This window comes from Mesorhizobium sp. P2_E6, assembly GCF_056403835.1.
Genome location: NZ_JBFUEQ010000010.1, coordinates 169,856 through 224,487, shown reverse-complemented (window position 1 = coordinate 224,487; position 54,632 = coordinate 169,856). Strand labels below are relative to the sequence as shown.

Annotated in this window: 58 protein-coding genes, 1 tRNA gene and 1 pseudogene (2 of these 60 running past the window's edge); 36 read left to right on the top strand and 24 right to left on the bottom strand. The window is 62.7% G+C overall.

Translation table 11 applies throughout. From position 1 onward, the window contains the following. From tig to AC1D08_RS24685, 6 genes are all read left to right on the top strand, one after another. Positions 1–518, top strand: partial view of a trigger factor gene (gene tig / locus AC1D08_RS24710; protein WP_457154085.1) — the end only. 958 nt of this gene lie to the left of the window's left edge; only the last 518 of its 1,476 coding nucleotides appear in the window; its start codon lies beyond the left edge, outside the window; its stop codon occupies positions 516–518. Between the two features lie 161 nt (positions 519–679). Further along, positions 680–1,204, top strand: a complete 525-nt coding sequence (locus AC1D08_RS24705) for a hypothetical protein (RefSeq protein WP_457154086.1) — start codon at positions 680–682, stop codon at positions 1,202–1,204. A gap of 193 nt (positions 1,205–1,397) precedes the next feature. Continuing rightward, on the top strand, positions 1,398–1,778 hold the full coding sequence (locus AC1D08_RS24700) for a c-type cytochrome (RefSeq protein WP_477424268.1): 381 nt from the start codon (positions 1,398–1,400) through the stop codon (positions 1,776–1,778). Between the two features lie 33 nt (positions 1,779–1,811). Then, positions 1,812–2,789, top strand: coding sequence for a heme o synthase (locus AC1D08_RS24695; protein ID WP_457154088.1), 978 nt, complete (start codon positions 1,812–1,814; stop codon positions 2,787–2,789). Positions 2,790–3,090: 301 nt separating this feature from the next. Next, the gene (locus AC1D08_RS24690; RefSeq protein ID WP_477303899.1) at positions 3,091–3,321 is read left to right on the top strand and encodes a GDCCVxC domain-containing (seleno)protein; all 231 of its coding nucleotides are present in this window, start codon (positions 3,091–3,093) and stop codon (positions 3,319–3,321) included. A 222-nt stretch (positions 3,322–3,543) separates the two neighbouring features. Beyond that, the gene (locus tag AC1D08_RS24685) at positions 3,544–4,356 is read left to right on the top strand and encodes a DUF2189 domain-containing protein (RefSeq protein ID WP_457155255.1); all 813 of its coding nucleotides are present in this window, start codon (positions 3,544–3,546) and stop codon (positions 4,354–4,356) included. A gap of 56 nt (positions 4,357–4,412) precedes the next feature. Here the strand turns inward: AC1D08_RS24685 and AC1D08_RS24680 are convergent, their stop codons facing one another. From AC1D08_RS24680 to AC1D08_RS24650, 7 genes are all read right to left on the bottom strand, one after another. Then, entirely contained in the window at positions 4,413–4,886 is a 474-nt protein-coding gene (locus AC1D08_RS24680) for an aminoacyl-tRNA deacylase (protein WP_457155256.1), read from the bottom strand. A 42-nt stretch (positions 4,887–4,928) separates the two neighbouring features. Then, a complete protein-coding gene (locus AC1D08_RS24675) occupies positions 4,929–5,330 on the bottom strand; it encodes a cytochrome C oxidase subunit IV family protein (protein WP_477227394.1) in 402 nt (133 codons plus the stop codon). A 9-nt stretch (positions 5,331–5,339) separates the two neighbouring features. Next, positions 5,340–6,059 carry a heme-copper oxidase subunit III family protein gene (locus AC1D08_RS24670; RefSeq protein ID WP_184873772.1) on the bottom strand — a complete coding sequence of 240 codons (720 nt, stop codon included), beginning with the start codon at positions 6,057–6,059 and terminating at the stop codon, positions 5,340–5,342. Between the two features lie 13 nt (positions 6,060–6,072). Beyond that, positions 6,073–6,777 carry a cytochrome c oxidase subunit 3 gene (locus AC1D08_RS24665; RefSeq protein ID WP_477424266.1) on the bottom strand — a complete coding sequence of 235 codons (705 nt, stop codon included), beginning with the start codon at positions 6,775–6,777 and terminating at the stop codon, positions 6,073–6,075. Continuing rightward, positions 6,774–8,543, bottom strand: a complete 1,770-nt coding sequence (gene ctaD, locus AC1D08_RS24660; RefSeq protein ID WP_477424264.1) for a cytochrome c oxidase subunit I — start codon at positions 8,541–8,543, stop codon at positions 6,774–6,776. Before ctaD ends, AC1D08_RS24665 begins: the two co-directional genes overlap by 4 nt. A 21-nt stretch (positions 8,544–8,564) precedes the next feature. After that, positions 8,565–9,449 carry a cytochrome c oxidase subunit II gene (locus AC1D08_RS24655; protein WP_477227391.1) on the bottom strand — a complete coding sequence of 295 codons (885 nt, stop codon included), beginning with the start codon at positions 9,447–9,449 and terminating at the stop codon, positions 8,565–8,567. A 290-nt stretch (positions 9,450–9,739) separates the two neighbouring features. After that, the gene (locus AC1D08_RS24650; RefSeq protein WP_477303895.1) at positions 9,740–10,642 is read right to left on the bottom strand and encodes a LysR family transcriptional regulator; all 903 of its coding nucleotides are present in this window, start codon (positions 10,640–10,642) and stop codon (positions 9,740–9,742) included. Between the two features lie 191 nt (positions 10,643–10,833). On the opposite strand from AC1D08_RS24650, the gene AC1D08_RS24645 reads away from it, so the two are divergent. Together AC1D08_RS24645 and AC1D08_RS24640 are read left to right on the top strand one after the other, a co-directional pair. After that, positions 10,834–12,120, top strand: coding sequence for a serine hydrolase domain-containing protein (locus AC1D08_RS24645; RefSeq protein ID WP_477303893.1), 1,287 nt, complete (start codon positions 10,834–10,836; stop codon positions 12,118–12,120). 38 nt (positions 12,121–12,158) lie between these two features. Continuing rightward, positions 12,159–13,019: an NmrA family NAD(P)-binding protein gene (locus AC1D08_RS24640; RefSeq protein WP_457153539.1), complete on the top strand. Its 861-nt coding sequence runs from the start codon at positions 12,159–12,161 to the stop codon at positions 13,017–13,019. A 94-nt stretch (positions 13,020–13,113) separates the two neighbouring features. On the opposite strand, the gene AC1D08_RS24635 is transcribed toward AC1D08_RS24640, so the two are convergent. The 3 genes from AC1D08_RS24635 to map all read right to left on the bottom strand — a co-directional run bounded on the left by AC1D08_RS24635 (position 13,114) and on the right by map (position 15,887). Then, positions 13,114–13,836, bottom strand: a complete 723-nt coding sequence (locus AC1D08_RS24635; protein ID WP_457153540.1) for a hypothetical protein — start codon at positions 13,834–13,836, stop codon at positions 13,114–13,116. A 417-nt stretch (positions 13,837–14,253) separates the two neighbouring features. After that, complete coding sequence (gene radC, locus AC1D08_RS24630) at positions 14,254–15,012, bottom strand: RadC family protein (protein ID WP_457153541.1); 759 nt, start codon at positions 15,010–15,012, stop codon at positions 14,254–14,256. A 47-nt stretch (positions 15,013–15,059) separates the two neighbouring features. After that, entirely contained in the window at positions 15,060–15,887 is an 828-nt protein-coding gene (gene map, locus AC1D08_RS24625) for a type I methionyl aminopeptidase (RefSeq protein ID WP_095087741.1), read from the bottom strand. Positions 15,888–16,086: 199 nt separating this feature from the next. On the opposite strand from map, the gene AC1D08_RS24620 reads away from it, so the two are divergent. From AC1D08_RS24620 to AC1D08_RS24585, 8 genes are all read left to right on the top strand, one after another. Continuing rightward, complete coding sequence (locus AC1D08_RS24620) at positions 16,087–16,509, top strand: hypothetical protein (protein WP_457153542.1); 423 nt, start codon at positions 16,087–16,089, stop codon at positions 16,507–16,509. Between the two features lie 112 nt (positions 16,510–16,621). Continuing rightward, complete coding sequence (locus AC1D08_RS24615; RefSeq protein WP_477398056.1) at positions 16,622–16,861, top strand: hypothetical protein; 240 nt, start codon at positions 16,622–16,624, stop codon at positions 16,859–16,861. A gap of 134 nt (positions 16,862–16,995) precedes the next feature. Beyond that, the gene (locus tag AC1D08_RS24610) at positions 16,996–17,292 is read left to right on the top strand and encodes a DUF982 domain-containing protein (RefSeq protein ID WP_457155586.1); all 297 of its coding nucleotides are present in this window, start codon (positions 16,996–16,998) and stop codon (positions 17,290–17,292) included. A 93-nt stretch (positions 17,293–17,385) separates the two neighbouring features. Then, entirely contained in the window at positions 17,386–17,745 is a 360-nt protein-coding gene (locus AC1D08_RS24605; RefSeq protein WP_457155587.1) for a DUF6074 family protein, read from the top strand. A 224-nt stretch (positions 17,746–17,969) separates the two neighbouring features. After that, positions 17,970–19,199, top strand: coding sequence for a pilus assembly protein TadG-related protein (locus AC1D08_RS24600; protein ID WP_477424261.1), 1,230 nt, complete (start codon positions 17,970–17,972; stop codon positions 19,197–19,199). A 20-nt stretch (positions 19,200–19,219) separates the two neighbouring features. Next, positions 19,220–19,645, top strand: coding sequence for a TadE/TadG family type IV pilus assembly protein (locus AC1D08_RS24595; protein WP_246461618.1), 426 nt, complete (start codon positions 19,220–19,222; stop codon positions 19,643–19,645). Continuing rightward, a complete protein-coding gene (locus AC1D08_RS24590) occupies positions 19,635–20,039 on the top strand; it encodes a TadE/TadG family type IV pilus assembly protein (protein WP_457151860.1) in 405 nt (134 codons plus the stop codon). Before AC1D08_RS24595 ends, AC1D08_RS24590 begins: the two co-directional genes overlap by 11 nt. 267 nt (positions 20,040–20,306) lie before the next feature. Further along, a complete protein-coding gene (locus tag AC1D08_RS24585; protein WP_457151859.1) occupies positions 20,307–20,591 on the top strand; it encodes a hypothetical protein in 285 nt (94 codons plus the stop codon). An 87-nt stretch (positions 20,592–20,678) separates the two neighbouring features. Here the strand turns inward: AC1D08_RS24585 and AC1D08_RS24580 are convergent, their stop codons facing one another. The 4 genes from AC1D08_RS24580 to AC1D08_RS24565 form a co-directional block, all read right to left on the bottom strand. Beyond that, positions 20,679–21,110 (bottom strand): pyridoxamine 5'-phosphate oxidase family protein, encoded by a 432-nt coding sequence (locus tag AC1D08_RS24580; RefSeq protein WP_457151858.1) that lies wholly within the window; start codon positions 21,108–21,110, stop codon positions 20,679–20,681. A 274-nt stretch (positions 21,111–21,384) separates the two neighbouring features. After that, positions 21,385–21,459, bottom strand: a tRNA-Glu gene (locus AC1D08_RS24575). A gap of 290 nt (positions 21,460–21,749) precedes the next feature. Further along, positions 21,750–23,000, bottom strand: coding sequence for a YcbK family protein (locus AC1D08_RS24570; protein WP_457151857.1), 1,251 nt, complete (start codon positions 22,998–23,000; stop codon positions 21,750–21,752). Between the two features lie 213 nt (positions 23,001–23,213). After that, positions 23,214–25,049, bottom strand: coding sequence for a PHA/PHB synthase family protein (locus AC1D08_RS24565; RefSeq protein WP_477415938.1), 1,836 nt, complete (start codon positions 25,047–25,049; stop codon positions 23,214–23,216). Positions 25,050–25,147: 98 nt separating this feature from the next. Here AC1D08_RS24565 and AC1D08_RS24560 point away from each other — a divergent pair, with 98 nt between their 5' ends. From AC1D08_RS24560 to recJ, 8 genes are all read left to right on the top strand, one after another. Then, entirely contained in the window at positions 25,148–25,525 is a 378-nt protein-coding gene (locus tag AC1D08_RS24560; protein WP_457151855.1) for a hypothetical protein, read from the top strand. Between the two features lie 59 nt (positions 25,526–25,584). After that, on the top strand, positions 25,585–26,802 hold the full coding sequence (locus AC1D08_RS24555; RefSeq protein WP_184873813.1) for an LL-diaminopimelate aminotransferase: 1,218 nt from the start codon (positions 25,585–25,587) through the stop codon (positions 26,800–26,802). Between the two features lie 46 nt (positions 26,803–26,848). After that, on the top strand, positions 26,849–28,162 hold the full coding sequence (locus AC1D08_RS24550) for a homoserine dehydrogenase (protein ID WP_457151853.1): 1,314 nt from the start codon (positions 26,849–26,851) through the stop codon (positions 28,160–28,162). Between the two features lie 137 nt (positions 28,163–28,299). Next, the gene (locus AC1D08_RS24545; protein WP_457151852.1) at positions 28,300–28,656 is read left to right on the top strand and encodes a hypothetical protein; all 357 of its coding nucleotides are present in this window, start codon (positions 28,300–28,302) and stop codon (positions 28,654–28,656) included. A 63-nt stretch (positions 28,657–28,719) separates the two neighbouring features. Continuing rightward, positions 28,720–28,887: a Thivi_2564 family membrane protein gene (locus AC1D08_RS24540; protein WP_095087838.1), complete on the top strand. Its 168-nt coding sequence runs from the start codon at positions 28,720–28,722 to the stop codon at positions 28,885–28,887. Between the two features lie 203 nt (positions 28,888–29,090). After that, the gene (gene glpX / locus AC1D08_RS24535) at positions 29,091–30,074 is read left to right on the top strand and encodes a class II fructose-bisphosphatase (protein WP_095087840.1); all 984 of its coding nucleotides are present in this window, start codon (positions 29,091–29,093) and stop codon (positions 30,072–30,074) included. Between the two features lie 96 nt (positions 30,075–30,170). Then, positions 30,171–30,395: a DUF6434 domain-containing protein gene (locus AC1D08_RS24530; RefSeq protein WP_457151851.1), complete on the top strand. Its 225-nt coding sequence runs from the start codon at positions 30,171–30,173 to the stop codon at positions 30,393–30,395. Between the two features lie 153 nt (positions 30,396–30,548). Next, complete coding sequence (gene recJ / locus AC1D08_RS24525) at positions 30,549–32,333, top strand: single-stranded-DNA-specific exonuclease RecJ (protein ID WP_457151850.1); 1,785 nt, start codon at positions 30,549–30,551, stop codon at positions 32,331–32,333. Positions 32,334–32,447: 114 nt separating this feature from the next. Here the strand turns inward: recJ and AC1D08_RS24520 are convergent, their stop codons facing one another. The 3 genes from AC1D08_RS24520 to folE all read right to left on the bottom strand — a co-directional run bounded on the left by AC1D08_RS24520 (position 32,448) and on the right by folE (position 34,635). Next, positions 32,448–33,419: a patatin family protein gene (locus tag AC1D08_RS24520; protein WP_457151863.1), complete on the bottom strand. Its 972-nt coding sequence runs from the start codon at positions 33,417–33,419 to the stop codon at positions 32,448–32,450. An 84-nt stretch (positions 33,420–33,503) separates the two neighbouring features. Further along, positions 33,504–33,965 carry a phosphoribosyl-AMP cyclohydrolase gene (gene hisI, locus AC1D08_RS24515; protein ID WP_477415928.1) on the bottom strand — a complete coding sequence of 154 codons (462 nt, stop codon included), beginning with the start codon at positions 33,963–33,965 and terminating at the stop codon, positions 33,504–33,506. Between the two features lie 34 nt (positions 33,966–33,999). After that, positions 34,000–34,635, bottom strand: a complete 636-nt coding sequence (gene folE / locus AC1D08_RS24510; protein WP_457154069.1) for a GTP cyclohydrolase I FolE — start codon at positions 34,633–34,635, stop codon at positions 34,000–34,002. Between the two features lie 238 nt (positions 34,636–34,873). On the opposite strand from folE, the gene AC1D08_RS24505 reads away from it, so the two are divergent. Beyond that, entirely contained in the window at positions 34,874–35,320 is a 447-nt protein-coding gene (locus tag AC1D08_RS24505; RefSeq protein WP_457154068.1) for an iron-sulfur cluster assembly scaffold protein, read from the top strand. Positions 35,321–35,354: 34 nt separating this feature from the next. Here AC1D08_RS24505 and AC1D08_RS24500 read toward each other — a convergent pair whose 3' ends face one another. Next, positions 35,355–36,272 (bottom strand): LysR substrate-binding domain-containing protein, encoded by a 918-nt coding sequence (locus AC1D08_RS24500; RefSeq protein ID WP_457154067.1) that lies wholly within the window; start codon positions 36,270–36,272, stop codon positions 35,355–35,357. A gap of 415 nt (positions 36,273–36,687) precedes the next feature. On the opposite strand from AC1D08_RS24500, the gene yidD reads away from it, so the two are divergent. After that, on the top strand, positions 36,688–37,056 hold the full coding sequence (gene yidD / locus AC1D08_RS24495) for a membrane protein insertion efficiency factor YidD (protein ID WP_457154066.1): 369 nt from the start codon (positions 36,688–36,690) through the stop codon (positions 37,054–37,056). Between the two features lie 133 nt (positions 37,057–37,189). Next, a pseudogene (locus AC1D08_RS24490) lies at positions 37,190–37,411 on the top strand (class D beta-lactamase); the annotation flags it as partial. Here the strand turns inward: AC1D08_RS24490 and AC1D08_RS24485 are convergent. Beyond that, positions 37,386–38,234 carry an SAM-dependent methyltransferase gene (locus AC1D08_RS24485; protein ID WP_477424256.1) on the bottom strand — a complete coding sequence of 283 codons (849 nt, stop codon included), beginning with the start codon at positions 38,232–38,234 and terminating at the stop codon, positions 37,386–37,388. The pseudogene AC1D08_RS24490 and the gene AC1D08_RS24485 overlap by 26 nt on opposite strands. Positions 38,235–38,483: 249 nt before the next feature. Between AC1D08_RS24485 and thrS the strand changes: the two genes are divergently transcribed. Further along, entirely contained in the window at positions 38,484–40,460 is a 1,977-nt protein-coding gene (thrS, locus tag AC1D08_RS24480) for a threonine--tRNA ligase (RefSeq protein WP_477415914.1), read from the top strand. 84 nt (positions 40,461–40,544) lie between these two features. After that, positions 40,545–41,483, top strand: a complete 939-nt coding sequence (locus AC1D08_RS24475; protein WP_457151899.1) for a lysophospholipid acyltransferase family protein — start codon at positions 40,545–40,547, stop codon at positions 41,481–41,483. A gap of 24 nt (positions 41,484–41,507) precedes the next feature. On the opposite strand, the gene AC1D08_RS24470 is transcribed toward AC1D08_RS24475, so the two are convergent. Beyond that, positions 41,508–42,473: a hypothetical protein gene (locus AC1D08_RS24470; RefSeq protein ID WP_457151898.1), complete on the bottom strand. Its 966-nt coding sequence runs from the start codon at positions 42,471–42,473 to the stop codon at positions 41,508–41,510. 157 nt (positions 42,474–42,630) lie between these two features. Here AC1D08_RS24470 and AC1D08_RS24465 point away from each other — a divergent pair, with 157 nt between their 5' ends. Continuing rightward, positions 42,631–43,215: a nitroreductase family protein gene (locus AC1D08_RS24465; RefSeq protein ID WP_457151897.1), complete on the top strand. Its 585-nt coding sequence runs from the start codon at positions 42,631–42,633 to the stop codon at positions 43,213–43,215. 1 nt (position 43,216) lies between these two features. Next, positions 43,217–43,825 carry a flavin reductase family protein gene (locus tag AC1D08_RS24460; RefSeq protein ID WP_095087866.1) on the top strand — a complete coding sequence of 203 codons (609 nt, stop codon included), beginning with the start codon at positions 43,217–43,219 and terminating at the stop codon, positions 43,823–43,825. On the opposite strand, the gene AC1D08_RS24455 is transcribed toward AC1D08_RS24460, so the two are convergent. After that, entirely contained in the window at positions 43,822–44,703 is an 882-nt protein-coding gene (locus tag AC1D08_RS24455) for an HpcH/HpaI aldolase/citrate lyase family protein (RefSeq protein WP_457151896.1), read from the bottom strand. The genes AC1D08_RS24460 and AC1D08_RS24455 overlap by 4 nt on opposite strands. Next, positions 44,703–45,155 carry a MaoC family dehydratase gene (locus AC1D08_RS24450; protein ID WP_095087868.1) on the bottom strand — a complete coding sequence of 151 codons (453 nt, stop codon included), beginning with the start codon at positions 45,153–45,155 and terminating at the stop codon, positions 44,703–44,705. The genes AC1D08_RS24455 and AC1D08_RS24450 overlap by 1 nt, the downstream gene beginning before the upstream one ends. Positions 45,156–45,307: 152 nt before the next feature. Between AC1D08_RS24450 and AC1D08_RS24445 the strand changes: the two genes are divergently transcribed. Beyond that, positions 45,308–46,429 (top strand): DUF2336 domain-containing protein, encoded by a 1,122-nt coding sequence (locus AC1D08_RS24445; RefSeq protein WP_477424254.1) that lies wholly within the window; start codon positions 45,308–45,310, stop codon positions 46,427–46,429. Here the strand turns inward: AC1D08_RS24445 and AC1D08_RS24440 are convergent. Further along, positions 46,426–48,492 carry an FUSC family protein gene (locus AC1D08_RS24440; protein WP_457151894.1) on the bottom strand — a complete coding sequence of 689 codons (2,067 nt, stop codon included), beginning with the start codon at positions 48,490–48,492 and terminating at the stop codon, positions 46,426–46,428. The genes AC1D08_RS24445 and AC1D08_RS24440 overlap by 4 nt on opposite strands. Positions 48,493–48,536: 44 nt before the next feature. After that, positions 48,537–50,591, bottom strand: coding sequence for a DNA topoisomerase IV subunit B (gene parE / locus AC1D08_RS24435; RefSeq protein ID WP_457151893.1), 2,055 nt, complete (start codon positions 50,589–50,591; stop codon positions 48,537–48,539). Between the two features lie 237 nt (positions 50,592–50,828). Here parE and cpaB point away from each other — a divergent pair, with 237 nt between their 5' ends. The 4 genes in view from cpaB to AC1D08_RS24415 are tightly spaced (at most 32 nt apart) and all read left to right on the top strand, a layout consistent with a single transcriptional unit that may run on beyond the window. Then, entirely contained in the window at positions 50,829–51,755 is a 927-nt protein-coding gene (gene cpaB, locus AC1D08_RS24430; RefSeq protein WP_245331172.1) for a Flp pilus assembly protein CpaB, read from the top strand. A 32-nt stretch (positions 51,756–51,787) separates the two neighbouring features. Then, a complete protein-coding gene (locus AC1D08_RS24425; protein ID WP_457151892.1) occupies positions 51,788–53,233 on the top strand; it encodes a type II and III secretion system protein family protein in 1,446 nt (481 codons plus the stop codon). A gap of 4 nt (positions 53,234–53,237) precedes the next feature. After that, positions 53,238–53,507 (top strand): hypothetical protein, encoded by a 270-nt coding sequence (locus tag AC1D08_RS24420; protein ID WP_457151891.1) that lies wholly within the window; start codon positions 53,238–53,240, stop codon positions 53,505–53,507. Positions 53,508–53,539: 32 nt separating this feature from the next. After that, positions 53,540–54,632, top strand: partial view of a CpaE/TadZ family protein gene (locus AC1D08_RS24415; protein ID WP_457151890.1) — the 5' portion only. It continues 122 nt past the right edge of the window; the window shows 1,093 of its 1,215 coding nt (coding positions 1–1,093); its start codon is at positions 53,540–53,542; its stop codon lies off the right edge, out of view.

Below are 54,632 nucleotides of genomic sequence, written 5' to 3'. Positions count from 1 at the left end.
TCTGGGCCCAGGTCAATCGCGACCTGGAAGCGGCCGGCCGCACCTTCGCCGACGAAGAGACGACGGAAGAAGAGGCACGTGCCGAATATCTGCGTCTTGCCGAGCGCCGCGTGCGTCTTGGCCTGGTGCTGGCAGAAATCGGCGAGAAGGCCGGCGTCACGGTATCGGACGAGGAGCTGCAGCGCGGCCTGTTCGAGCAGGTCCGCCGCTATCCGGCCAACCAGCAGCAGGAAGTCTTCGAGTTCTACCGCAGCAACCCGGAAGCGTTGAACACGCTGCGGGCGCCGATGTTCGAGGAGAAGGTGGTCGACCATCTGCTCGGCCAGATCTCGGTCACCGATGTCAAGGTCAGCAAGGAAGAACTGATGGCCGACGACGAGGAGGCCGATACCGCCGTCAAGGCGAAGCCGGCGAAGAAGGCCGCCGCCAAGAAGGCTGACGACAAGAAGGCCGACGACGCGGAAGAGCCCAAGAAGAAGGCCGCGCCGAAGAAGAAGGCCGCCAAGGACGCCGAATAAGCCCGGCGCTCCGTAGAATCGACGAAGGCCGCCCTCTGAGGCGGCCTTTTTCGTTGCTAAACTGCAACAGCCGGAACGCTTCGCGGGTGGTGGCCAGTGGTGATACGAAGCTTTGATGATTATCTTCTATCGCAAGCCGCTTGGGTCGTCGGAGACGCGCGTTGAGACTGTTCGTCGAAGTGGGACACGCCTCGGCAATCGCGCTGGTCCTCGTTTCGGTCTGCGGTATTGCCCGCGCCGATACGGTGCTTGACAATTGGCGGTTCGACACGGCCGAGGACGGTCTCGTCACGGCATCGCTCTATGCCACCAACAAGCTGATCACAGGCGGCGGCGCGTTGAGCTACAGCCCGATCCTGACCATTGGTTGCCGGGCAGACAGCGAACCGCGCTGGACCGAATGGCTGCAACTGAACGACACCGTTTCGGCCAGCCGGAAGATCACCGTGTCGGTCACGCTCGACCAGGGCGGCAAGTTCGATGAAAGCTGGTCGGTCGGGCCGCGCGGCCGCAGGCTGATGCGCGACGGCGCCGACGGCATCAAACGGCTCGGCGCCGCAAACCGACTCCAGCTTTCCTGGCGGTTCGGGTTGCTGTCGGGGCGAGGGGAGGCCGATTTCAACCTCGCGGGGTTCGATGAAGCCGTCAGCCAGGTTGCCGGCAGCTGCAACACGAATGTACCCTGAGCCGCTGCAGACGACCTAAACCTTTGCGCGGCCGACCTCTTCTACCCGCCGGCCAGAATCCGTGGTACATAGGTGCCGTAATTCCATTTGGGGGAGAATCCGATAATCTGTTCTGCCGTGCAAGGCGCGTCGCCGGCGGCCCCGGTATGTGCAGATTATCTCAGGCACATTTGACGATCAGGGAGGAAAAGTCATGCGTTTGGTCGCGTTTTTCGCCGTCGTGTCTGTTGCAACCTTCGTTGCCAATCCATCGCAGGCTCAGGATGCTGCGGCTGGCGAGAAGGTCTTCACCAAATGCAAGGTCTGCCACGTCGCAGACGAGGACAAGAACAAGATCGGTCCATCGCTGCATGGCGTCATCGGCCGCGTCGCCGGCACGCATCCGGATTTCAAATATTCCGATGCCATGATCGCGGCCGGCAAATCCGGCGTCAAATGGGACGAACCAACACTGACCACCTATCTTCACGATCCCAAGGCCATGGTCAAAGGGACCAAGATGGCGTTTCCCGGCCTCAAGAGCGATGCAGACGTGGCCAACGTCATTGCCTATCTGAAAACGTTCTCCAAGTGACCTGGCTCGCTCGCGCGCATCCATCGGTCCGAGATGTCGACTAGGGAAAACCGCCTCAAGGATACCGGCATCCGTCTCTCGGAAGCGACGGCGGGTGATTTCTTCGCGCTTTTGAAGCCGCGGGTCATGGCGCTTGCCGTATTCACCGCCTTCGTTGGCCTGATGGCGGCGCCTGGCGCGATGAACCCGGTCATCGCGGTGATTGCAATCGGTGCGATCGCGATTGGAGCAGGAGCGGCCGGGGCCCTTAACATGTGGTACGACGCGGACATCGACGCGCTGATGTCGCGCACATCAAAGCGGCCGGTGCCGTCGGGCCGCGTCACGCCGGGTGAAGCTCTCGGCTTCGGCCTGGTGCTCTCCGCGCTTTCGGTCATGACGCTCGGCGTGCTGGTGGACTGGCTTGCCGCATCGCTGCTGGCCTTCACCATCTTCTTCTACGTCGTCATCTATACGATGTGGCTGAAGCGCTCGACGCCGCAGAACATTGTCATCGGCGGCGCGGCGGGTGCCCTTCCTCCTGTCATTGGCTGGGCGGCTGCAACCGGCGCCGTCAGCGCTGAAAGCGTCATCCTGTTTCTGATCATCTTTCTGTGGACGCCGCCGCATTTCTGGGCGCTCGCGCTGTTCAAGGTCGGCGACTACGCCGCTGCCGGCATCCCGATGATGCCGAACGTGGCCGGTCAGGCCTCGACCAGAAAACAGATGTTTGCCTATTCACTGCTGCTGGCGCCAATTGGCGTGCTGCCCTGGGCGTTCGGATTCGCGAGCGGGTTATATGGAATTGCCTCGGCCGCATTGGGCGCGGGGTTCATCTGGCACGCATGGAAGGTTCTGGTGGTTCCCGACAAGGAGATGAAGCCTGCAAAGGCGCTGTTTGCCTTCTCGATTTTTTATCTTTTCGCGATCTTTGCCATACTGCTTGCCGACACCATCGCAACGCGAGCGTTCATGTCAGCTGAGGTTGACGGCATAAAGGAAACCCGCCGGATCGATATGGCCGAACTGTAATTGCTGCATTGAAGACGTTGCAGACCAGGGCCTGCCCGAACATCACGATGGTATTGCGCAGAATCCCAGGATCAGCAGGGCCACTATGCCAAGGCCGAGTATGAGAAGCGTCCTTCCGTCCATGACCTTCAACCTTTGCGCGGCCAAAAAGGGCGCGCGGCGCTGTATCAGAATAGCGAAAAAGGCCTAACAGAGCTAGTCAGACCGCTCGAGGGTAGTGGCTCAGTTTGAAATTTGACGCCGCGTTTGTCGCATCAGACCCTGACCTCCACTATGCTTCGTGCAATGCATGGGAGTGGCAATGAAGCTTGAGAGCACCCTTACTTGCCCAGAGTGCGGCCATCAGTCTGTGGAAACGATGCCGACCGACGCTTGCGTTCACTTCTACGAATGCAAAAACTGCGGCGTACTCTTGAAGCCGTTAGCGGGTGATTGCTGCGTTTTCTGCTCATATGCCGATCTGCCATGCCCGCCGCTTCAGGAGAATAGCCAAGCCAACCGCACTAAAAGCCAGAAGCGCCCGCCGATGTGATCGGGCAACGTCGTCCGCGTTATGCGCATCGCCGCCGGCGAGGAGGCCGACGACATCAAACTGAGACGCTACCCGCCGGAGCTCTTCTGACAAAGGGCGACAAGTCCCTGGCAAGAGAGTATGTTGATTCCGGTGCAGGTCGCGGTTTTGCGTGGCCAGTCTCGCAGAACGACAGCACCGCTAAACCGCGACCTTACCGGACCTGGTCTGGAGGGAATGGTCATGGCAAGCTTTCATGTGATCGCAGGCGCCAGCGAAACGCTGGAACATACCAAAATTCGAAAAATCGGTGTTTCCGACCTTTTCGACGCGCTCAAACGGGGCGTCGACGATTTCATGGTCAAACCATCGCACATCGTTTTTCTCTGCCTGATCTATCCGCTCGTGGGTGTCGTGCTCGCCGCCTGGACTTCGGGCGCCAATGCGTTGCCGTTGTTGTTTCCGCTGGTCTCCGGTTTCGCGCTGATTGGCCCCTTCGCGGCGATCGGCCTCTATGAAATCAGCCGCAGGCGGGAAGTCGGTCTCGACACCTCCTGGAGACACGCTTTCGAGGTCAGGAATTCTCCGGCGCTGCCGGCCATCGCAGCGGTCGGAATCATGCTGTTTGCAATCTTCATCGCCTGGCTTTTGACGGCGCAGATGTTCTACCAATATCTTTTCGGCCCGGCGCCGCCGGAATCGATATCCGGCTTCATCAATGAAATATTTGCCACCGGCCGCGGCTGGACGCTGATCATCCTTGGGCACGTCATCGGCTTCGTCTTCGCAGTGGTGGTGTTGTGCACAACGGTCGTCGCCTTCCCATTGTTGCTCGACCGCGACGTCGGCGCCTACGAAGCCATCCACACCTCGGTGCGTGCGGTGCTGGCGAACCCGATCACCATGGCTGTCTGGGGACTGATCGTCGCCGTTGCCCTGATCATCGGCTCGCTGCCGGTGTTCGCCGGACTGGCCGTCGTATTGCCGATCCTCGGTCACGCCACCTGGCATGTCTACCGCAAGGTCGTGGAGTCGCCCGCCAGACCGGCGAGTTGAGGAAGGTTCTGCCGGACTGCACCGGCCGGGGTGCCGGTGCAGTTTGATCGAAGCCGTCAATAAGCCGGGTGGCTGAAGCTGGCCTGGTATGCGCCCATGGTCAAGCTGCGGAAATCCTTGCCGCTGACATGCACCAGCGTTCTATGGTCGCCGCCTTCGAAGTAGATATCGGCAGCATCGCCAAGGCTTTCATCGACAATCACCGGGACATCATAGGCTGCGCCGATCGGCGGGATGGCTCCGGTGTCGCAATCACCGAAGAGCGAAATCACCTCGTCTTCAGAGGCGAGTCCGAGACGTTTGTCCATGACGTCTTGCAACCTGCCAAGTTCGATCCTGTGGGTGCTTGGGACCACGGCCAGCGTGTAGCCAAGCTCGTGGTGAACGACCACGGATTTTGCCATGATGCTACCGGGCACATGCGCGGCTATGGCCGACTGCCGGCTTGTTGACGTGCGATGATGAGCGACGGTGTCGTAGGAAATACCCTTGCCGTCGATGAAGTCTTTCAGCCTGGTTGCGATCGTCATCTTGGCCTCCTTGCCGGAGTTCGCGACGCACGGGTTTGCGCGTCAGTGCCCGGATCCGAAAAACGCCAGCCTGGTGAAAAGGGTGTAGTCGGCTTCGAAGACCATCATTGTCGTGAACACCAGCACCAGTATCGGCGGCAGGATGATCGCGTAGGCCAGCGCCAGCCGCTCCCAGGCCATGTGCATGAAGACGGCCACGATCAGCCCTGCCTTGAGGATCATGAAAATCAGGATCAGCGACCATCTGAGATAGCCCTGCAGGCCGAAATAATCGACCAGGTAGGAGCAGGTGCTGAGGATGAACAGCCATGCCCAGACCACCAGATAGAGCTTGATCGGATGTTCCTGATGCTCGTCGGCGTGGGCGACGGCCGCCGGCGCCTCATGTGCATGACCAGCATGCAGCGCGTGTTGTCCGAGGCCGTTTGCGGTTGCTTCTGCCATGTCTGCCTCTCACCAAAGATAGAAGAATGCGAAGATGAACACCCAGACCAGGTCGACGAAGTGCCAGTACAGCCCCATGATCTCGACGTTCTCGTAGCGGCCCGTGCGGCTGGTGAAGAAGCCGCGCCGTCCGGTGTCGAAATCGCCGCGCCAGACCTTTCGCGCCACGATGATCAGGAAGATCACCCCAATCGTCACATGAGTGCCGTGGAAACCGGTGATCATGAAGAAAGACGAACCGAATTGTGCCGCGCCCCAGGGATTGCCCCAGGGCCGCACCCCTTCAGTGATCAGCTTGGTCCATTCGAAGGCCTGCATGCCGACAAAGGTCGCGCCGAGTGCCGCGGTCAGAAGCATGAGGATTGCCGTCTTGCGGCGGTCGCGGCGATAGCCGAAATTGACAGCCATGGCCATCGTTCCGCTGCTTGAGATCAGCACGAAGGTCATGATGGCAATCAGGATAAGCGGGATATCCGAGCCGCCGATGCGAAGCGCAAAGACTTCGCTCGGATTGGGCCACGGCACGCGTGTCGACATACGCGCGGTCATGTAGGAGAGCAGGAAGCAGCCGAAGATGAAGGTGTCGCTGAGCAGGAAGATCCACATCATGGCCTTGCCCCAGGACACGTTCTTGAACGCACGCTGATCCGAGGACCAGTCGGCGGCAATGCCTTGCCAGCCTGAGGGCCGCGGCTCCGTCTTGCCGATCTGCGTCAGTGTCTCTGCCATCCGCTTGATCCCTTCAGGTCAGCAACTGTCGGCAAATGTCGATGAACGTAGCGGCCCAGCCGGCCAGCAGGGCAAAGATGGCGAGCCAGACGAAGAGCAGGAAATGCCAGTACATGGCGCACAGTTCGACGCCGAGGCGAAGCCGCTCGGGTCGTGCTCCGTTCCATGCGCCGACAGTTGTTCTGCCCAGGCCCACCAGCCCGCCCAGTATGTGCAGGCCATGCATGCCGGTGATCAGGTAGAAAAAGCTGTTGGCCGGATTCGAGCTCAGCAGATAGCCGTCGTCGGTCATCTGCCGCCATGCCATGAGCTGTCCGATCAGGAAGGCAAGCGCCGTGAGCCCGGCCGTCGCAAGGCAGAGCCTGACCATGTCGATCTGACCGTTGCGTGCCGCCACCACGGCGCATTGCAGCGCGATGCTGCTCAGGACCAGCACGCCCGTGTTCAGCCAGAGCAGGCGCGGCAGCGGCAGAGGCCGCCAGTCCGACAGGCCCATGCGCATGAAGTAAGCGCTGGTGAACAGCGAAAACAGGCAGCCGACGACGGCGAGGAAGACGCCGAGGCCGATCTTGGCGGTGGGCAGCGCCGACCGGTCGAGGCCGACAAAATCGCCGGCCAGACCTTGTTCTAGCCATGGCTTGGCGGTCAGCCGCTGGTGCGAAAGCCACCATCCGGCAAACCCGGCAATGACGAGCAGGAAGACCAGGATGACGCTCATGCCGGCTCCCTCGAGGGGCCGAAGGTGCCCGGCATGTTCTGCGGGATGAAATCCTCCTTGGCGCCCGGTACGCTGTAGTCATAGGGCCAGCGATAGACGATCGGCAGGTCCTTGCCGAAATTGCCGTGCGTCGGCGGTGTATGCGGCGTCTGCCATTCGAGGGTCGTGGCCCGCCACGGATTGCCGCCGGCCTCGCGGCCATGGCGGATGCTCCAGATCAGATTGAACAGGAACACCATTTGGGCAAAGCCGACGATGAAGGCCATGATGCTGATGAACGAGTTCAGGTGGTGGGCCGACTCCGTCATGATGGTCATGTCGGTCAGTTCAGCGTAGCGCCGCGGCACGCCCATCAGGCCGAGGTAGTGCATGGGGAAGAAAATCAGGTAGGCGCCGAGGAAGGTGACCCAGAAATGGAACCGGCCCAACGTCTCGTCGAGCATCCGGCCGGTGACCTTCGGGTACCAATGGTAGATCGCGCCAAAAACCACGAGGATCGGGGCGACACCCATGACCATATGGAAATGGGCGACGACGAACATCGTGTCGGACAGCGGAACATCGACGACGACATTGCCGAGAAACAACCCGGTCAGCCCGCCATTTACAAAGGTGACGATGAACGCCAGGGCAAAGAGCATGGGTATGGTGAGATGGATGTCGCCCCTCCATAGGGTCAGCACCCAATTGTAGACCTTGATGGCGGTCGGAACGGCGATGATCAGCGTCGTGGTGGCGAAGAAGAAGCCAAAATAGGGGTCCATGCCGCTGACGTACATGTGGTGCGCCCAGACCACGAAGCTCAGCGCGCCAATGCCGACGATGGCCCAGACCATCATCCGGTAGCCGAAGATGTTCTTGCGTGCATGGGTGCTGATCAGGTCGGATACGATGCCGAACGCCGGCAGCGCCACGATGTAGACCTCGGGATGGCCGAAGAACCAGAACAGGTGCTGGAACAGGATCGGGCTGCCGCCATTGTGCTGCAGTTGCTCGCCCATCTCGGAGATCGCCGGCATGAAGAAGCTGGTGCCGAGGGCGCGGTCGAGCAGCATCATCACGCAGGCGACGAACAGCGCCGGAAAGGCGAGCAGGGCCATGACGGTCGCGGTGAAGATGCCCCAGACGGTCAGCGGCAGGCGCATCATTGTCATGCCGCGCGTACGGCCCTGCAGCACAGTCACCACATAGTTCAGGCCGCCCATCGTGAAGCCGATGATGAACAGGATCAGCGAGGACAGCATCAGGATGATGCCCCAGTCCTGGCCGCCAGGTGTGCCGCTCATGATGGCCTGCGGCGGGTAGAGCGTCCAGCCGGCCCCAGTCGGTCCGCCTGGCGCAAAGAAGCTCGACACCAGAACCAGCACGGCGAGAAGGTAGATCCAGTAGCTCAGCATGTTGACATAGGGAAAGACCATGTCACGCGCGCCGACCATCAATGGGATCAGATAGTTGCCAAAGCCGCCGAGGAAGAGGGCGGTGAGCAGGTAGATCACCATGATCATGCCGTGCATGGTGATGAACTGGTAGTAGGCTTCCGGAGTGATGAAGTCGAACGTACCGGGGAAGCCGAGCTGCAGCCGCATCAGCCAGGACAGCACCAGGGCGACCAGGCCTATCCCCGTCGCTGTCGCCGAATATTGGATGGCGATGACCTTGGCGTCCTGCGAGAAGACGTATTTCGTCCACCAACTGTGCGGATGGTAGAGTTCCACCTCCGCGACTTCGGCCGGCGGGATGCCATCTGCAGGCGTGATGTCGACCATAGGAACACCTCCGTGTCCTTTTCAGCGAGACCCGACCGTTTCGAGCTTTGCTGCAATTTTCAAACCTGACGCCGTCGTCTTGCCCGGCGCCTGGTCTGCCGAGCCCGTTTGCTGGGGTGCCGACAACTGGGCGAAAGTCTGCTGCTGGCCAAGCCATGCCAGATAGTCTTGCTGGGTGTCGACCATGACCACACCATGCATCAAAGGATGGCCTTGGCCGCAAAGTTCGGCGCACAAGACCTGAAAGGTTCCGGTCTTGGTCGGGGTGAACCAGAAATAGGTGACCGAGCCCGGGATCATGTCCATCTTGGCGCGGAATTCCGGCACATAGAAATCGTGCAGCACATCGATCGAGCGGAGCAGCATCTTGACCGGCTTGCCGACCGGCAGATGCAGATCAGCCGCCTCGACCACGACATCGTCCTGACCATTGGGATCGCTGGCGATCACGCCCAGCGGATTGTCAGCGGTGACGTCACGGGTGTCGGATGTGCCAAGCTTGCCGTCCTTGCCCGGCAGGCGGAAACTCCACTGCCACTGCTGGCCGACGACTTCGACGTCGGTTGCGTCGCTCGGGACGTTGACAAACCGGCTCCAGACGAACAGGCCGGGAACCAGCAACGCCGTGACCCCAACCGCGGTGACGATCGTCAGCCACGATTCGAGCCGTTTGTTCTCCGGTTCGTAGGCAGCCCGGTTTCCGTCCCGATGACGGAAGCGGAAGACGCAATAGGCCATGAACAGAACCACCGCGGAGAAGACGACGCCGGTGATCCAGAAGGTGATGATGATGGTGTTGTCGATATAGCTCCAGTTCGAGGCAATCGGCGTCCACCACCATGGGCTCAGGAGGTGAAACAACACCGAGCCCACGACGACCAAAACGAGTACAAGCGCTACGGCCATGTCCCGTCCTCCCGGCATTCGAGGGAGCGCGAAGCTGTCCCGGCGAATGCCAAGGTCATCATGCTTGATTTGCGATCGAAATTCCAGAGCCGACTATCTTGACGGGAAAAATGCGCCCTTTTGCCGCCGCGACCTTTCGAAAAGGCCGTTTCCAGGCCCTCATGCTGGATTGGCCTTTCCGCCTGATGGTTGCCGGCAGTTGCAACACCGATTCGCCCCAGATCCGCAGCGCCCGCGTGAATGGCGCTCAAATCAGTTGCAGCGCCGGCAGCCACAACCGTGCGGATCGGTTACGCGCCGACAGCAATCTCCTGGATGAAATCCAGAAGCGCCCTGACCTTCGCCGGCGGGAGGTGGCGCGAGGGGTGATAGGCATAGAGCGGATAGAGTTCCTCCGACCATTCCGGCAGGATCTGAACAAGCTCACCTCGCGACAGTAGAGGCGCCAAGCCGATCGCGAGGCTCTGGAAAATGCCTTGACCGGCCAGGCAAGCGGCGATCGCGACCGAAGGGTCATCCATCACCAGACGACTGGAGACCTTGACCTCCTTGACCTCCCCGCCGCGCCGGAACTCCCAGGGAAAGGGCAGGCCGGTCTGGGGATCGCGGAAGAGAAGCGCTTCGTGTTGGACGAGATCATCGGGTGATCGCGGCTCGCCGTGCTTTTCGAGATAGGCCGGAGCGGCGACCGTCAGGATACGGGTCTCCAGCAGCTTGCGCACGATGAGGGATGACTCATCGGGAGGCCCGAAGCGCACCGCCACGTCGACGCCAGTCATCATCTCCTGGCGATAGTTGCTGGTCAGGAAATCGACCGAAAGCAGGGGATAGCGAACCAGAAACGCCTGCAGCTTCGATGCAAGCACCATACGCGCGAACCACGGGTCCACCGAGACGCGCAGCCGGCCGCGCACGACCGCCGCCGCGCCGGCGGCTTCGGCGGCCGCCTCATCCAGGCCAGCCAGAAGCGGCAGCACCTGCGTGTGGAAGCGGCGGCCTTCCTCGGTGAGGCTGACCTCGCGTGGATTGCGATCGAAAAGCCGCACACCAACCCGCGCTTCCAGGCGCGCGACGGCCCGGCTCACCGCCGACGGCGTCAGGCCGAGCATCTCCGCGGCGCGGGCGAAATTCCCTGCCTCCGTTACCGCTGCCAGGACACCGACACCGGTCAGAAGCCGTGTATCGAAAGCCATTCGATCTCCCTTCGCCCTGCAGGTCTCCGCCGGAGCCTAACGCGATGAGCAGTGAATCTGAGTCACTTTAACACTGATCCTTATGCGCGTGAATCACGTCATGGCACGACTTACAAGGGTGACGTCCTGGCAACGCCGGGGCGAACGGCCGAGCAGATCGGATTTCCTTCGATCCGGAAAGGAGGTTAGCCATGGACCACCTCACACGCAGGACGATGCTTCAGCGCGGCGGAATGCTGGGAGCCATTCTGGCTCTCGATACGGTCAGCCCCGCTTTGGCCAGAACAACGGCGGCCGGTTCGTCCGTGCGGTTCAAGGCGATCGACGCCGCCTTGCGGGAAGGCGTCTCAAAGAACGACGTGGCCGGCGTCATCGCCGTCGCGGCGACACCGAAAGGCATTATCTACGAGGGTGCCTTCGGCAAGGCGAACGTCGCAACGGGCGCACCGATGACGCTCGACACGGTGTTCTGGCTGCTGTCGATGACCAAGGCCTTCACGGCGACGGCCTGCATGCAGCTGATCGAGCAGGGCCGCCTGCATCTGGATGACGACGCGGCGAAATACCTGCCAGAACTGGCCGCGCCGCAGGTTCTCGACGGCTTTGCCGAGGACGGAACGCCGCGGCTGCGGCCGGCCAGGCGTGCGATCAAGGTGCGTCATCTGCTGACGCATACCTCCGGCTACACCTACTCGATCTGGAGCGAGGCTCTGACCCGCTACGAGAAGGCGACGGGCATGCCCGACATCGCGACCTGCAAGAATGCTGCCTTCGCGGCTCCGCTCGAATTCGAGCCTGGCGAGCGGTGGGAATACGGCATCAGCATGGACTGGGTCGGCAAGCTGGTCGAGGCGGTGTCGGATCAGTCGCTCGAGATCTACTTTCGCGAGAATATCTTCGCGCCGCTCGGCATGAAGGATTCAGGCTTTCTGATCGGGGCCGGGCAGAAGCGGCGCGTCGCTACCTTCCACAATCGCCGCGCCGACGGCGGGCTGGAGCCGGCGCCCTTCGAGATGCCGCAGCGGCCGGAGTTCTTCATGGGCGGTGGCGGTGCTTTCTCGACGCCGCGAGACTACATGGCGTTCCTGCAGGCGCTGCTGAACGGAGGCGCGCTGCATGGCGTCCGAATCCTGCGTCAGGAGACGGTCGCCATGATGATGCAGAACCAGATCGGCGAGCTGAACGTCCAGCAGATGCGCTCGGCGCAGCCGTCCTATTCCCGCAGCTTCGACCAGTTCCCGGGACAGTCGCATAAATGGGGCCTGTCTTTCGATATCAACACGCAGCCGGGACCGAACGGGCGCTCCGCCGGCAGCATCGCCTGGGCAGGCCTGCTCAACTGCTACTTCTGGCTCGACCCGGTGAAGCACATCACCGGCGCGCTGTTCACCCAGGTCCTGCCCTTTTTCGACGAGCGGATCGTCGCGCTCTACGGCGAATTCGAGCGCGGTCTCTACCGCGGGCTCGATCTCGCCTGATCCACTACCCCAGACAAACGAGAGATTGGAAAACGACGATGTATGCCATCACCGGAATCACTGGAAAAGTCGGCGGAGCGCTCGGCCGCGCGCTGCTGGAACAGGGCCGGCCTGTCCGCGCCGTGGTCAGGGACGCCAACAAAGGTGAAGAATGGGCGGCACGCGGCTGCGAGGTCGTACTTGCCGGACTTGAGGACGCCGAGGCGCTGACAGCTGCGTTCACCGGCGCCGAGGGGGTCTTCATCCTGCCCCCATCGGAGTTCGACCCCGAGCCCGGCTACCCCGAGGCTCGCAAGGTCATCGACGCCATCGTCGAAGCGCTGAAGGCCGCGCTGCCGGACAGAGTGCTTTGCCTGTCGACGATTGGAGCCGATGCAGCGCAGGACAACCTCTTGTCGCAGCGCACGATGCTGGAAGAGGCGCTCTCGGCGCTCCCGCTGCCGGTGACCTTCCTGAGACCGGGTTGGTTTCTCGAAAACGCAATGTGGGATGTCGCCTCCGCACGCGACACAGGTGTGATCTCGAGCTTCCTGATGCCTGCCGACAAGCCGTTCGCGATGGTCGCGACGAGCGATGTGGGGCGGATTGCGGCAGACCTGATCCAGGAGCATTGGACGGGCAGGCGCGTGGTCGAACTCGAAGGCCCGCGCCGTGTCTCGCCCAACGACCTGGCGATCGCCTTCACCAAGGCGTTGGGACGGCCGGTGCGGGTCGAAACGGTGCCTCGGGACACTTGGGAGGGCCTGTTCCTCTCCCAAGGCATGAAAAATCCGGGCCCGCGCATGCGCATGCTGGACGGCTTCAACGAGGGCTGGATCGACTTCGCCAATCAAGGCGCAAGTGCTGTCAAGGGACGCATTGGCCCCGAGGAAATTATCGCGACGCTTTGTTCAACGTGAAAGTCGAGACCAGAAACAGCAACGCCGCCAGGCAGGCCCGGCGGCGTCTTCCTAGACTGCTGTTTTGCTAGACTGCTGTTTTGGGTCGCGATACCTACGGTGTCCCCGCCTTCTGGAGCGCGTCGGCCATTTGGTCGATCTTGCCGGCAAGGACGCCCTCGGCCCAATCCGTGACATCGGCGTCGACCGGCTTGTTGGCCATGTCCGTCAGCGCCGCGTCGAGCGATGCCTGATCGGTGCCGACCGTTGCAGCGTCAGCTGCCGCCTGGGCCTGGGCGGCCGTCGCGTTGTCGGCGGCGACAACGGCCTGCTGAGCAGCGATCTGATCGTTCAGGTCCTGGATTTGTTCAGGCGTGGCGGACGGGTCCGCCTGCAGCGTGGTCATCTGCGCATTCAGGGCATTCAGCTTATCCTGGGCGTCGTCCGCCGCCGCGGCCGCCTCGTCAGCCGCGATCTGGGCGTTCTTGGCTATCGCGGACTGCGTCACGAAGGCCTGAATGCCGGCGAACTTCTTGCTCTTGGAGTTCATGTAGGCGTTGATGTTGCGCTGCAGCGAGTTCAGCCTGCCAAGCTTGGCATGGATGTTCTTGTCCTTGTGCACGGACTTCGTATTGACCGTGGTGTCGGTCGTTGTGTCCGTTACCGTCTTGGCCGCCCGCCCCGGGGCCGACGCAGACTTGCCATGCGAAGCCCCGCTCTTGCCGTTGCCGCCGGCGTGGCCGTGCCCGTTGCCGTTGCCTCCACCATTGCCGCCAGCATTGCCACCGCCGTTGCCGTGCCCGTTTCCGGCGAGCGCCGGAGACGCCAGAAGCGCCAATGCGGCGAGCGCCGCGAACAGAGTTTTTCGGTTTGTCATGATATCTCCTCCTTGAGGAACCTCCGCCCAACCGCTAGAGCAGCGTCATATGAGGATTCACTAATCGTGCGCAATAAACTTTAGACAAATACGGTTTCACTGCGCGAGCCTGACAACCAACGAACTCCATAACCATTTGATATTACAATATAAATCAGCGCTATGAGACCGTCGCGGCACTGAAGTCCCATACCGGCCAGACCATGGTCCTAGTCTGCCCACCAGCGGCACGGTAACAGTCGTCGAGTGGTTGTCGGAAAGGCGTTGAAACAAGGGAAGTCGGTGGGTGCGATCCAGTGCGGCGCCACCCGACGCGTCACGCGCGAACGCCTAGCTTCTCGCGGCGTACACGACTTCGCGAGCGTGTAGCTCATCGCACTAGATCAGCAGCAGGCCCTTCATGCTGGAATAGCCTTTGCGCCCGATGATGATGTGGTCATGCACGGCGATGCCCAGCCGCTTGGCCGCGTCGACGATCTCCTTCGTCATCTCGATGTCGGCGCGCGATGGCGTCGGATCGCCTGACGGATGGTTGTGCACCAGAATGATCGCGGTCGCCGAGAGGTCGAGCGCGCGCTTGATCACCTCGCGTGGGTAGACAGGCGTGTGGTCGACGGTGCCGACCTGTTGCACCTCGTCGGGGATCAGCGCGTTCTTCTTGTCGAGGAACAGGATGCGGAACTGCTCGCGCTCCTCGAAGGCCATTGCCGAGCGGCAATAGTCGAGAAGCTGCGTCCATGAGGAGAGGACCTCGCGGCCATGGACCTCGCCGCGCGCCATGCGCTGCGCGGTCGCCGCGACGACCTTCAGGTCGAGCGCCACCGCGGGGCCGATGCCCTTGACCTCCTGCAGCAATGCAAGCGATGCGCCAAGCACTTCGGCCAGCGTGCCGAAGCGCGCCAGAAGCGCCTTGGCGACCGGTTTGGTGTCGGCGCGGGGGATCAGGCGAAAGAGCAGAAGTTCCAACAATTCGTAGTCGGGCAGGGCCTCCGGACCGGCCGTGGCAAAGCGCTCGCGCAAGCGGTCGCGATGGCCGAGATAATGCGGCTTGTCGTTGAGCGCCTTTGCTTTCGCCGCTGGCCGGACCGGCACTTCGGAGAAGAAGCCTCGCTCGTCGTCGTCGCTTCCGGTCCCCACGAGCTGCTCCGCATTTTCCTGGGCCGGAAAGAACCGGCAAAACAAGGCTAGGCCGGCAGGCCGGGGCGGTCGAGCTTGTTGGGCGACAGGGTGAAAATCTCGCAGCCGGTGTCGGTGACGCCGATCGTGTGTTCGTACTGTGCCGACAGCGAGCGGTCGCGTGTCACCGCGGTCCAGCCATCCGACAGCACCTTCACATGCGGCCGGCCGAGATTGATCATCGGCTCGACGGTGAAGATCATGCCTGGACGCATCTCGACGCCCTCATTGGCGCTGCCATAGTGCAGGATGTTGGGTGCGTCGTGGAAAAGCTGGCCGACGCCGTGGCCGCAGAAATCGCGCACCACCGAGCAGCGCTCGGCCTCGGCATAGGTCTGGATGGCGGCGCCGATGGCGCCAGTGCGTGCGCCGGGCCTGATCGCCGCAATGCCGCGCATCAGGCATTCATGGGTGACCTCGAGCAAGCGCTCGGCGGCGCGCTTGATCGTGCCGACCGGGTACATGCGCGAGGAATCCCCGTGCCAGCCGTCGAGGATATAGGTGACGTCGATGTTGACGATGTCGCCATCCTTGAGCGGCTTGTTGTCGGGAATGCCATGGCAGACGACATGGTTTATCGAGGTGCAGGACGATTTCGTGTAGCCGCGATAGTTGAGCGTTGCCGGCAGCGCGCCGTGGTCCATGCCGAATTCGAAGACGAAGCGGTCGATGGCTTCTGTGGTGACGCCAGGCTCGACCATCGGCACCAGTTCGTCGAGGCAGCGCGCGGTGAGATCGCATGCCTTGCGCATGCCGGCAAAGCCTTCCTCGCCATAGAGGCGGATCTGGCCGGTGTTTCTGAGTGGTGCGGTGGCGGCGTCGAGATAGGTGACCATTTTGTCCGTGTAGCCGGGTAGGCCCTGCGAGAGGCCGACGTGAAAATCTCCCCAGATTTGGCACTTGGAGGCAAAAGGTTCAAGGACGAACTGCTTGATGCAGCCGCGCACCTCGGGATATTCGCCCTGTATCAGGTGATGACTTGCCGGTTTTCGCCGGCTTGCTTTCCTTTCCGGCCATCGTGCGTTAGGGCGGGTGATGTTTTCGAGACCGGGTCCCTTCACGGCGGCCAAGCGCACCAGATTGCTCGAAGCGCCGCTGACGACAGTCTGCTCATGCCTGATGGGCATGGTGCTGCTGGCGATGCTGTGCCTCGGCCGCCCGGACGTGCCAGCTTTCGCGGATGCTGCATCGGGCGGCGCCAGCATCGGCCTGGAACGGTCTGGAGAGGCGGCGGCGCTGCTGCGTGTCACCGGCAAGGCGCAAGTGCTGGAGGTTCGCGCCGGGCGGCCGTCCCTGGTCAAGTTCGCCAGCGGCCATCCCGCTTTGCCGGTTCTCGACGCCGTCTTTTCTTGGCTTGAGCGGACTTCGCCGAAGGCGGCTGTTTCGGGATACGAAGCGCCCCCGGGGTCCAGGGCAAATGCCCATCAGCCGCGCGCGCCGCCGACCATCGCGGCCTGAGCGGTCCGCGACCGCAGCTTCACCCCTGATCTATCCCTGTTCGCGTCGTGAACGTGCGGCGGCTGTCGGCCGTGCACCGGTCGCGCGGCGCGTCGTTTCCGGAACCATTTCAATGCAACAACGCATCAAGACATTCAAAACCCTGTCGCGCGCTGCCTCGGCTGCCGCGTTTCTCTCCGTCCAGGCGCTCATCTGCATCGGAACCGTCTATTGGGCGGTTGCCGAGACGCTCGGGCTGTCGGAAATGGCGGCACTTGTCCTCGGGGGCCTCTTCGCCGTGCCGACCGTATTTGTGCTGATCGCCGCCACCCGCATGGCTTTCGACGCTGAGACGGATCCGGCGAACCAGTAAGCCTGGCGGCCCTTGGCGCGGTCGCGATCACAAAGGGGTCGCGACCGCAGTGACGACACATTTCTGCGCCAAAGGCGGTCGAAGCAACTTTTGACGACGAACAGCGTAGGGACGCCGGTTCGGGAGATAGGGACATGGACAGACTGCAATTCGAGGTTCCGGTGCGCATAGCACCCGCGCCCGGCCTGCCGGTCGAGGAGATCTACAGCGTCGAACAGGCGCTCGATATTCTTCAGGGCTGGCCTGTGCGCCGTCAGGGCCCGATCTATCAGAAGGCGTTCAACGCCTGCTTTGGCGCCACGGTGGACGTGGTCAAGACCGAAGACGCCTGCCGGGCGTTCATGGCGTTTTGTCGTGCAAGCGGACTGATGGCCAAGGACATGATGATGCCGCGCAAGCGTGGCGGCGAGGCGAGAACGCTGCAGGCTTGAGGGCCGTCCACCGTTTTCACCTGCCCCAATTGAAATGCCGACGATCGCGTTTGAACGCACACGGCGATGCCGGGGGCGGATCTGGACGCGTCAATGCCAGCGCCGTTAAGCTTCCGTTTCCACATTCGCGGCTACGCCATTGCTTGTTCAGCAATGGTTGATTCGTTGCGTCAGTTCATGGTTCGGAAGATGTCCCCAGAAAAAGTCCGCGCATTCCCGATTGATCGTCAAACAGTGTTGGTGAGGGAAGTCGCCGCCAAACTCGACAACCTGCATGGCGATACCGCCACTTCGTTCTGGAGGGCCAAGGCGTCGGAGTTGCTCGATCTCGTTGTCGGATCCGGCAGAGACAAAATAGCGGCCAGCGATGAAGTGCGCAGATTCTTCCTTGCCGTACAGCGCGAGATGTCGGCCAGAGCGGCCGCCGGGGCGACACCGATTCTATCCGCTTGAAGTCCGGGCCATCCGGCAAGCCGGGGCACGTGTAACTCGCTGCGCAGTTGCCCTATTAGCAAATGGTAAACTATCTCCGGGCGCGAGCTTTTGCTCACCGAGCTGTCCTGTGCGCGTTGATTAGCCAACACACAGCTTGTTTTGGAAGCCAATAGATCACTGCTCAAAAATGAACCGAACTTTTTAGCCCTTCGTTCATATATGCATGTTTTCTAATCTATTTCATGACCCTCAGTTGCTTTACCCGAGTTCGGCTTAGAGCGAACGGCTTTTGCCGGGGTACGAACGCAAACGTCGCCACCATCTTCGCCCTGACCTTGCCGATCGTCGTCGGTGCTGCAGGCTTCGGGGTGGAAACCTCCTACTGGTACTACAACAGCCTGAGGCTGCAGGCGACCGCCGATGCCGCTGCCTATGCCGGCGCGCTCGAACAGATCTCAGGTTCCGACAAGCCGACGATCGTCGCGGCCGCAACCCAGTCGGCCGCATCAAATGGACTGGGCTCCGGTACGATCGTCGTCAATACGCCGCCAGCATCCGGGCCGAACACGGCGAAGAAGGCGGTCGAGGTCATCGTCGGCCAGAACCTCGACCGGATGTTCACCTCGCTCTTCACGCAGGGCCAGGTTCCCGAACAGGCGAGGGCGGTGGCCCTCATCACCAATGCTTCGAAGGCCTGCGTGCTCGCGCTCGATCCGTCGGCTTCGCAGGCGGCACTATTTTCCGGCAACACCAGCGTCAAGCTCATCGGCTGCTCGGTCATGTCCAACTCGATCGCGTCTGACGCCATCAAGCTTCAGGGCTCGGCGGGGCTCCAGGCCGATTGCCTGATAACGGCGGGCGGCGTCTCTCTCAGCAATCCCGTCACGACCGTCTGCGCGGCCCCGATCACCCAGGCATTGCCGGCCGCCGACCCATTTTCCGACCTGCCGGCGCCCGCGGCCTCGAACCCTTGCCAGAACGCCAACAAGTCGACGCTGAAACCCGGCACCTATTGCAGCGGGCTCAGCCTCAGCGGCACAGTTACGCTGCAGCCCGGCGTCTATGTCATCCAGAGTGGCGATTTCAAGGTGAATGCGAACGCCAATGTCTCCGGTGACGGCGTCACCATTTACCTCGCTGGCTCCTCGCGCGTGTCGATGAACGGTAACGCCAACGTCTCCCTGAGCGCACCGACGTCCGGTACCTATTCCGGTGTGCTGATGTATGGTGACAGAACGAGCATAGGCGGACAGAGCACCTTCAACGGCACGGCGACTTCGCTGCTGACGGGCGCGCTTTATTTCCCCAAGCAGCAGGTCAACTATCTCGGCAACTTCTCCGGCCAGAACGGATGCACCCAGGTCGTTGCGGACACGATCCAATGGTCGGGCAACTCAACCATCAATCAGGATTGCACCAGCCTCGGAATGCGCGACATTCCGGCCACGCAGTCCGTGGCGCTGGTCGAGTAGCCTCCATGGAACGCCGATCGATGCCGATGCTGCGCGATAAAGCCGGGGTTGCCGCGGTAGAGTTCGCGATGGTCCTGCCCTTCCTGTGTGTGGCGCTGCTCGGCATCGCCGATGGCTGGTCCTATATGACGAACTCGATGTCGATGCGCGCCGGCGTGAAGACCGCCGCGAACCTGGTCATGGGAGGATCGACCAATGATACGGCGACCCAGGCCGTTGCCATTTCGAGCTGGGAGAAGCGGCCCTCGGATGGCCAGGTCACGCTAAGCCGGATTTACATGTGCGGGACGACCGTGGTCGATGCTTCCGCATTGTGCAGTGGGCCGAAGGTGCCATCCGTCTATGTTCAGATCCAGGCATCGGCCACCTGGGTGCCGCCCTTCACCTTCGGCGTTTTTTCCGGCTCCAGCGTCATCGGCCACTCGGAGGTGATCCGTGTCCGCTAGGGCAGGCGCATTCAGACGGGATCGATCGGGTGGCACCGGGTTGGAATTCGCGCTGATCGCGCCCTTTCTCGTCATGCTACTGTTCGGGATCTTCGCCTTCGGTTGGGCGATGAACTCGGTGTCCAGCGTTCGCTATACGCTGGAGACATCATCACGCTCGCTGCAGCTTCAGAACACGCTGACCCAGGCCGACATCCAGTCCATCGCCACACAGAAATTGCAGGCCCTGGGTTTGAAGGATGTGAACGTCACGATCGCCATCGATCCGGCGAGCGGTGGCTTCCGCATGGCGCATGTGACCGCCACCTATGCCTTCGCCATCAACTTCCCCTACTTCAGCGATTTCCCGATCAACTATGCGACCACGGTTACAGTGCCGCTGGTCGGCAGTTAGGCGCGTGGTCTGCCTAGTGTGGGCTTTTGGCGTGACGCAAGATGGGTACGATTCTCAGGGCTATTGCGTCAAGACGCACGCGATTGATTGGTGTCACAGCGGCGAGCAGCACGATACCGACTTCAACGAGCAGCAGACGACAAACATACGCCTTGCGCAGCAGATCGTTCAAACGCTGCGGGTGATCTGATCAAAATTCCCGATGAGAATAGTGAAGCCCGCTGCCTCTGGTGGCGGGCCTTCCGCATGGTAAGTCTCGCAACAGCCATGGCAGATACCATCATGTCCTCACCAAAGGAGGGAGCTATGGTTTCGGCTATTGCAAGTCAGCATCGGCAGGTACCTGACACTCAACTGAAAGCGACAAAGCCAGAAACAGTCGAAGGATTCGCGCCAGGCAAGAGCGCCGACAGCGTAGGACATCGCGCCAAGGCAATGGCTGCCGAAACAGGCGACACAGATCCTAACGCGCAGGGTGGCGCTGCATCGAGAATCGCCAGAATGGACATCACCGTGTTGACACCGCCGCCCGAAGAAACGCTTGCGGAGTAAAATTAGGCTGGGGGCGGCCCACCATCATGCCGGTTGCCTGCCTCACTGTGGCGGGCTTTCTGACTGGGGCCGGATCATTCTCCAAACCTACAAGTCGCCGCCGGTAAGCTCAAACACGATTGGTTCGCCCCGGAAATCAGAGTAGCGGATCCAGCGGGGCAGAATTGTGAATAGTTGTGCCCCCTGCTTCAGAAACTCTGCTTCAAGCGGACAGTTCGCTATGTGAACATCCCTTAACCGCTGTTCTTCGTCAGCCTTGGCAGGCCGGGCCCGGCCCTCAATTTGAACGGTGACGTTTTCGTCCCAACCGATCACCATGGCGACCCGGCTGTCTCGTTCGATATTTGCCAGCTTCCGACTTCCAGGAAAACTGTCGAACACGATGTTGAGATCCTCGCCCAACGTCACCTGTATGACGGCTGCCTCTGGAGACCCATCCGGATTTACAGTGCTGATAGCCCCGAGTTTATGCCTAGCCAGAAAATCGCGAACAAGTTGCCATCGATCGTTCCTGTGCATTTTGACACGTCCTCCGCGCGAATGGCCGCGACCCTATCATCGGCACCCAAGCCATAATAGTTGTGCGCCCGCTGCCTGACGGTGGCGGGCTTTGACTTTACAGTTTGAGAGCGACCCTGGCCTGCTCTTCACATCACGTCCATGTCGCACGGACCTACCGGTAGTCGCAGGAACGTCGGCGGAATCAACCAGGTGCCGTCCACGCAAATTCGCGGACGTTTATTCGGCGGATATTCGACGGACGAGGGGGGAGCCACTAAGTGCTTGAAAAGTCTGGTACGCCCAAGGGGAATCGAACCCCTGTTACCGCCGTGAAAGGGCGGTGTCCTAACCGCTAGACGATGGGCGCGCTCAGACGAAGCGGCTTATACTGGCGTTGTGCCCAACCGGCAACCCGTCAGGTGCCGCCTTGGACAACTTTTTTCCAGCCTGCCAAAACAGGGATGTTGTCGCGCCTGGCAAGGCGCCGGTGTGCCGCCAATTATGCCGAGTGGCGGCCCTGCCAAAGTGGGCAAGGGCAAGGCAGGGAAGACTTTGGTCCGCGCAGGGTACATGCCTTGGCGATCGGCGGAGACGCCTATCGCGCTTCGTCATCCACGGGCGGAGCAAGGAGCGAAGCGACGCGGCGCCGCTCCGCTATTAGCCGTCGCCGCCACCGCTGCGCCTACGGCAGCGCCAGTTCCAGTCGCGCTCGGGGCCGACGTCGACGTGGACGGATTCGGTGTGGCAGTAGGTGCCGACGCCGCCGCGGCCCGGCATGCTTCTGATGTAGTTCGCCAGTTCCCATTTCGAAACGCCGGGAACCTGGATGTCGGCGGCGGCGCAGTACATGTGCAGCGAGTTCTTCGCGCCATTGGCGCGGCGGTTGCGGGCCGGATCGCGATAGCCTGATGTCACCATCATCTTGCGGCCGTAGTGGCCTTCGATCGTCTTCAGCACGCGGACCAGCGACGGCTTCAGGCAAGCCACATCGACGCTCTCGTTCTGCTTGAGCAAGCCGTTGGGCGCCAACCGCGCCATGCCGGCGGCGGACGCGACCTGATAGGAGCCGCCGATTGGACCCTCGTCCTCGTTGAGGTCGACGTCGCTCTCGTCATCGAGGCCGGATTTGCGTTTGATCTCGAACAGGGCTGTCTGGCGCACGCCGGGCAGCGCATCGCTACCAGTGATGTGGCCGCTCTCGCCACCGGTCGAGGCCAACTGCAGCGGCTTTGCCGTGGAATCGGCCGAGGCCAGTGTGATGATCGGTTTTATGGCTGCTGGCGCCGGCTTGGCCTGCGCCGCGGGCTGGTCGCCCGACCTCGTGTTGATGAGCGGCGAAGGCGCGGCCGAGGCGGGCGTGGCGCCAAACATCGAGGCCAGGAAGCCTTTTTTCTTCGGCGCGTCGGCCTGCGGCATCTCGCCTGCCGTCACGTAGACCGCATTGTCCAACACTGGGGCGGCAGCTGGCTTCGGCGCGTTCACGCCGGCATCGGCGGCGGCGATCTGCTGGGCAACCGCGTCGTTCTGCTGCGCCGTCTGCGCCGGCTGCTGCAGGGACTGCGGGGTTTGTCCCGCGATGGTCTCGGTGCCAGCCGGCGTGGTCAGCGGAAAGGCGGCCTGCGGCTTGGCCACGGGCACATAGGCGACCTTTTCAGGGAGTGCCGTATCGCTTGCCGTCATCACGGTCGTTTGCTCGGTCGTGGTCTGCGTCGAATCGACGACGGTGGTCGACTTGCCATTCGAGGCAGCGCTTATGTCCGATGCGGTGGCATTGTAGCCGGGCATTCCAACCGACATCGTCGGGTCGCCGGCAGAGGTGCAGGAGGCCAGAAGCAGGGAGCAGAGCGCTGCCACGACGGCGCGGCGTTCTCCCTTTGCGAGGCTCCATCCTGCTGATTTCAAAGTCAAATTCCCCCTCGATGTCCGGTCGGTATATCCTTGGCGCGGCCCTGATATCGGTGCCAAGTGACCGTTGTCTCCGATCCGGAAACGAGACCTGTGTCAAATCCGCAAGCCTGGAAGTATTTTTGCAGTTATTGCCGAATTACGGCCGCGCGGTGGTTGACGACACCATTTCGCCCGCTTTTGCCGGTCCGTCAACTCACCAGACATTACAGTCCGTTACACACGCACTTTCACATAGGTGCCGGGGGCATCGCCCAAGGTTTTCATATGCTTGCCGGGTTTGCGGGCCGGAACGCGGGTGTTGTCCTTGGCCTCTATCCAGCTTTGCCAGTGCGGCCACCACGATCCGGGATGGTCGGTGGCCTTGGCTATCCACTCACCGAAGTCGCCCGTAGGCGTCCCTCCGGTCCAGTACTGGTATTTGTTGGATGCCGGCGGATTGACGACCCCGGCAATATGGCCCGACCCCGCCATGACGTATTCGACCTTGCCGCCGAAGTATTTCGAGCCGAGGAACACCGAAAGCGCCGGCGCGATGTGATCTTCCTTGGAGGCGAGGTTGTAGATCGGGATGGTGATATCGCCGAGCGAGACCGTGTGGCCCGCCAGTTCCATCATGCCTTGCGAGAGGTTGTTCTCCAGGTAGCAGTTGCGCAGATAGAACGAATGATTGGCCGCGCCCATGCGGGTGGAATCGGCATTCCAGTAAAGCAGGTCGAAGGGCAGGGGATCCTTGCCGCGCATGTAGTTGTTGACGACATAGGGCCAGATCAGGTCGCCCGAACGCAGCATGTTGAAGGCGGTCGCCATCTTGGTGCCGTCGAGGTAGCCCTTTTCGCTCATCGACTTTTCCACCGCCGCGACCTGCTCTTCGTCGACGAACACTTTCAGGTCGCCGGCATAGGTGAAGTCGACCTGCGTGGTGAAGAACGTGGCCGACTTGATGCGGTCGTCGCCTTCCCGCGCCATCAGCGCCAGTGCCGCCGCCAAAAGCGTGCCGCCGACGCAATAGCCGATCGCGTTGACGTCCCGTTCGCCGGTGGCCTTCTCGACCGTGTCGAGGCCGTATTGCAGGCCCTCGCGAATATAGGCTTCCCAGCCCTTAGTGCCGTGGCGCTCGTCCGGGTTGATCCAGGAGATGACGAAGACGGTGTGGCCCTGTTCGATCGCCCAGCGGATGAAGGATTTCTGCGGGTTGAGATCAAGGATGTAGAACTTGTTGATCCATGGCGGGCAGATCAGCAGCGGTCGCTTGAGCACCGTTTCGGTCGCCGGATCGTACTGGATGATCTCGGCGACGTCGCTGCGGCCAACTACCTTGCCGGGGGTGGTGGCGATGTTCCGGCCGATCTCGAAGGGCGAGTAGTCGGCCTGGCGCAGCTTCAGGTCGCCCTTGCCGGCGGCGATGTCCTCGGCCAGCATCTTCATGCCGCGCACCAGGTTCTCGCCGTTCGACGCGACGGTTTCGCGAAACAGTTCCGGGTTGGTCAGGATGAAATTCGACGGCGAGATGGCGTTGGCCACCTGCTTGACGTAGAAGCCGGCCTTGTGGCGGGTGTGCTCGTCCAGACCGTCGGCGTGCTCGACCAGATCGGCCGCCCAGCGCGAGGTGACGAGATAGGCCTGCTTGAGAAAATCGAAGAAGGCGTTGCGGCCCCATTCGGGATCGAGGAAGCGCTTGTCGCCACGTTCCGGCTTCACGGCATCTTCGGTGGCTTCCGCGGCGTTGCTGGTGCGCTGAATGGCGTTGGCCCAGACAGTCATGTAGCCGGAGAACAGCCGCGTCTGCGCTTCCAGCGCGCGCTGCGGATCGGACAGCCAGTATTCGCTGAGCTTGGAGAAGGTCTTCACCATGTCGACGACAGGCTCGGCGACGTGATCGCGCACATCGCCTTTTTCGCGTGGCTCGGCCCATGCGGAGGCCGCTTTGCCGGCCTGCTCGATCATGCGCGCCATGTTCAGGGCGAAGCGTTCCGGGTCCTTCACCAGATATTGCTCGACGGTCGAAGGCTCGTCATCTTCCGCTTTGCCCGAATCGGGTGTCTTGGACATGGTTCGCGGGGTTCCTCCCGAAGCGTTTTCTTGACATATTAACATGGGACATCCGACGGGGTCCAATCTCGCTCTACCGCGGCTGCCAAGGAAACAATATGACGATTAACATTGGCGAGACTGTTTTTTTCGGCGCCGGACGTTTTTGCCGCATTGGCGCGGCAATCGTCCTCATTGGGATTGCCGGCTGTTCCAGCACCAGCGGCCCGGTGCCTGTGACGGGGGCGAAGGATACCGGCACCTTTCCGAACCTGAACATCAAGCCGCAGGTGGCGGCGCCGCAGTTCACCGACGCCGAGAAGAACGCCAAGCTCGCGCAATTGAAGGCCGATGAGAGCGCGCAGGCGGCAAAGAACGGCAAGCCCGACGTGGCCGACCAGGCGGCGCTCACGGATCTTGCCAAAAAGCATGGCGACGAAACGCTGAAGCAGATCGAAGGCAAATGCGATCCCGCCCTCGACCCTACCTGCAAATAAGTATATAGCGCGCGCCCAAAGCCCTTAGATATCTGGCCCCTTTGCTGTCTGGAACTGCCATGGAAGAATTTCACAAGGTTCGCCGGCTTCCGCCTTACGTCTTCGAGCAGGTCAACCGGCTCAAGGCCAGCGCCCGTTCGCGCGGCGCCGACATCATCGACCTCGGCATGGGCAATCCGGATCTGCCGACACCCAAGGCCATCGTCGACAAACTGTGCGAGGTCGTGCGCGATCCGCGTACGCATCGTTATTCCTCGTCGCGCGGCATTCCGGGCCTGCGCCGCGCCCAGGCCGCGTACTATGGCAGGCGCTTCGGCGTGAAGCTCAACCCCGACACGCAGGTGGTGGCGACGCTCGGCTCGAAAGAGGGCTTCGCCAACATGGCACAGGCGATCACTGCGCCTGGCGACGTGATCCTGTGCCCCAACCCGACCTATCCGATCCACGCCTTCGGCTTCATCATGTCGGGCGGCGTCATCCGCTCGCTGCAGGTCGAGCCGGACGACGGCTTCATCCCGGCGCTCGAGCGCGGCGTCCGCCACTCGATCCCGAAGCCGCTGGCGCTGATCCTCAACTATCCGTCGAACCCGACGGCACTGGTCGCTTCGCTCGATTTCTACAAGGACGTCGTCGCCTTCGCCAAGAAGAACGACATCATCATCCTGTCCGACCTTGCCTATTCGGAGATCTATTTCGACGGCAATCCGCCGCCGTCGGTGCTGCAGGTGCCGGGCGCCATCGACGTCTGTGTCGAATTCACCTCGATGTCCAAGACCTTCTCCATGCCCGGCTGGCGCATGGGCTTTGCGGTCGGCAACGAACGGCTGATCTCGGCGCTGACCCGGGTGAAATCCTATCTCGACTACGGCGCCTTCACGCCGATCCAGGTGGCGGCGGCACACGCGCTCAACGGTGACGGCGCCGACATTGCCGAGGTGCGCGACATCTACCACAAGCGCCGCGACGTGATGGTCGATGCCTTCGGACGCGCCGGCTGGACCATTCCGGCCCCCGCGGCATCGATGTTTGCCTGGGCGCCGATCCCGGAGCCGTTCCGTCATCTCGGCTCGCTCGAATTCTCCAAGCTGCTCATCGAACACGCCGACGTGGCGGTGGCGCCCGGTGTCGGCTTCGGCGAACATGGCGACGATTTCGTGCGCGTGGCGCTGGTCGAGAATGAGCACCGGATCCGGCAAGCGGCGCGCAACATCAAGCGCTTCCTATCGGCCAGCGCCAAGCAACCCAACAATGTGGTGCCGCTTTCCGCTCACCGGTAAGTTTGCCGCAGACAATTTCGATCTGACTTGAGGGACGTCGCCGGCCATGGCTGAAGCATTGCGTGTTGGAATTGCCGGTCTTGGCACGGTTGGCGCGTCCGTGGCGCGCGTGCTGCGCGACAAGGCGGCGGAACTGACCCGGCAATGCGGGCGCGACATCGTCGTCACTGCGGTTTCGGCGCGTGACCAGAAACGCGATCGCGGCGTCGATGTCAGCTCGGCAAAGTGGTTCGACGATCCGGTCAAGATGGCGCAGACAGCCGAAATCGACGTGTTCGTCGAACTGATCGGCGGCGATGAGGGGCCGGCGCGGTCGTCGGTGAAGGCGGCACTCGAAGCCAGCCTTCATGTCGTCACCGCTAACAAGGCGCTGCTGGCCAAGCATGGCGTGGCGCTGGCCGAGATCGCCGAGAAGCGCGGCGTGCTGCTCAACTATGAGGCGGCGGTAGCGGGCGGCATTCCCGTCATCAAGACCATGCGCGAGGCGATGGCCGGCAATTCGGTCAACCGCGTGTTCGGCATCCTCAATGGCACCTGCAACTACATCCTGACCCGCATGGAGGCCGAGGGCATCTCGTTCGACGCCTGCCTGAAGGACGCGCAGCGGCTCGGCTATGCCGAGGCCGATCCGACCTTCGACATCGAGGGCCACGACACCGCGCACAAGCTGTCGATCCTGACCAGCCTTGCCTTCGGCACAAAAATCGCTGCCAACGACATCTACATGGAAGGCATTTCCAACATCACCCAGGCCGACATCCGCGCGGCCGGCGATCTCGGCTACCGGATCAAGCTGCTGGGCGTTGCCCAGCGCACCGACAGTGGCATCGAGCAGCGTGTGCACCCGACCATGGTGCCGACCGCCTCGGTCATCGCGCAGGTGCACGGCGTCACCAATGCGGTGGCGATCGAGACCGACATATTGGGCGAACTGCTGCTCTCCGGCCCCGGCGCCGGCGGCAACGCCACGGCCTCGGCCGTCATCGGCGACATTGCCGACATCGCCAAGAGCCGGCCCGGCTTCCAACATGGTCCGGTCTTCGGCCGGCCGGCGAAGGAGCTGAAACCCTACAAGAAGGCGCAGATGCGCAGCCATGCCGGCGGCTATTTCATCCGGCTGACCGTGCATGACCGCATCGGCGTCTTTGCCGCGATCGCCAAGCGCATGGCCGACAACGACATTTCGCTGGAATCGATCGTCCAGCACGCGGTCAACGGCGAGGCGGCGGCGCAGAAGACGGTAATCCTGGTGACGCACGAGACGACCGAGGCCGCCGTACGCAAAGCCGTCGACGGCATCACCAAGGATGGCCATCTGACCGACAAGCCGCAGGTCATCCGCATCGAGCGGGCAGGGTAGCTTCTCTCTTCAGGTCGCCGCGCGGGACAGGAATCCCGCCGGTATTGCGCGTCGGTCTGGTGGCAAGCAGCCACGACCGACCGGAACGAATTCGCTTGGGCGCCGTTTCCTTGGTCAGCAACCAAAGGAACCGCTTCATGGCCGATACCAACAAGTCCGACAGCCCTCACATCGACGACATCCAGAAGACGCTGGAAAAGCAGATCGCCGAACTGCGCAAGGAGATCACCAAGATCAACAAGAGCATTTCGGCGCGGGGCGCGGAAATGCTCGACGACGCCAGCGAGCAGGCTTCGGATTTGTACGATACAGCCGCGGCCCGCGCGTCGCGAACCGCACAACAGTTGCGCAGCCAGGCGCAGGCGGTGTCGGATGTCGCGCGCGAAAATCCTGGTACGACGACGGCTGTGATCGGCGTGATCGGCCTGCTCGGCTTTCTTGCCGGCCTCGCCATTGGCCAGTCGATGAACGACAACTCGCGCCGCTGGTATTGACCGCGGAGTGATGGAGCCGGCCTTGCCGGCTCATTTTCAGCATTTTATTGCCAGGAGGGCACCATGGCTTCATCGATGTTGATCAGCATCCTGATCACGTTCCTCGTCATCATCCTCGTTCTCTATCTGGTTCAGCGCTTGCCGCTGGACGCCCGGATGAGACAGATCGCCCAGATCATCGTCATCATCATCGGCATCATTTCACTGCTCAAATACCTTGCGGTTTTCTAGGCCGCAGCGGCTCGATTTTCCACTTTACAAGCCGGCCCGGTTCTTTACGACCGGGCCGGCCTCGTTTCAAGAATGCGGTTTAATCGATTGATATTGCTGGCTATTCGACAAAAATCCCGTGAGGTCTTGCCGTTGTCATGCTCGTTTGACAAAAGAGACGCGCCTCCGGCGGGAGGCCGCATATCAACGAGGAAAATTGCCAGATGAACGTGGCCCAGAACATTGTCGCCGGCCTTGACCGGATACTCACCATGGAGCTGGTGCGCGTCACGGAACGCGCCGCCGTCGCGGCCGCCAGGCTGCGCGGGCGTGGCGACGAAAAGGCGGCCGACCAGGTCGCCGTCGATGCCATGCGCCAGGAGCTCAACCGGCTTGCCATCAGGGGCACGGTGGTGATCGGCGAGGGCGAGCGGGACGAGGCGCCGATGCTCTATATCGGCGAGGAAGTCGGCTCGGGCAAAGGCCCGGCGGTCGATATTGCGCTCGATCCGCTCGAAGGCACGACGATCTGCGCCAAGAACCTGCCCAATGCGCTCGCCGTCATCGCGATCGCCGAGAAGGGCAGCCTGCTGTTTGCGCCCGACGTCTACATGGACAAGATCGCCATCGGTCCGGGCTATGCCGACGGCGTCATCGATATCGATGCCTCGCCGGCCGACAACATCGCCAGCCTCGCCCGCGCCAAGGGCGTCGCGGTGTCGGACATCACCGCCTGTATCCTCGACCGGCCACGCCACACCAAGCTGATCGACGCCGTACGGGCCACGGGTGCCGCGATCCGGCTGATCGGCGATGGCGACGTCGCCGGCGTCATCCACACCACCGATCCCGATGAAACCGGCATCGATATCTATCTCGGCACCGGTGGCGCACCGGAGGGCGTGCTGGCAGCGGCGGCGTTGCGCTGCACCGGCGGGCAGATGCAGGGCCGGCTGATCCTCGACACGCCGGAAAAGGTGGCACGCGCCGCGAAGATGGGTATTTCCGATCCGAAGCGGGTCTATCGGACGGAAGACATGGCGCGCGGCGACGTGCTGTTTGCGGCCACCGGTGTCACTGACGGCAACATGCTTGCCGGCGTCAAGTTCGGCCGCAACACCATCACCACCCACACGATCGTGCTGCGCTCGTCGTCGCGGACGGTGCGCGAGATCAAGGCCAGGCACCAGGATCTGGATAAGTTCTAGCTTTCTTCCCGTTGTTGGCTTGGGCGCTTGCGGACCAGCATCGCAGTTGTTAGCCCTGTGGCTGCGTCGGATGACGCTGGCCGCAAGGATTTGAGGATGAAACCGTTCGACTGGCATGCGGATGCGATTTCGCGTGCCACCGCTGTCACGAAGTCCTATCGCAACACACAGAACGTGCGCCGCTTTTTCACCCGCGAATGTGGCGATGCGTTCAGGTTCGACCGGCCGTTCATGGCCTGGCTCAAGGACGGTGTGTACAAGACCATGGGCGATGCGGCCGACGAATGGCTTCGGCGCCAGGCTGAAAAGCGGAAAGCGTAGTTTTCTTGGCATCTCCCGCGACGGCGCATCACCGCGAACCGCTTGGCTTTGCCTGCTTTAGGCTGTTGCCTGTGCATGTCGTTGTCCCAAAACCGCTGCGCACTTTTAGGCGACATGCACTATCCTGCGGCCAACCATGAGTTGGCAAACCGCATGACCGGCGACAAACGCCTCTTCCTCGATGTCAGGCAATCGGCTACCGGGGTTTCCTGGGAGCACCGGCTGACCGAGCGGCAGGACATGGTCGCGCTCGCCATCGCGCAAGGCCACGGCGTGCCCGACATCGTCGCGCGGGTGCTTGCCGGTCGCGGTGTCACCGCCGAGCAGACCGAGCGGTTTCTCGATCCGACGATCCGTGACCTGTTGCCGGATCCGGCGTCGCTGACCGACATGGACAAGGCGGCGGCCCGCATCGCGGCTGCGGTGATGGCCAGGGAAAAGGTGGCGATCTTCGGCGACTACGATGTCGACGGCGCTGCCTCGTCGGCCTTGCTGAAACGGTTCCTGGCGCATTTCTCGGTACCGTCGGAAATCTACATCCCTGACCGTATTTTCGAGGGTTATGGTCCCAATCCGGATGCGATGCGCGAACTGGTTTCGCGTGGCGCGACGCTGATCGTCACTGTCGATTGCGGCACCAACAGCGCCGTTTCCATCGACGCCGCCAATGCAGCCGGCGCCGATGTCGTCGTGCTCGACCACCATCAGGTCGGCGGTGCCTTGCCGGCGGCAGTTGCCGTCGTCAATCCCAACCGCGATGACGACCTTTCCGGACAGGGCCATCTCTGCGCCGCCGGCGTGGTCTTCCTCGCCCTTGTGCAGACGGCCAAGATCCTGCGCGGGCGGACAGTAGATGCCACGCCGCCGGACCTGCTTTCCCTGCTCGATCTCACCGCACTTGCCACCGTCTGTGACGTGGTGCCGCTGATCGGCGTCAACCGTGCTTTCGTGGTCAAGGGACTGCAGATGGCGCGCCAGCAGAAGAACGAAGGGCTGGCTGCACTTGCACGGGTGTCGCGCATCGGCGAGCCGATTAGCACCTTCCATCTCGCCTATCTGATCGGCCCGCGCATCAATGCCGGCGGGCGCATCGGCGATGCCGCGCTTGGCAGTCGCCTGCTTGCCACCGACGATCCGGTCGAGGCCCGCACCATTGCTGAGACGCTCGACCGGCTAAACCAGGAACGGCAGATGATGGAGCAGGAGATGCTGGCGGCAGCCCGCACCGAGGCCGATGCCGAACTTGCCGGCGGCAACGGCCCGGCCATTGTCGTCACCGCCAGCAACAACTGGCACCCGGGCATTGTTGGCCTGCTCGCTTCACGGCTGAAGGATCATGCGCGCCGGCCGGCCTTCGCCATCGCCTTCAATGCCAGCGGCACAGGTACCGGCTCGGGCCGCTCCGTATCGGGCTTCGACCTCGGCCGGCTGGTGCGCGAGGCGGCCGATGCCGGGCTGATTATCAAGGGCGGCGGCCACGGCATGGCGGCCGGCATCACAGTGGAGCGGGCGAAGCTTGGCGAGCTCAGGGCGTTTTTCGAAGAGCGAGCGGCGGCCGACGTGTTCCGCCTGCAAGGCGAGGAAAGCCTGGCGATCGATGGGGCGCTTGCCGCCGAAGGCGCGACGCTCGGCCTTCTCGACGCGCTGGAGAAAGCCGGCCCATTCGGCGCCGGGCATGCAGCGCCGGTCTTCGTGCTGCCGCGTCACCGGCTTGCTGATGCGCGGCCGGTTGGCACTAACCACATACGCGTCGAGCTGCAGTCGGAAAGTGGCGGCCGTATCCAGGCGATCGCCTTTCGCGCCGTCGATACCGCACTTGGAGAATTCCTGTTCAAGAACCGGGGCAAGACCGTGCATGTCGCCGGCTCGCTGTCGGGCAATTACTGGAACGGCAACCGCACGGTGCAGTTTCGCATCATCGACGCGGCGCGTGCGTAAGGTCACCGTGGGGCGGCCTAGCTAGGATCGAATTTGCTTCCGAAATTCGCCTGGCGCCATTCGTGTTGGTCGGCGCGCGTCAAGAGCCTGTTTCCTTGCCTTGGAAGACATGAATCAGGCGAGAACGGACTGCAGGCGGGTCAGTTCGCCGATCTGCGCCATCGTTGCCTGATAGCCGAGGCTGATCGCCTCGTCGGCGCGGTGGAATTCGGTCAGGCCGATATGGCTGAGCTTCGGCTGCAGCGACATGTCGGGCGGATCGCCGGCAAGCCTGGCGCGCGAGATGCGGTCCTGGATGATGTTGAAGGCCTCGACCATGACGCCGGTGATGCCGAGCCGCGTCTGATGCGAATGGTGCTCGGGATCGACCCGGCCCGGCCGCGGCGCATCCTTTTCGATGACCAGCTCGCCGGCGCTGTGCTTGATGACGGCGGCGCGGCCGAACAGGTCATAGTGAAGATTGACCGCCACCACGAGCGGCTGCTCATAGGCGCGGCAGACCGAAACCGGCACCGGGTTGACCAGCGCACCGTCGACCAGCACGCGGCCGTTGCAATTCACCGGCTCGAACACGCCGGGCAGCGCATAGGAGGCGCGCATCGCGGTGATCAATGAGCCGCTCGACAGCCAGATTTCGTGGCCGGTGCGAATTTCGGAGGTGACTGCGACGAACGGTTTGGCCAGGTCCTCGAAACGAATGCCAGCCATGTGCTCGCGCAGCCGGGCGTCGAGCTTCATGCCGCCGAACAGGCCACTGCCGCGCAGGTTGAGATCGAGCAGGCCAAAAATGCGTCGTTTGGTCAGGCTGCGGGCGAATTCTTCCAGTTCGTCCAGTTTGCCTGAGAGATAGCAGCCGCCGACCAGCGCGCCGATCGACGTGCCGGCGATCATCGACACTTCGATGCCGGCTTCATCGAGCGCGCGCAGCACGCCGATATGCGCCCAGCCTCTGGCGCACCCGCCGCCTAGGGCGAGCGAAATACCGGTTTTTCTTGGTGGTTTTGTTTCGGATGCGCCGCCCGACGAGGACAGGCCATTGGCCTCCCTGACATCTGGTTTGTTACGCAATGACGCCCACTCGAGCATCATGATCTCCCTTGTCCCACGGCTAATATAAGGGCGGGCCGTATCGAAATGGTGAATCTATGTGACTTGGGTCAGGCAGAAGGTTCAAGCTGATGGTTTCCGATACGTGGTTTCCGCATCGAACAACGGCTTGCTGCCGTCGTCAACAAGCGTCCCCTTGCCGTCGACCAGCCCCACCGTCCGATAAAAGCATGAACGTCGGCCCGTGTGACAGGTTGCGTCGTGGCCCAACACTTTGACGCGCAGCCACAATGCATCCTGATCGCAATCGGTACGCATCTCGACGACATGCTGGAAATTGCCTGACGTTTCGCCCTTTTTCCACAGCGCGCTGCGTGAGCGTGACCAGTAGTGGGCGATGCCTGTCTCCAGGGTCAGCGCCAGCGCTTGCGCATTCATGTGCGCAACCATCAGCAGCACACCGTCTTCGGCGTCGGTGACGACGACCGTGACGAGGCCGGCTGCGTCGAAGCGCGGTGAAAACACCGCGCCTTCCTCCAACGTTTTCTTGTCCGAGGGAGCTTTCGGAAATTCCAGTGCCGACATCGCCGGTCCTTATCTAGCGATATTGGCTAGGGGCTTAAGCCCCGCCGCCGCGCACCATTGTGACGAAACGAACCTGCTCTTCGGGCGTGTCCTTGAAGACGCCGGTGAAGGTCGAGGTGAGGGTGGTTGAGCCCTGCTTGCGGATGCCGCGCATGGCCATGCACATGTGCTCGGCCTCGATCATCACGGCGACGCCGCGCGGATTGAGCACATCCTGGATGACGCCGGCGATCTGCGCCGTCAGCGCCTCCTGGGTCTGCAGGCGATGGGCAAAGATATCGACCACACGCGCGATCTTGGACAGGCCGACGACCTTGCCGTCCGGCAGGTAGCCGACATGCGCCTTGCCGATGATCGGCACCATGTGGTGTTCGCAATGCGAGTGGAACTGGATATCCTTGACGATGACCAGGTCGTCATAGCCGGCGACCTCCTCGAAGGTGCGACCGAGTTCTTCCGACGGGCACATGTCGTAGCCGCCGAACATTTCGCGGAAGGCCTTGGCCACCCGCTTCGGCGTGTCGACCAGCCCTTCGCGGTCCGGATTGTCGCCGGTCCAGCGCAAAAGCGTGTGCACGGCGGCCTCGACTTCGGCTTCGCTCGGCCGGTCGGTGACCGGCTTCTCCATATAGGCTGACTGGGGCATGAGCTTCTTGATGACGGCATCCATAAAGGCGTCTCCCGTAGTCCCTCTCGGTGGAGGAACGAGTTGAACGGACCACGACCTTTCGGTGTCAGAAACTTGCCCGGTTTCCAGCCCGTAAGTGGCGTGAACTTCCCGGCAAGGACACTGGCTTTCGTTGTCTTGTCGATACCGGACTGCCAGCATTATATAAGGTCATGACGAGCGAAAGGAAGACACGACAGCGGCAATCGCTGTTCGCTTGGCGGCGACGGATTGGAAAATAATGATCGACGACGTCTATAATGCGAAAATTCTCGGTTTTGCCGGAAACATCGCCCGCATCGGCCGCCTCGACCATCCTGACGCGACTGCAAAGGCGCATTCCAAACTGTGCGGCTCGACCGTCACCGTCGACCTCACGATGGAGGACGGCGTGGTCACCGACTTCGCCCACGACGTGAAGGCCTGTGCGCTCGGCCAGGCGTCATCCTCGATCATGGCCCAGCACGTCGTCGGCGCGAGCGCCGAGGAATTGCGCGCGGTGCGCGACACCATGCTCAAGATGCTGAAGGAAAATGGCGCCCCGCCTGACGGCCGCTTCGCGGACCTGAAATATCTGGAACCGGTACGCGACTACAAGGCGCGGCACGCCTCGACCATGCTGACCTTCGACGCCGTGGTCGACGCGATCGGCCAGATCGAGAAGAAGCGCGCCGAAGAAGCGGCCTGAAGGCAAGTAGCAGGAGCCTGGACCAGGAACCGGCTCAAACCCGCGCTTCCAGCGCCCGTCTGCTTTCGGCAAATTCGCTTCGTATCCAGTCGGCGAACGCGGCGGCTGGCTCCGAGAGATCGCGCAAGCTCCTGGCCACCAGCCAGTACGCGCCGGATGCGACGTCGATGTCGAACGGCTTGATCAGCGCGCCGGATGCGATTTCTCCACCGATCTGCAAGAGATCGCCCAGCGCCACGCCGTGCCCGAGCAGGGCAGCCTGCCTTGAAAGCGACGTATCCGCCAGGATAGGACCGCGCGCGGGCACGGCATCGGCGGGAACGCCAGCCGCTTCGAACCAGCGCGCCCAACCTTGACGGTTCTCCTCGTGCAAAAGCGTGTAGCGGCCAAGGTCAATCGGCTTCTCGAGGGCAGGGCCAGAGGCGAGCAATGCCGGCGACAGCACCGGTGAATCGGCTGTCGAGGCAAGTCGCTCGGCTTCGCTGCGTGGCCACGAAGTGGCATGCGCGCTGAAGCGCAAGGCCAGTTCGGGCTGATCGCCGCGGAAATCGATCGGCCTTATATCCACTTCGAGAGAAACGTCGATATCGGGCCGCAATTCGCGAAACCGATTGAGCCGGGGTACCAACCACATGGATGCAAGCGATGGCTCGACACTGACGCGAACCACGGACTGCGCCGGCGTCGCCACCAGTTCCCCAAGCAAGGTGTCGATGGCGTCGAAACTTCTGACGAGCTGATCCAGCAGTCGGCGGCCGGTGTCGGTCAGTTCGACGCGGCGATGGTGACGTTCGAACAAGGGCCGGCGCAGGAAGATTTCGAGCTCGCGGATCTGCCGGCTGATCGCCGCCTGCGAAACGAAAAGCTCTTCGGCGGCCTTGCTGAAGCTCAGATGCCGGCCTGCCGCCTCGAAGCTCCTCAATGCCGTCAGCGGCAGGCGTCCGCGCTTCATTCGCATAACCCAGGATTATCCGAAGTGGAAATTATACTCGTTTGAAGGCGAAGGCCAGCAGCGGTCTAATCAGCGTCAAAGGAGACACGGTCATGATCCAGATCTTGAGCATCTTTGGCGATGTCATGCGGATCGTAACGTTCCAATGGCGTGACGGCAGACCGCATGCAAAGCGCTGCGAAGAGCCGGTCAGTCCTGTTCGGTGGGCGCCTTCGGCTGGCCGGCAGCCGTTTCGCCGTTCCCGACCCTGATGGCATGGCGAGTGGGCAAAAGGGATTGCGTTCTCCAGCCGAAGCCCACATCTATCGCGTGGGAAACGCGATTGTATCGAGCATGATCTGTGGACAAACAGTTTTGGTTTGTCCGAGAGAACCGGTTCCCTCTTTCGGGATCATGCTCTGGAGCGGAGACTGCGGTGGGCCACCAGCATGGGCATATTGCCGGAGCGCCAAAGGGTGGCCGCAACTGGGCCGGCCCGTGGCGCAAGACCCCCGGCCGGCTCCTGGGCACGTCGCTTGTGCGCCTGTACCAGCTGACGTTGTCGGGCTTTGTCGGCAATTCCTGCCGGCACCTGCCGACCTGCTCCGAATATGCGCATGAGGCGATCGCCCGCCATGGCCTGTGGGCCGGCGGCTGGATGGGATTTTTCCGGGTGCTGCGCTGTGGGCCCTTCGGGACGCATGGCATCGACCTTGTGCCGGAGGTGCTGGCGGATCGCTACGTCTGGTTCGCACCCTGGCGGTATTGGCGGATCGGCAACAAGCGCGGCCGGGCGCAGGGCTGATCGAGGTGCCAAGCTTTGTGTTTACGATCCGGTAGGGTTAACGCGAAGCTGCACAAACACTGCGCATTTGAGACAAAATCGAGACAAGAGACCTCGCTAAGCCGCTTGCGAACCCCTCTGGAGCGAGCATCAAATGCGTAATTTCGACCGTCTTCCCTTCATCCTTGCCGGAATCCTGTTCCTGCTCGCCTGGCTGCTGGGATTTCCGCTGCGCGCGCAATCGGCGCCGCTTGGGGACGTGCAGTGTACGCTGATCCTCGACGCCGCGAGCGGCAAGACGCTTCACCATGATGGTGTGTGCGACCAGAGGTTCAGCCCGGCTTCGACGTTCAGGGGGCCGCTGTCGCCGATCGGCGCGCGCGGATGATGTGGCCGCCGGAGTTGGTTGGCGCTCGCCTTGGTGCCCTGGAAAAACGGGCGGCGATATCGCTGCTTTCGAGATCTTCGATTTCATCGAATCCAAGGTCGAGGAGTGACTTCGTCAGTTCGCCAGGGACGAAAAAGCTGATCCACGGCTCGCCGACAGAGGCGACGCGTGCCGCGTAGAAAGCCAGGGCGGCCTGTCCGGCCGCATCGCGATTCTCATACGGTTCGCTGTAGTCGAACACCACCTCCGAACCCGGGGTGGTGGCGATGTAGGACAGCGTGCTGAAGATCGCGCCTTTCGTCAGGTATGGCACGACCCCCAGCCAAATGAAGAAGCTTGGCTCGGTCGACTTCAAGCCGGCCAATGCCAGTTCCTCGGACAGACGCTGCCGCTCGAAATTGACCGGCACGAATGTGGTGGTGGGCGGTTCGGCAAGACCGGCATCGGCGATGCACCTGCGTTTCCAGGCTTGGGTTGCCGGATGATCGACCTCGAACACCAAGAGATCCGGGTACGGATTGCGCAGCGAAAACGTGTCGAGGCCGGCACCGAGCACGACGAGCTGGCGGATGCCACGACGCACCGCCGCCGCCAGCCAATCCTCGGCAATGCGGGCGCGCGCCACCACGAACAGGCGCATACGCTGGCTGTGGGCATCCTCTTGCGCAAGCTGTTGCTCGACGGGAGCACCTTCACCGAGAATCGCAATCGCGTATGGGTCGCGAAACAGCGCCGCCTCTGGTGAAACCTGATGGAGAGCCCTCAAGCGTGCGACGCGCAGGGCGGTTCGGCTGGGGGATGCGTCTTCCATGTCGGGGATTCCAAGCCATGCCGGCGATGTTCGCAAGCCTTGACGACCGGCCTTCGACATCTCTGGCGACATTTCCTGACGGCCAGGTCAATCAGCGCTCTTTACCTGGCGCGGCGCTGCCTCTAAAACCCGCCCGCCGCCGGACGCATCCGGCTTTACCCCCATGCATGTCGCCCAAAGCGTTGCACACTCTGAACGACATGCAGTTGACCACCCGCGCTCGTTTGCGGGACTGGATAGGAGAACCCCATGCTGAATTCCGTTTCCCTGACATTTCCTGATGGCTCCGTCCGCGAATACGACGCGGCGATGACCGGTGCCGGGCTTGCCGAATCGATCTCGAAATCGCTGGCCAAGAAGGCGGTCGCCTACAGTATCGACGGCGTCGTGCGCGACCTCAGTGATCCGCTGGGCAAGTCCGGCAAGGTCGAGATCGTCACCCGCGACGATCCGCGCGCACTGGAGCTCATCCGCCATGACACCGCACATGTGCTGGCGGAAGCCGTGCAGGAATTGTGGCCGGGGACGCAGGTGACCATCGGCCCGGTGATCGAGAACGGCTTCTATTATGATTTCGCCCGCAACGAGCCTTTCACGCCCGACGATTTCCCGGTGATCGAGAAGAAGATGCGCGAGATCATTGCGCGCAACAAGCCGTTCACCAAGGAAGTCTGGTCGCGCGACAAGGCGAAAAAAGTGTTTGCCGACAAGGGCGAGCGCTACAAGCTGGAACTGATCGACGCCATTCCCGAGGACCAGGATCTCAAGATCTATGCGCAAGGCGATTGGTTCGACCTCTGCCGTGGGCCGCACATGGCCTCGACGGGGCAGATCGGCAATGCCTTTAAGCTGATGAAGGTGGCCGGCGCCTATTGGCGCGGAGACAGCAACAACCCGATGCTGACGCGCATCTACGGCACGGCCTGGGCCGACCAGGCGCAGCTCGAGGCCTACCAGACGATGCTGGAGGAGGCGGAGAAGCGCGACCACCGGAAACTCGGCCGCGAGATGGACCTGTTCCATTTCCAGGAAGAGGGGCCGGGCGTCGTCTTCTGGCACGCCAAGGGCTGGAAGATGTTCCAGAACCTGGTCAACTACATGCGGCGCCGGCTCGACGAACAGGGCTATCAGGAGGTCAACGCGCCGCAGGTGCTCGACAAGAGCCTGTGGGAGACCTCTGGCCACTGGGGCTGGTACCGCGACGCCATGTTCAAGGTCACGGTTGCCGGTGACGATACCGACGACGACCGCGTCTTCGCACTGAAGCCGATGAACTGTCCGGGCCATGTGCAGATTTTCAAGCATGGGTTGAAGTCTTATCGCGATCTGCCCGTAAAACTTGCGGAATTCGGCAATGTGCATCGCTACGAGCCATCCGGCGCGCTGCATGGGCTGATGCGCGTGCGCGGCTTCACGCAGGACGATGCGCATATCTTCTGCACCGAGGAACAGCTGGCGTCGGAGTGCCTGCGCATCAACGATCTGATCCTGTCGACCTATGCCGATTTCGGTTTCGACGAGATCAGCGTCAAGCTGTCGACGCGGCCCGACAAGCGCGTAGGCACCGACGAGGCGTGGGACCACGCCGAGGCGATCATGGGCAGCGTGCTGGAGACGATCAGGACGCAGTCCGGCAATCGCATCAAGACCTCGATCAACCCGGGCGAGGGCGCCTTCTACGGGCCGAAATTCGAGTATGTGCTTAAGGATGCCATCGGCCGCGAATGGCAGTGCGGCACGACGCAGGTCGACTTCAACCTGCCGGAGCGTTTTGGCGCCTTCTACATCGGCTCGGATTCGGAGAAGAAGCAACCTGTCATGGTGCATCGCGCCATCTGCGGGTCGATGGAGCGCTTTCTCGGCATCCTGATCGAGAACTATTCCGGTCATTTCCCGCTGTGGTTCGCCCCGCTGCAGGTGGTGGTGGCGACGATCACGTCGGACGCCGACGATTATGCGACCGAGGTGGTGGCAAAGCTCAAGGCCGCCGGATTGTTGGCGGAAGCGGATTTGCGCAACGAGAAGATCAACTACAAGGTCCGCGAACACTCGCTGGCCAAGGTTCCGGTGATCCTCGTCTGCGGCAAGCGCGAGGCGGAGGAGCAGACGGTCAACATGCGCCGGCTGGGCTCGCGCGACCAGGAATCGCTCGGCCTCGCCCAAGCGATCGCGCAATTGACTGAAGAAGCGGTCACGCCGGACCGCAGGCGCAAGCGCGCTGCCTGATCTGCGTGGTCCAGACGACATGGCGGTGGAGCGATCCACCGCCATTTTCATATCCCTGTCATGCCAACCTTGTAACGAGCCCTTATGCTCAAGCTGAAATTGCGCGAACGGTCCTTTCCCGAGCTTTCCTATGCCAATCCGCGCCAGCCGGCGCTGACGCGCTGGTTCATTCATTCGGTCGAGGGCCTGTCGGGTCGCGACCGTTACACCGCGCTTTATGATTTCTGGCGCCGCCAGGTCGTGCCGTCCGGCGAGCGCGTTTTCAACCGCATGCTCGACGTGATCGACGTCCGGGTGCGGACAGCGGATCAATGGCCGCCCGCGCAATTGCCGGATACACCGCTGGTGATCGTCGCCAACCATCCGTTCGGCATTGGCGACGGCATCGCCGTGCTGTCGCTGGCGGAGCAGCTGGGGCGGCCGTTCCGGGTGATGATCCACAAGGATCTGCTCAAGATCCGCGAGATGGAGCCCTATTCGCTGCCGATCGACTTTTCCGAGACCAAGGACGCGCTGAAGAACAACATGGCCGTGCGCCACGAGGCGGTGCGGCTTTTGAAAGAGGGCGTCACCATCGTGGTGTTTCCGGCCGGTGGCGTCGCCACCGCGCCCAAGGGCTTTGGCCGGGCACGCGACCTGCCGTGGAAGATGTTTCCGGCCCGTCTCGTCCAGGACGCCAAGGCGTCTGTCATTCCGATGCATTTTTCCGGGCAGAACGGCCGGCTGTTCCATCTGGTCAGTGGCCCGATGAACATGGCCGAGAGCGATGGCCGCCTGGCGAAATTCGTCGGCAAGGCGTCGCTGACGCTGCGCACGTCGCTGCTCATCCGCGAATTCGCGCGATTGTCCGGCAAGGCGATCGAGGTCCGCGTCGGTGATGTGCTAAGCTGGAGCGAGCTGGAGCCACTGCGCGACCGCAAGGCATTGCTCGACCGCCTTTATCGCGGCGTCTTCGACCTGGCGCCAATCGTGGCGCGTCGCCGGCTTCCGTTCCTGCCGGCACGGACCAAGCTGGCGGCCTGAAGTCGGCAAGCCCGCGGCGGAAGGTTAATCAGCACCTTCTTCGGGATCAATCGCCGCGGCCTCGGTGGCCAGAACCTCGATTTCCTGATTCTGTCCGGCAACGACCGTAAAATCCTTCTGGTAGATGCGGTCGCGGTTCTTGGCGATGATGGTGTAGTCGCCCTCGGCGAGCACCATCGAGGCGAAGGCGCCGACGGATTCCTTGATCGGATCGCCGGATTCGTTGAGCAGCGACCAGGACGTGTCGGCGATCGCCTCGCCACCGGTTTCGCGCACCAGCTTCATCGTGATCTCGGCGGCATGATGCTCGACGGTGGCTTCGGTCAGCTTGCCGGCCTCGACGCGGATGTCGGAGCGAATGACCGCGTTGACCGCGCCATAGGTCGAGACGACATGGTAGGTGCCGGCGTTGAGCCGCACGACACTGTTGGGTTCGACATCGGGTATGATCAGCGCGCGCTCGCCATTCGGCGCGGCGGTGCCTTCGTAGATCGAGAAGCGCAGGTTCTTCGGTGGAATGCGCACCCCGCCGGACAGAACCGCGTCGAGCTTGAGGCCGCCGGCGTCGAGCACGAGGCTTTCGCGCTTGGCGTCCTTGCCGACAACGGTGATGCGTTTGGTGGCGCCGGCCCGGCCATAGGAGGCATGAACCAGGTAACTGCCGGGTTCGAGCTGGAAGACGGCGGTGCCGCCATGCGCGGAGGCCACCATCGGCAATTTGCCGTTGACGGCCTCGGGCTTGAAGACGCGCCAGACGATGCCGCGGGTGATGTCGGCGCCCTTGTCTGTCAATTGGGCGGACAGGGTAATGGCGCCGCCGCTGCCGAGCGCCAGCGACCTCTCACCTTTCGGCGTCGCGTAGCTCGAAATTCCGGGAAGCTTGAGATTGCTAACGCCATCCGCGGTCTGTGCCATGGCGAGCGAAACCGGCGCCATGAACAGCAAGGCGACCAACCAGACCAGGAAAAGACGCAGTGTCCCCTCAAACATGCCTTGCGTTGAAGCCCATGGCGGTGGCAATTTCAAGGCTTAAGAGTCCAACCGATACGACTCTTCCGTCCGGCGCGCCCGCGCTATTGCCCGAGCCGCCCGAATTCCCGATGGTGCGCTCCAGCTCAAAACAGAGTGTTTTAGGAGACTTGCGCCCATGGCGTCGCCGATCATCGACTTCCTGCTGACCCGGAACTCCGCACCGATCCCCGATTTGAAGGAGCCGGCGCCGAGCGATGCGGAGATCGCGACGATGATCACAGCTGCCTCGCGGGTGCCCGACCATGGCAGGCTGGAACCCTGGCGCTTCATCCTCTATCGCGGCGACGCCCGCATCGAGATCGGCAGGCAACTGGCAGCACTTGCCGAGCAGCGGGAGGGGCCGTTGCCGGAAGGCCGCCGCAACCAGGAACTGGCGCGGTTCTCGCGTGCGCCGCTGGTGATCGGCGTGGTGTCGATCCCCAGGGAGAATCCAAAGATCCCGCAATGGGAGATGTTCCTGTCGGGCGGCATGGCGGCGATGAACCTGATGATGTCAGCCAATGCTTTGGGCTATGGTACCAATATGATCAGCAACTGGTATTCGGATGTGCCCGAGGGTAGGGCGCTGCTGGGGCTGGCGCCGCAGGAGCGCGTCATTGGCTTCGTCCATATCGGCTCCTATACCGGCCCGGCGCCGGAGCGGCCCCGGCCCGATCCGGCGAAGCTCTATGCCGATTATTCGGGGCCGTGGGCGGGCTGAGATGTTCTACGAACCTTCAAAGGGCCACGGGCTGCCGCACGATCCTTCCAAGGCGATCGTGGCGCCGCGTCCGATCGGCTGGATATCGACGCTGAACGGGGCCGGCGAGATCAATCTCGCGCCATACTCGTTCTTCAATGCCGTTTCGACGCGGCCCTTCATCGTCTGGTTTTCCTCCGAAGGTGAAAAGGACAGCGCCACCTTCGCCCAGGAAACCGGCGAGTTTGTCGCCAATCTGGTCAGCCGCGATCTCGCCGAGAAGATGAACCGCACGTCCGTCGACGCGCCGCGCGGCGTCAATGAGTTCGCCTATGCAGAGCTTGCCATGGCGCCGTCACGCCTCGTCGCGCCGCCGCGCGTGGCGGCAGCACCGGCCGCGCTCGAATGCCGGGTGACGGAAGTCTTTCGCCCAAAGGCGCTGGACGGATCGGCGACGAGCGCTGTCGTCGTCGCCGGCGAAGTGGTCGGCGTGTACATCGACGATGCCTTCCTGACGGATGGCCTGTTCGATATCACCAAGGCCGGCAATGTCGCTCGTCTCGGCTACATGGACTATGCGAGCGTCAACGAGGTGTTTCCGATGCGTCGGCCGCGCTGGAACAAGGACTAGGCTGAAATCCCGGCCGCCTTGGCCCGCGCCAGAAGCCTTTCGGCCAGTCGCAGATGCGGGCGGTCGACCATCTTGCCGTCGATGCCGACGACGCCGGGATTTCCCGCAGCCGCGAAAGCCGCGACGATTGCCGCCGATTGTCTCAAGGCTTCGGCCGAAGGCGTGAAAGCTGCGTTGATGACGGGCACCTGATCGGGGTGGATCGCCATCTTGCCGGTGAAGCCGTCGCGTTCGGCCTCGGCGCATTCCGCTTCGAAGGCCGCCATGTCGCGAAAATTCGGGAAGACGGTGTCGATCGCCGCAACCTCCGCCGCACCCGCGGCAAGGATGGTCATGGTGCGGGCCAGGCGGAACACGTCGGTGTAGCCGCCGCGCTCGTCGCGGGCCGTGCGCGCGCCGATCGCCGCCGACAGATCCTCGGCGCCCCAGGTGAGACCGGCAAGCCGTGCGCTTGTCCCGGCATAGGTGGCCGCCGCCAGCACGCCTGCCGGGGTTTCGGTAATGATCGGAAGGATTTTGATCGCGCCGTCGGCAAGGCCACTTTCGGCCTCGTGAACCCTGAGCTTTGCCGAGAGATGCTGCACATCCAGGCCGCTGTTCGATTTTGGCAGCATGATGCCGTCGGGCCCGGCTGAAACAACAGCAGCCAGATCGTCATCCGTCATGCCGGTCGACAGATCGTTGACGCGCACATAGATCACTGAGCTGGTTTGCGCCCTACGCTCGGAGATGAAGCGCGCCGCGATTTCGCGCGCCAGCGCCTTGTTCTGCGGCGCCACTGAATCCTCAAGATCGACGATGACCACGTCGGCGCCGGCGCCAAAACCATTTTCCAGCTTCCGCTCGGAATCACCGGGGACGAACAGCAGCGAACGCATCAGCCCGCCTTCTTCAGCATCATCGCTTGCCTCGTGCATTTGGCGACGAGATCGCCGTTCTGATTGTAGGCCCGATGCTCGAATTCAACGATGCCGCGGTCGGGCTTCGACTTGGATTCGCGCACCGAAATCACCGTCGTTTCGACACGGATGGTATCGCCATGGAAGACCGGGTGCGGAAACACCGTTTCCTTCATGCCGAGATTGGCGACCGTGGTGCCGACGGTGATGTCGTTGACCGAGATGCCGATCATCAGGCCGAGCGTGAACAGCGAGTTGACGAGCGGCTTGCCCCATTCGCTCTTGGCGGCAAAATCGAAGTCGATATGCAGCGGCTGTGGGTTCAGCGTCATCACCGAAAACAGCATGTTGTCGCTCTCGGTGACGGTCTTGCGCAGCGTGTGCTGGAAGACATGGCCGACGACGAACTCTTCCAAATAAAGCCCGGCCATCTCCCGCTCCTCTACTGCCTGTGGGGTTGATAGGCGCTGCATTCAGGGCTCGCAAGCCAGTTAATGAACATGGTGAACCGTTCGTAAACCTTTTCTGCCTACCGTCTGCATGGGGCCAGGAGCGTTCTGGCAAGGGGCGTAAGCAGGCGGCAATGGTTGTTTCGCATTTTTTGAGATGGATTTGCACCGCCAGGGTCTCGGAGCGCGCCGCCGCGGCCAATGCGCTGGCTCGGGCCTACGTCAATTCCGACCTGCCTTTCGAGGACCGCTGCGCTGCCGAGGCGGCGCTGACGCTGTTGCTTGACGACGCTTCGTCGAAGGTGCGGCTGGCGATCGCCGAAGCGCTGTCGATGAGCCAGCACGCGCCGTTGCAGATCATCAGCGCGCTGGCCTCCGATCAGCCGGAAGTCGCCGGCGTGGTGCTGGCACGTTCGCCGCTGCTTACCGACGCCGATCTGATCAACCGCGTGGCCAGCAGCCCGAAGGTGACGCAGAAATTGATCGCCGACCGGCCGTTCGTTTCGATGGCGCTGTCGGCGGCCATCGCCGAGATCGGCGAGGCGGAAGCCTGCGCCGTGTTGCTCGCCAACAGCGGCGCCGACATCGCCTCGCTCAGCTTCCGCCGCATGGCCGAACGCCACGGCCATCTGCCCCTGGTGCGCGAAGCCCTGATATCGGATGCCCGCCTGCCTGCCGACTGCCGGCACATGCTGCTCGTCAAACTCGGCGAGATGCTGAAAACGTCGCCGCTGGTCATGGCCTTGATGGGCGCGGCGCGAGCCGATCGCGTCATGCGCGACGCCTGCGTCAAGGCTTCGGTGACGCTGATCGAAGGCACGCGCCAGGAAGAACATCCTGCGCTGATCGAGCATCTCAGGCTGCGCGGCGACCTCACCGCGAGCTTCCTCATCCGCACCATCACGCATGGCAAGGTCGATTTCTTCGGCTCGGCGCTGGTCGCGCTCAGCCAGCAATCCGAACAAAGGGTGAGGGCGCTGCTGGCCGGCGGGCACGATGTGGCCTTGCAGGCGCTGTTTCGCAGCGCCGGCCTTGCCGCCGTCACGCATGCCATCGTCCTGCGCGCGCTGAAAATCTGGCGCGAGGTGGCCAACGGCAAGCGTGTCGCCGGAGTTCAGGAGGTCAGCTGGCTGATGCTGAAGGAATTGGGCGGACAGTCAGCACAAAGCGATCTCGCCACGCTGGTCAAGTCGATCCATCTCGATGCGCTGCGTGAGAATGCGCGGGGGCACGCGCTGGCGATCGCCGCGGCCTAGCCTTTATCCCTCGCGAAGAAATCGGGAAAATCTTCCATCGCCGCGGCAATGATGCGCAGCGATGCCGCGATCTGCAGCATCTCGCCGGTGGCGTTGCGCTGCGCTATGCTCGTCGCATACTGCCGGGCGACGGCGACGGTCGACGTTTGCGGATCGCCGGGTGCGTGGAAGAGCAGTTCCCGCGCCAGCCCCCTCAGAAAGTTGGCGATCGAAAGCGCGGTCTCGGATGGGATGGCATGGCCCTGGCTTGCGTCGCGCAGCCGCAGGACTTCCAAGCCGACGGTGACGGCGGCGACGCCGCCGCCCAGAACCGCATCACCTTTCCTGCCGGCATTCTGCACCAGCGGCATCAGCTGGTTGATGCGGTCATAGGCGAGGCTCTCGAAGGCTGAACGCCTCGGCACGCGCTCATGTAGGCAAAGCCGCGCCAGATCTTCGCGCATGGCGCGCACGATGCGGTTGGCCGCAAGCCACGGATCGGCGGGCAGCACGAGGATGAAGACACCGATAGCCAGCAGGATGCCGACCAGGACCGACGCCGAACCTGCGAAGAACGGGGCGGGATCGTAGGCCATCGCCTGGTGCGGACTGAGGAAGGCGAGGAAGTTGATGGCGAAGGCCGTCGCCACGCCGACATGGCGCGGATTGGCCATGGCGAGCGCCGTCGGCACCAGGATCGGCACGACAAGCAGCATGAACCAGCCGAAGCCGGGCAAAGCGGGCAATGCGACCTGACCGACGAGAAAGGCAAAGGGAAGCGCCAGCAGCGTTCCCTTGAAGAAGCCCCAGGACACTTGCACGGGGTCGGGGCGAGCGGCGAACAGGCTCGACACGACGGCAACGAGAATGACCGTGCCTGCGGTTTCCGACCATTTCGTCGTCAGCCAGAAGGCCGTGACCAGCAAGGTGGCAAGGGCAGCGCGCACGGCATTGCGCGATGCGCCGGCGTAGTCACGGTGCACCACCAGCGCGGGTTGCCTGCTGCCCCGGGCAAGACGGGTGACAGGCGCGCGCAAAGCGTCGAGGCCGCGCAGCACCTGCTTGAGCGCCTCGGCGAAATCGGCGGCGATGGTGAGGCGAGTGATGGTGCCGACCCTGTCGTCGCCCTGATCGGCCGAGGCATCGGGCATTTGCCGGGCCTTCACCGAGATCGCGTCGAGCCGGGCCACCCAGGGTGCGGTGTCGTCCAGCGCGCCGGGTTTGGCGGCCAGTTCGCTGACAAGGGCCTGCAACTCCGAGCGCACCGGAATGAGTGCTGCGTTCTTCGGGGCGGCGTGCGAATGCAGCGCGCGCGCCGCCGACAGGGCCGAGAGCAGTTGCCCGATGGTGCGCCGGACCGGATGGGCGCGCGGCGCGAAGCTCGCCGTTTCGAGCCTGGCGTAGGCGCGCATCTCGCCAAGCGTCTGGGTGTCGGCGACCAGCTTTCGGTGCAGGCCCGACAGGATCGCCGGATCGCCGCCGGAGAATGCGCCGCCGGCATAGGTGGCAAGATCGAGGATGCAGCGTTTCAACCGCGAGATGATGGCGTCGCTGGCCAGTTTGGGCAAGATCAGCCGGCTGGTCAGGCCGGCGCAGACAATGCCAAGCATGATTTCGGCACAGCGCGCGACCGCGAGGTCGACGACGACGTGCGGCTGTCCGAAGGCAGGCAGGCCGATGATCATCGCGGTGTACCCGGCAAGGGCGGCACCATAGGCTTCGGGATTGCGCAGCAGCGACGAGACGAAGGTGCAGATGCCGATCCAGACGGCAAGCACCGTCACCAGCACCCAGGGGCTGGTGCCGAAGATCGTGGTGATGCCGATCGCCGCTATGCCGCCGGCAAGCGTGCCGAGCAGCCGGTAGAAGCCCTTCGCCAGCACCATGCCGGCGACGGGCTGGGCGACGATGAACACCGTCATCATGGCCCATTGCGGGTGGTCGAGCTCAAGGGCGTAGGCGACCAGAAGCGCGATCAGGCCGGCCGAAACGGTGCGCAGCGAGAAAATCCAGTCCGAACGCGTCGGTTGCGTCAGCCCGGCCAAACTGGTCTCGAAATAGCCTTTCAGCCGCGCCCAGATCACATGCCGGTCTCCGCAAGTCGAGCCTGTTATGGACCGGCTGGCGGCTAGATATCCAGCACTTCCGTCTCGGCGAATTCGGCGCGTTCCTGGATGAAGCGGAAGCGGGCTTCCGGCTTGGTGCCCATCAGCGCGTCGACCGCGTCCTTGGTGGCGGCCTCGGCGTCGATGACATCGATGCGAAGCAGCGTGCGCTTTTTCGGATCCATGGTGGTTTCCTTGAGCTGCGCGGCCATCATCTCGCCCAGACCCTTGAAGCGGCCAAGTTCGACCTTGCCGCGCCCGGTGAACTCGGTGCGCAGAAGCTCGTCCTTGTGCGCATCGTCACGGGCATATGCGACCTTGCCGCCTTGCCGGATCGAGTAGAGCGGTGGCACCGCCAGATAGAGATGGCCGCCACGCACCAGGGCCGGCATCTCCTGGTAGAAGAAGGTGATCAGCAGTGAAGCGATGTGGGCGCCGTCGACGTCGGCGTCGGTCATGATGATGACGCGGTCGTAGCGCAAATCCTCGTCGCGGTATTTCGACCGCGTGCCGCAGCCGAGCGCCTGGATCAGGTCTGAAATCTGCTGGTTGCCGGCAAGCTTGTCATTGCCGGCGCTGGCGACGTTGAGGATCTTTCCGCGCAGCGGCAACACGGCCTGGCTGGCGCGGTCGCGTGCCTGCTTGGCCGAGCCGCCGGCCGAGTCGCCTTCGACGATGAACAGTTCGGCGCCGGCCGCGGCATTCTGCGTGCAGTCGGCGAGCTTGCCCGGCAGCCGCAATTTGCGCACCGCACTCTTGCGCGACACCTCTTTTTCCTGTCGCCGGCGCACCCGCTCGTCGGCGCGCGCGATCACCCATTCGAGCAGCTTCGAGGCTTCCTGCGGATTGTCGGCCAGCCAATGGTCGAAAGGATCGCGGATCGCGGTCTCAACAATGCGGATTGCCTCGATCGTCGCCAGCCTGTCCTTGGTCTGGCCAACGAATTCGGGCTCGCGGATGAACACCGACAGCATGCCCGCCGCCGAGATCATGACGTCTTCCGAGGTGACAATCGAGGCGCGCTTGTTGCCGACGAGATCGGCATAGGCGCGCAGGCCGCGCGTCAACACGTTGCGGAAGCCGGCCTCGTGGGTGCCGCCTTCGCCGGTCGGGATGGTGTTACAGTAGGAATTGATGAAGCCGTCGCCGCCGAACCAGGTCACCGCCCATTCGAGCGAGCCATGGCCGCCTTGCCTATCGCTCTTGCCGGCGAAGATTTCGCGCGTCACCTGGAACTCGTCGCCAAGCGATGCCTTGAGATAATCCTTGAGGCCGCCGGGAAAATGGAACTCGGCCTTGGCCGGCGTCTGGTCCTTTTCCTTGATCAGCGACGGGTCGCAGGTCCAGCGGATTTCGACGCCGCCGAACAGATAGGCTTTCGAGCGCGTCATGCGGTAGAGCCGCGCCGGCTCGAACGCAGCACCCTTGCCGAAAATCTGCTCGTCGGGGTGGAAGCGGATCTTTGTGCCGCGCCGGTTGTGAACCTCGCCCAGCTGTTCCAGGCCGGTTACCGGCACGCCGCGCGAAAAGCGCTGGCGATAAAGCTGGCGGCCCCGCGCGACCTCGACCTCAAGATGGTCCGATAGCGCGTTGACCACCGAGACGCCGACGCCATGCAGGCCGCCTGAGGTCTCGTAGACCTTCGAGTCGAACTTGCCGCCCGAATGCAGCGTCGTCATGATCACTTCGAGCGCCGGCTTCTTGAATTTCGGATGCGGATCGACCGGAATGCCGCGGCCGTTGTCGGTAACGGCGAGATAGCCGTCGGCAGAGAGCTCGACATCGATGAAGGTGGCATGGCCGGCAACCGCCTCGTCCATCGAATTGTCGATGACCTCGGCGAACAGGTGGTGCATCGCCTTGTCGTCGGTGCCGCCGATATACATGCCTGGCCGGCGCCGCACCGGCTCCAGCCCTTCCAGAACCTCGATGTCGGCGGCGCTATAGCCCTCGCTACCATCCTTGGTCGCGGCGGGACGCCTGGTCGCCTGCACCAGCGGATCCGCCGGGCGCGCCGGTGTGCGGACCGGTTGCGGCTGCTTGTCCAGATTGCCGAAAAGATCGTTGTTGTCGTCCATGCCTGCCATAGAGTCCGATGCTGCGAATCACCTCGCGATACTGGCACGCTTTTCAGCGCCAAGCGACCGAGGTTCCTGTTCCGTTCGGGGAATTGCCCGTCCTAGCGCAGAACCATTCGATAACCAATCCGGCGGAAATAGGTCAAATGCCACCGCGTTGGATTCCTGATTCTTTAACAATGCCGCCTAGCATGAACCCAACAAAACAAGAAACTGCGGGCATCAGGGGTTTCGGGCGTGAGGGGCAAGGCCATATCGATGATCGGCATCGCCGCCGTTTTTGGCGCGATATCGATCTTTGCCGCGGATTTCTGGGTCAAGAGCCAGGCTAGGGCAGATAGCGAAGCGAAGACGGCGTCGATCCCCGCGCCAGTTGCACCCAAGATCGAGTTCAAGACCATCGTGGTGGCCAATGCTCCGCTGCGCTATGGCATGGAGCTCGACCGCACAAAGCTCAGCGAAATTCCCTGGCCGCAGGATTCCCTGCCGCAGGGCGCCTTCCCGACCATCGATGGATTGCTTGGCGACGGCAATCGCGTGGTGCTGACGCCGATCGAGGTCAACGAGCCGGTGCTGCTCACCAAGCTGTCGGGGCCAAATGGCCGCGCGACGCTCTCGAACATGCTGACGCCCGGAATGCGGGCGGTGACCATCCGCACCGACGAGATTGCAGGTGTCGGCGGCTTCGTCACACCCGGCGACCGGGTTGACGTCGTGCTGACCCGCGATGCCGGCGAAATCCAGGAGGTGGCCAAGAACGCGCAGGGCGCCGCCGGTTCGACCATCACCTCCGAAATCGTCGTCTCCGATGCCAAGGTGCTGAGCGTCGGGCAGGGCGCCGACGAGCGCCAGACCACGCCGCAGATTGCCAATTCCGTGACCATCGAGGTGACCACCGAAGGCGCGAAGAAAGTGGCACTTGCCCGCACCGTCGGCTCGCTGTCGCTGTCGCTCCGCTCCGCCAGCGAAGGCGATGACGGCAAGAACGGCGTCACCACCATCTCTTCGTTCGGCGGATCGGTCGCCTCCAACGTGCAGGCCGCGGCCAGTTCGTTGTTCAATGCCGTGGCGAAAGAGCCGGAGAAACCGAAATTCAAGACGGTCATCGTGACGCGCGGCACGAAGGCAGAGGAATACCAGGTTCCTTCGCCGGACCAGCAATAGAAACCAGTGGGGACTGGGTGAGGGACGGGACAATGTTCGGGCTGATTGCATATCGGGTCATGGGACGGTTGCGCGTGTTGCGCACCGTGGCTGTGGCGGCTTCACTGGCTGCCGCAGGGATGCTGGCCTTCGGCGCCTCGGCAAGGGCCGACAACGACATCGTCTATGTGTCGACGACCAAGAATGCGTCGATCAAGGTGGCCAAGGGCAAGCCGAAGACGATCATGACCAGCGCCGCCTTCTACCAGATCGTCATCGGCGATCCGGAGATCGCCAACGTCAATCCGCTGACCGACAAATCCTTCTACGTGCTCGGCAACAACCTCGGCACCACCGGCATCGCGCTGTTCGATGAGAAGAAGCAACTCGTCGGCACCGTCGACATCGAGGTGACGCTCGACACCGACCAATTGGCCAGCACCATCCGCGCCAGCGTGCCGGACGCCAGGATCAAGGTCGGCTCGGCCAATGGCCGTGTCGTGCTGTCGGGCGAGGCCGATGACGCGGTCGCCGCCGAAAAGGCAAACAAGATCGCGACGCGTTTTTCCGGCGCCGAGGAGGTGATCAACTCGGTCAACATCTCGTCGTCGCAGCAAGTCCAGCTCAACGTCCGCTTTGTCGAGATCAACCGCCAGGCGGGTCAGGATCTCGGCGCCAAATACAGCGCCAATTTCGCCTTAGGCCTCGGCGGGCGCGACGTCACCATCGATCCGGGTACCTTGCCGGGGGCCGGGACCGGCGAGATTATCGGCCGGTTGCTGTCGGACGGTGTGTCGATCGATATCGCCATCAAGGCGCTGGAAGAGCGCGGCCTGGCCCGTCGGTTGGCCGAACCGAACCTGATCGCCCGTTCCGGCCAAACGGCAAGCTTTCTCGCCGGCGGCGAATTTCCGATCCCTGTTTCCGAGGACAACGGCAAGATCTCGGTCAGCTACAAGAAATACGGCGTCAGCCTTGATTTCACGCCGACAGTGCTGAAGGACGGGTTGGTCAGCCTGGATATCGCGCCGGAAGTCTCATCGGTCGACGCGTCGGCCTCCTACAATATCGGCAACATATCGGTGCCCGGCTTCATCGTGCGCCGCGCCAGGACATCGGTCGACCTGAAGAATGGCCAGAGCTTCATGATTGCCGGATTGCTGCAGTCGCAAAACGACATCACCACGTCGCGCATTCCCGGGCTTGGCAAAATGCCGGTGCTTGGGGCGCTGTTTTCGTCGAAATCCTATCAGCGGCGCGAGACCGACCTGGTCATGATCGTCACGCCCTATCTGGTCAAGCCGGTCGATCCGTCGAAGAAACTCATCGTGCCGACCGATGGTACGCAGCCTGCCAGCAACGCAGACTATTTTCTCAACAACACCGACGAAGTGAAGACGTCCGACACCAATCGCGCGTTGGCAATGGCCGGCGGCACTGTCGCGCAGCCGGCTGCCGTTACCACGGTCGGGCATTTCCTCGACCTGCCGAAGGACTGAAAACATGCGTCTGGTCTTGAGATCGAGCATCGCCTTGCTGCTGGCCGGCTTCGCTGCCGGCTGCACCAGCGACGACTATGTGCGCACCGAAGGGGTGACGCCGGCCGCTGGCAACGCGCAAGCCGCCGACACCGTCATGCAGATGGTCGATCCCTGGAAATACGGTGTCCAGAACACAAAGCTTCTCGTTCCAGCCCAGCGCGGCGACGTGGTGGCCATCACTCCCGATCAGGCGGCCGGCGCGAAAGCGTCGCAATCCACGACAGGCAACTGATCCAACAGGCGGCGACCGGACAGGCTGACAGAATGGCAAACGGCATCAAGACCAGGAAGATCCTGCTCGTATCGACCGACAGGACCTTTGTGCAGGACACGCGGACCGCATTCGCCGCCTCCGAGGTCATCCAGCTGTCGACAGTGGAAAAGAATGTCGCGGAGCTGCGCGGCGAGATCCAGGAGGCCGATTTCGGCGCCATCATCGTCGACATGGATGCGGCAAGGCTGGAGGAGGTCGAGTCGCTGCAGCGCATCATGCGCCGGCTGGAGGACAAGGTGCCGGTCGTCGTCGTCACCCAGGAGTTCAATGCCGCCGCGGTGCGCATCCTGGTACAGCTCAAGGTCGCGGATTTCCTCGTCAAGCCGATCACCACCGCCGACCTGGTGCGCTCCGTGGTGCGGGCGCTGCAAGGGCCCGGGCGCGAGGAAAACACCGAGTCGCAGATCTACACCTTCATGCCGGCCGCGGGCGGCGTCGGCACCACAACGCTGGCACTGCAGACCGCCTTCCAGTTGCATCACTCGGTGACGCGCGGCGCGTCGACTTGCGTGGTCGACCTCAATTTCCAGCAGGGCGCCTGTGCCGAATATCTCGACCTCGAGCCGCGTTTCGACATCACCGAGATCGAGAACCAGCCCGAACGCCTCGACCGGCAACTGCTCGACGTGATGCTGTCGAAGCATGCCAGCGGACTTTGCGTGCTGGCGGCGCCGACGCATCCGGCGGAAATGCGCTCGTTCAAGACCGATGTCGTGGTGCGCATGCTGGACCTCGTTTCGGCCTATTTCGACAATGTCGTCATCGACATGCCGCGCACCTGGTTTCCGTGGACGGAAACGGTGCTGCTCGGTTCCAACAAACTCTACATCGTCGCCGAAATGACGGTGCCGTGCCTGCGCCACACGCAGCGTCTGATCCAGGCGGTCTACGAGACCGCCGGCAAGGAAGTGAAGCCGAACGTCATCGTCAATCGTTTCGAGCAGAAGATGTTCGACAACGGCATCAAGCAGGCGGACGTCCAGGAAATCCTCGGCGAGCATTTCGTTGGCGGCATTGCCAACAACTACCGGCTGGTGCGCGAGGCGGTCGATCGGGGCGTGCCGCTGCACGAGATCGACCCGA

What these genes read in the sequence shown, in the direction of transcription:
- AC1D08_RS24565 (WP_477415938.1), bottom strand. Translation starts at nt 25,049, where the DNA reads ATGTCCAAGACACCCGATTCGGGCAAAGCGGAAGATGACGAGCCTTCG.
- AC1D08_RS24545 (WP_457151852.1), top strand. Translation starts at nt 28,300, where the DNA reads ATGGCCGATACCAACAAGTCCGACAGCCCTCACATCGACGACATCCAG.
- AC1D08_RS24450 (WP_095087868.1), bottom strand. Translation starts at nt 45,155, where the DNA reads ATGGCCGGGCTTTATTTGGAAGAGTTCGTCGTCGGCCATGTCTTCCAG.
- AC1D08_RS24595 (WP_246461618.1), top strand. Translation starts at nt 19,220, where the DNA reads ATGCCGATGCTGCGCGATAAAGCCGGGGTTGCCGCGGTAGAGTTCGCG.
- AC1D08_RS24530 (WP_457151851.1), top strand. Translation starts at nt 30,171, where the DNA reads ATGAAACCGTTCGACTGGCATGCGGATGCGATTTCGCGTGCCACCGCT.
- ctaD (WP_477424264.1), bottom strand. Translation starts at nt 8,543, where the DNA reads ATGGTCGACATCACGCCTGCAGATGGCATCCCGCCGGCCGAAGTCGCG.
- folE (WP_457154069.1), bottom strand. Translation starts at nt 34,635, where the DNA reads ATGGATGCCGTCATCAAGAAGCTCATGCCCCAGTCAGCCTATATGGAG.
- AC1D08_RS24540 (WP_095087838.1), top strand. Translation starts at nt 28,720, where the DNA reads ATGGCTTCATCGATGTTGATCAGCATCCTGATCACGTTCCTCGTCATC.
- AC1D08_RS24555 (WP_184873813.1), top strand. Translation starts at nt 25,585, where the DNA reads ATGGAAGAATTTCACAAGGTTCGCCGGCTTCCGCCTTACGTCTTCGAG.
- AC1D08_RS24585 (WP_457151859.1), top strand. Translation starts at nt 20,307, where the DNA reads ATGGCAGATACCATCATGTCCTCACCAAAGGAGGGAGCTATGGTTTCG.
- AC1D08_RS24680 (WP_457155256.1), bottom strand. Translation starts at nt 4,886, where the DNA reads ATGACGATCGCAACCAGGCTGAAAGACTTCATCGACGGCAAGGGTATT.
- AC1D08_RS24500 (WP_457154067.1), bottom strand. Translation starts at nt 36,272, where the DNA reads ATGAAGCGCGGACGCCTGCCGCTGACGGCATTGAGGAGCTTCGAGGCG.
- AC1D08_RS24675 (WP_477227394.1), bottom strand. Translation starts at nt 5,330, where the DNA reads ATGGCAGAAGCAACCGCAAACGGCCTCGGACAACACGCGCTGCATGCT.
- hisI (WP_477415928.1), bottom strand. Translation starts at nt 33,965, where the DNA reads ATGTCGGCACTGGAATTTCCGAAAGCTCCCTCGGACAAGAAAACGTTG.
- AC1D08_RS24640 (WP_457153539.1), top strand. Translation starts at nt 12,159, where the DNA reads ATGTATGCCATCACCGGAATCACTGGAAAAGTCGGCGGAGCGCTCGGC.
- AC1D08_RS24520 (WP_457151863.1), bottom strand. Translation starts at nt 33,419, where the DNA reads ATGCTCGAGTGGGCGTCATTGCGTAACAAACCAGATGTCAGGGAGGCC.
- recJ (WP_457151850.1), top strand. Translation starts at nt 30,549, where the DNA reads ATGACCGGCGACAAACGCCTCTTCCTCGATGTCAGGCAATCGGCTACC.
- AC1D08_RS24455 (WP_457151896.1), bottom strand. Translation starts at nt 44,703, where the DNA reads ATGCGTTCGCTGCTGTTCGTCCCCGGTGATTCCGAGCGGAAGCTGGAA.
- AC1D08_RS24560 (WP_457151855.1), top strand. Translation starts at nt 25,148, where the DNA reads ATGACGATTAACATTGGCGAGACTGTTTTTTTCGGCGCCGGACGTTTT.
- AC1D08_RS24485 (WP_477424256.1), bottom strand. Translation starts at nt 38,234, where the DNA reads ATGGAAGACGCATCCCCCAGCCGAACCGCCCTGCGCGTCGCACGCTTG.
- AC1D08_RS24620 (WP_457153542.1), top strand. Translation starts at nt 16,087, where the DNA reads ATGTTTTCGAGACCGGGTCCCTTCACGGCGGCCAAGCGCACCAGATTG.
- AC1D08_RS24655 (WP_477227391.1), bottom strand. Translation starts at nt 9,449, where the DNA reads ATGGCCGTAGCGCTTGTACTCGTTTTGGTCGTCGTGGGCTCGGTGTTG.
- AC1D08_RS24695 (WP_457154088.1), top strand. Translation starts at nt 1,812, where the DNA reads ATGTCGACTAGGGAAAACCGCCTCAAGGATACCGGCATCCGTCTCTCG.
- AC1D08_RS24470 (WP_457151898.1), bottom strand. Translation starts at nt 42,473, where the DNA reads ATGTTTGAGGGGACACTGCGTCTTTTCCTGGTCTGGTTGGTCGCCTTG.
- map (WP_095087741.1), bottom strand. Translation starts at nt 15,887, where the DNA reads ATGGTCACCTATCTCGACGCCGCCACCGCACCACTCAGAAACACCGGC.
- AC1D08_RS24650 (WP_477303895.1), bottom strand. Translation starts at nt 10,642, where the DNA reads ATGGCTTTCGATACACGGCTTCTGACCGGTGTCGGTGTCCTGGCAGCG.
- AC1D08_RS24645 (WP_477303893.1), top strand. Translation starts at nt 10,834, where the DNA reads ATGGACCACCTCACACGCAGGACGATGCTTCAGCGCGGCGGAATGCTG.
- thrS (WP_477415914.1), top strand. Translation starts at nt 38,484, where the DNA reads ATGCTGAATTCCGTTTCCCTGACATTTCCTGATGGCTCCGTCCGCGAA.
- AC1D08_RS24505 (WP_457154068.1), top strand. Translation starts at nt 34,874, where the DNA reads ATGATCGACGACGTCTATAATGCGAAAATTCTCGGTTTTGCCGGAAAC.
- AC1D08_RS24550 (WP_457151853.1), top strand. Translation starts at nt 26,849, where the DNA reads ATGGCTGAAGCATTGCGTGTTGGAATTGCCGGTCTTGGCACGGTTGGC.
- AC1D08_RS24420 (WP_457151891.1), top strand. Translation starts at nt 53,238, where the DNA reads ATGCGTCTGGTCTTGAGATCGAGCATCGCCTTGCTGCTGGCCGGCTTC.
- AC1D08_RS24670 (WP_184873772.1), bottom strand. Translation starts at nt 6,059, where the DNA reads ATGGCAGAGACACTGACGCAGATCGGCAAGACGGAGCCGCGGCCCTCA.
- AC1D08_RS24460 (WP_095087866.1), top strand. Translation starts at nt 43,217, where the DNA reads ATGTTCTACGAACCTTCAAAGGGCCACGGGCTGCCGCACGATCCTTCC.
- AC1D08_RS24465 (WP_457151897.1), top strand. Translation starts at nt 42,631, where the DNA reads ATGGCGTCGCCGATCATCGACTTCCTGCTGACCCGGAACTCCGCACCG.
- AC1D08_RS24690 (WP_477303899.1), top strand. Translation starts at nt 3,091, where the DNA reads ATGAAGCTTGAGAGCACCCTTACTTGCCCAGAGTGCGGCCATCAGTCT.
- AC1D08_RS24445 (WP_477424254.1), top strand. Translation starts at nt 45,308, where the DNA reads ATGGTTGTTTCGCATTTTTTGAGATGGATTTGCACCGCCAGGGTCTCG.
- AC1D08_RS24685 (WP_457155255.1), top strand. Translation starts at nt 3,544, where the DNA reads ATGGCAAGCTTTCATGTGATCGCAGGCGCCAGCGAAACGCTGGAACAT.
- glpX (WP_095087840.1), top strand. Translation starts at nt 29,091, where the DNA reads ATGAACGTGGCCCAGAACATTGTCGCCGGCCTTGACCGGATACTCACC.
- AC1D08_RS24700 (WP_477424268.1), top strand. Translation starts at nt 1,398, where the DNA reads ATGCGTTTGGTCGCGTTTTTCGCCGTCGTGTCTGTTGCAACCTTCGTT.
- AC1D08_RS24580 (WP_457151858.1), bottom strand. Translation starts at nt 21,110, where the DNA reads ATGCACAGGAACGATCGATGGCAACTTGTTCGCGATTTTCTGGCTAGG.
- AC1D08_RS24425 (WP_457151892.1), top strand. Translation starts at nt 51,788, where the DNA reads ATGTTCGGGCTGATTGCATATCGGGTCATGGGACGGTTGCGCGTGTTG.
- AC1D08_RS24475 (WP_457151899.1), top strand. Translation starts at nt 40,545, where the DNA reads ATGCTCAAGCTGAAATTGCGCGAACGGTCCTTTCCCGAGCTTTCCTAT.
- AC1D08_RS24600 (WP_477424261.1), top strand. Translation starts at nt 17,970, where the DNA reads ATGACCCTCAGTTGCTTTACCCGAGTTCGGCTTAGAGCGAACGGCTTT.
- AC1D08_RS24615 (WP_477398056.1), top strand. Translation starts at nt 16,622, where the DNA reads ATGCAACAACGCATCAAGACATTCAAAACCCTGTCGCGCGCTGCCTCG.
- AC1D08_RS24610 (WP_457155586.1), top strand. Translation starts at nt 16,996, where the DNA reads ATGGACAGACTGCAATTCGAGGTTCCGGTGCGCATAGCACCCGCGCCC.
- parE (WP_457151893.1), bottom strand. Translation starts at nt 50,591, where the DNA reads ATGGACGACAACAACGATCTTTTCGGCAATCTGGACAAGCAGCCGCAA.
- AC1D08_RS24605 (WP_457155587.1), top strand. Translation starts at nt 17,386, where the DNA reads ATGCCAGCGCCGTTAAGCTTCCGTTTCCACATTCGCGGCTACGCCATT.
- AC1D08_RS24665 (WP_477424266.1), bottom strand. Translation starts at nt 6,777, where the DNA reads ATGAGCGTCATCCTGGTCTTCCTGCTCGTCATTGCCGGGTTTGCCGGA.